The following is a 55429-nucleotide window of genomic DNA, read 5'->3' as shown; positions in this document are numbered from 1 at the left end:
CGCGGCCGCGTTGAGCCGGGGGCCGACGGTGCGCGAGGCGACGTAGAAGTCGGAGGTGGTCCGGGAGATGCGCAGCCCGAACGCGCCGACCAGGACGGTCGCGACGACGACGAGGGCGACGGCGGGAACGGAGTAGTTCTCGTTCACGGTTCAGCGGTCCTCGACCAGACGCACGAGGTCCCGCTCGTTGCGTTCCGCCCGGCGTACGTACCAGCGGGCGAGCAGCACCAGCGGCGGATAGAGGCAGAAGCCGAGGACGGCCCATTCCAGGGTGGCGCCGTCCGGCATCGCGGCGAAGGCCAGCGGCAGCGGTCCGACGAGCAGCACCAGGACGGCGAACGTGACGCAGGCGGCCCGCAGTTGACTGCGCATGAGGGAACGGACGTAGGTGTGGCCGAGGGTGGTCTGTTCGTCGATCTCGGTCCTCGGCCGGTAGTAGCCGGAGGTGCGCCGGGCGCGCCGGGGCGCTCCGGTGATGACGACACGGCGTTCGGCGGGGTCCTGCGGCACGCGGTGCTCCTCAGCTCGTGGTCCGGCGCAGCAGCAGATCGCGCAGCTGACGGGCGTGCCGACGGCTGACCTGGAGTTCCTCGGAGTCCACGAGGACGCTCACCGTGCCCGCGTCCAGGCGGAGTTCGCCGATGTGGCGCAGGGCGACGAGATGGCGCCGGTGGATGCGGACGAAACCGCGGGAGCGCCAGCGCTCCTCCAGCGTGGACAGCGGGATGCGGACCAGGTGGCTGCCCTGCGCGGTGTGCAGCCGGGCGTAGTCGCCGTGCGCCTCGACGTGGGTGATGTCCTCGACGGCCACGAAGCGTGTCACACCGCCGAGTTCGACGGATATGTGGTCGGGGTCGGGTTCGTGGACGGGTATCAGGGGTGCGGTGTCCCGCAGTTGGGCGGCACGCCGCACCGCCTCCGCGAGCCGTTCGCGGCGTACGGGCTTGAGGACGTAGTCGACGGCCTTGAGGTCGAAGGCCTGGACGGCGAATCCCTCGTGGGCGGTGACGAACACGACGAGCGGGGGCTGGGCGAACCCGCCGAGCAGCCGGGCCAGGTCGAGGCCGTCCAGGCCGGGCATGTGGATGTCGAGGAAGACGACGTCGATCGCCTCGGGACCGCCGGGTCCGCTCTCCAGGGCCCGGTTGATCCGGCGCAGTGCCTCGGTCGCGTCGCCGGCGCCCTCCGCGCTGCCGATCCGGGGATCGGCGTTGAGCAGGTACAGCAGCTCTTCGAGGGAGGGTTGTTCGTCGTCGACGGCGAGCGCGCGCAGCATGGAAGTGGAGTGTAGGAGCGTTTCGCGCGGCTGGACATGTGGCGGACACGGCGGTCGCACCCGGCGGGGTGGGCGGCGCCGCTGGATACAGTGCGCCCATGAACAGCAAGCCCGCGATGTTCGACGAGCTGGACCGCAAGATCATCACCGCTCTCATGGCGAACGCCCGGACGAGTTTCGCGGAGATCGGCGCGGCGATCGGACTGTCCGCGACGGCGGTCAAGCGCCGGGTCGACCGGCTGCGCGAGACGGGTGTGATCACCGGGTTCACCGCCACCGTGAAGCCCGCGGCGCTCGGCTGGCGCACGGAGGCGTACGTGGAGGTCTACTGCGAGGGCGCGGCACCGCCGCGGCGGCTCGCGGAGGTGGTCCGCAACCATCCGGAGATCACCGCGGCGATGACGGTGACGGGGGGCGCGGACGCGCTGCTCCACGTGCGGGCGATCGACGTTGAGCACTTCGAGGAGGTTCTGGAGCGCATTCGGGTGGAACCGTTCATCCGGAAGACGATCAGCTACATGGTTCTGTCCCATCTGCTGCCCGAGGCCCCGGAGGCGGGGGCGACCCAGCCGGCCCCGGATGACGCAGGAAACGTGCGCTGACCCTGCCGATCACGCAGCAGTCCTGCGTATACGCGCAGCTCTCCTCGCTTGTCCCATCTGTCCCCCGCTTCTTACCGTGGAGACATCCCACCAGATGACACCGCAGGAAGCGGAGGAACCTCTCTGTGTCCGAAAGCCGTGTGCCGCGCCTGAGGCGCTTTCTCGTCTGTGAACCCAGACACTTCGCCGTGCAGTACGCGATCAACCCGTGGATGCGTCCCGACACCCCCGTGGACGTCGAGCTCGCGCTCGTCCAATGGCAGGCGCTGATCAGCGCCTACCGCGCCCACGGTCACACCGTCGAATCCGTCGAGCCGGTCGCGGGCCTTCCCGACATGGTCTTCGCGGCGAACTGCGCGCTCGTCCTGGAGGGCCGCGTCTTCGGCTCGTCCTTCCACGCGCCCGAGCGCCGCCCCGAGTCGACCGCGTACGAGACCTGGTTCAAGACGGCCGGGTTCGACGTCTACCGCCCCGAGTCGGTGTGCGAGGGCGAGGGCGACCTCGTGCCCACGCGCCGCTTCGTCCTCGCGGGCACGGGTTTTCGCACCACGCCCGAGGCCCATCGCGAGGTCCAGGAGTTCTTCGGTGTCCCGGTGATCGGCCTGCGCCTGGTGGACCCGCACTTCTACCACCTGGACACCGCGCTGTTCGTCCTCGACGACGACAACATCGCGTACTACCCGGACGCGTTCTCGCCCGGCAGCCGCGAGGTGCTGGGACGGCTGTTCCCGGACGCGGTGCTCGCCACCCGTGAGGACGCCCTCGCCTTCGGCCTCAACTCCGTCTCGGACGGCCGGCACGTCTTCATCGCGCCGCGTGCCGAGGCCCTCGCCGACCGGCTCGTGACCCACGGCTACGTCCCCGTCCCCGTCGACCTGTCGGAGCTCCACAAGGCCGGCGGAGGCATCAAGTGCTGCACACAGGAGATTCGTTCATGACCGCGCCCGTACGTGCGACCGCGCCCACCGACGCCGTCCGCAGCTCCGAGGAACTCATCCGGGCCGAGGGCCCCGTCCTGGCGCACAACTACCACCCGCTTCCGGTGGTCGTCGCGCACGCCGAGGGCACCTGGGTCGAGGACGTCGAGGGGCGCCGCTACCTCGACATGCTGGCGGGCTACTCGGCCCTCAACTTCGGCCACCGCAACCCGGTGCTGATCGAGGCCGCGCACCGCCAGCTGGACCGGCTCACCCTGACCTCGCGGGCCTTCCACAACGACCAGCTGGCCGGGTTCGCCGAGTCCCTGGCCGCCCTGACCGGCCTGGACATGGTCCTGCCGATGAACACGGGCGCCGAGGCGGTGGAGAGCGCCGTCAAGGTGGCCCGCAAATGGGCGTACGAGGTGAAGGGCGTCGAGCCCGACCGGGCCACGATCGTGGTGGCGGCCGACAACTTCCACGGCCGGACGACCACGATCGTCAGCTTCTCCACCGACGAGACCGCCCGCTCGGGCTTCGGGCCCTTCACGCCCGGCTTCCGGGTCGTGCCGTACAACGACCTGGCCGCGCTGGAGGCGGCGATCGACGAGACGACGGCCGCGGTGCTGATCGAGCCCATCCAGGGCGAGGCCGGTGTGATCATCCCGGACGACGGCTATCTCGCCGGGGTCCGCGAGCTGACCCGCCGGGCCGGCTGTCTGTTCGTCGCGGACGAGATCCAGTCCGGTCTCGGCCGCACCGGCACCACCCTGGCGGTGGAACACGAGGCGGTCGTTCCCGACCTGCTGCTGCTCGGCAAGGCGCTCGGCGGCGGCATCGTGCCGGTCTCCGCGGTCGTCGGACGCCGGGACGTGCTGAGTGTGCTGCGTCCGGGTGAGCACGGTTCGACGTTCGGCGGCAATCCGCTGGCGGCGGCGGTCGGCTCGGCGGTCGTGGGCCTGCTGGAGACCGGTGAGTACCAGCGCCGGGCCGCCGAGCTCGGTGTGGTGCTGCGGGACGGGCTGACGGCCCTGGTGGGCCGGGGCGTCGAGGGCTTCCGCTCCCGCGGGCTGTGGGCGGGCGTCGACATCGACCCGTCCATCGGCACGGGCCGGGAGATCAGCCAGGGCCTGATGGACGAGGGGATTCTGGTCAAGGACACCCACGGTTCGACCATCCGGCTGGCGCCGCCGCTCACCATCACGGCCGAGGAACTCCGGTCGGCTCTCGGGTCTCTTGAGAAAGTTCTGACGCAAGGGGTCTGATACCGGCCAAGAGGCCACAGAGAGTGACACCGCAGCGGTTACGCCCGGCGACGGCCGCGCCTACACTGATCGCTCCCCAGGGGAAAAGAGGAGCGCCCCAGTGTTCTATCACGTGCTCAAATATGTGCTTCTGGGTCCACTGTTGAGGCTGGTCTTCCGGCCTCGGATCGAGGGCCTTGAGCACATACCGTCGTCGGGTCCCGCCATCGTGGCGGGCAACCATCTGTCCTTCGCGGACCACTTTCTGATGCCGGCGATCCTGAAGCGCCGGATCACGTTTCTCGCGAAGGCCGAGTACTTCACCGGGCCGGGCGTGAAGGGGCGGCTCACGGCCGCCTTCTTCCGCAGCATCGGGCAGATCCCGGTGGACCGTTCCGGCAAGGAGGCGGGTCAGGCCGCGATCCGCGAGGGGCTCGGCGTGCTGCGCAAGGACGAGCTCCTCGGCATCTATCCCGAGGGCACCCGTTCGCACGACGGGCGGCTCTACAAGGGCAAGGTCGGCGTCGCGGTGATGGCGCTGCGGGCCCAGGCCCCGGTGATCCCCTGCGCGATGATCGGCACCTTCGAGGCGCAGCCCCCGGGCCGCAAGCTCCCGCGGATCCACCCCGTGACGATCCGCTTCGGCAAGCCCCTCGACTTCTCGCGCTATGCAGGGATGGAGGGCGAGAAGGCCGTCCTGCGCGCCATCACGGACGAGATCATGTACGCGATCCTGTCCCTGTCCGAGCAGGAGTACGTCGACCGGTACGCGGCCGAGGTCAAGGCCGAGGAGAGCGCCCGGAAGGCCGATGCGGGACGTAAGTTCCCCCGCATGCCGATGAGCTGACCCCGGGTCCGGGGACCGCGCCGTGAACGGCGGAGGGGGCGGCCGGGATTCCGGCCGCCCCCTCGTGCTGTCGGACTACGGCTGCGGCGTGGCGTGCGGGGTGCACGTCACGTCGGCGGCGTCCGTCTTGCCGGTGAGCAGGTAGGAGTCCACCCGCCCGTTGATGCACGGGTTGACCAGACCGGTCACACCGTGCGAGCCCGCGCCCTGCTCGGTGATCAGGCGGGAGCCCTTGAAGCGCTTGTGCAGTTCGACGGCGCCGGCGTACGGGGTGGCGGCGTCATTGGTGGACTGCACGATGAGAACGGCGGGCAGGCCCTTGCCGGTCTTCACCTGCACCGGGGTCTGCTGCTTGACCGGCCACGTGGCGCACGGCAGGTTCATCCATGCGTTGGCCCAGGTCATGAAGGGGTACTGGGCGTTGAGGCGGGTGTTGTCCCGGTCCCACTTCCGCCAGCTGGTGGGCCACTGCGCGTCGGTGCACTCGACGGCCGTGTACACGGCGTTCCCGTTCTCCGAGGAGATGTTGCCCGCCGTGTCCGACAGGTCGGGGGACGCGGCGTCGACGAGCGCCTGGGTGTCACCGGCGACGTACTTGCTGAACACCGTGGCGGTCGGCACCCACGAGGAGTCGTAGTACGGGGCGCTCTGGAAGAAGGAGATCAGCTCGGCGGGGCCGACGACACCGCCCAGCGGGGCCTTCTTCGCCGTGGCGCGAAGCTTCAGCCACTGGTCCTGCACCTTGGCGCGGGTGTCGCCGAGGTGGAAGGTGGCGTCGTTCTTGGCGACCCAGTCCTCCCAGTCCTTCCAGCGGCCCTCGAAGGCGATGTCCTGCTCCAGGTTGGCCTGGTACCAGATGTTCTCGCGCGACGGATTGACGACACTGTCGACGATCATGCGGCGCACGTGCCCCGGGAACAGGGTGCCGTAGACGGCTCCGAGGTAGGTGCCGTAGGAGACGCCCAGGTAGTTGAGCTTCTTCTCCCCGAGGGCGGCCCGGATGACGTCGAGGTCGCGGGCCGTGTTGGGCGTGGTCATCTGCGCCAGCACGGCCTTGCCGCTGCGCTCGGCGCAGCCGTCGGCGTACTCCGCGGCCAGCTTGCGCTGGGCCCGCTTGTCGGCCTCGGAGTCCGGGACCGGGTCCGCCTTGGGCGCCTTGACGAACTCCTGCGGGTCGATGCAGGAGATGGGCGCCGAGTGGCCGACACCGCGGGGGTCGAAGCCCACGAAGTCGTACGCCTTGGAGGTGTTCACCCACAGGGGGCTCTTGGTGGTGACCCGGCGCGGGAAGCGCATGCCGGAACCACCGGGACCGCCCGGGTTGTAGACGAGCGCGCCCTGGCGCTCCTCCTTGGTACCGGTGTTCCCGATGCGGTCGACGGCCAGCTTGAGCTGCTTGCCGTAGGGGTGCGCGTAGTCCAGCGGCACGCTCACCCAGCCGCACTGGATCGGCTTCTCGAAGCCCCAGTCGGCCGGGCAGTCCTGCCAGTCGATGCCGGCCTTGGCGGCCCGCTCGGCGGCCACGGCCGCTCCGCGCTGCTCACGGCTCTGCCCGTGGCGCGAGTCGGCGGTGGCCGACGGCGCCGCGACGGCTCCGGCTATCAGGGTCGCCGTGACGAGCACTCCGGCCGAGCCGAACGCCGCCACCCGCTTCGTAGGTCTCTTGGACCTCAAGTGTGACCTCCCCGTACATCATTGCGATTGGTACGAGGATCCTTTCGGCTGTGAGGTCCCTGAGAACAGACGTGGTTGGTGTTCTTTACCAATCCGATAGCCGGTATGCGGTGTTCCGTTGAGCGGTGACCCGACTTGAACCCGGCTTCGGAGAAAGATAGTTGACGTCATGTGAGATCGGACAGCGCCGCGTCCAGCAGTCTCCGCAGCGCCAGCGCGTCGGGTGCGAGCGCCGTCACCAGCACCGCGGGGCCGGCGAGCGGGGTGAGCGCGGCGTGCTCGCCGAGCGGCCGCGCGGCGGGCTGCTCGCGCTCGAACTCCGGTCTCACGACGACCAGTTGACCGAGCGCCCGATGGCCCGCGAGGACGGCGGGCCCGTCCCAGCCGCCGGGCGCTCCCGGCCCGCAGGCCAACTCCTGGTCGAGCAGGACCCGTCCGTCACGCCGTACGGTGAGACGGCTGGTCAGACGCCCGGGTTCCTCCCCCACGCGCCCGAGCACCTGCTCCTCGCGGAAGACGAGCCGGGCGTCCGTCCCGAGGTCGATCCGTGCGGCGACGGACAGTTCGCTGCCGCCGGCGGAGATCAACTGTTCCGGCAGCCAGTGCAGTTCGCCTTCGTCGGCGACGTCGAGGCGCACGTCGTAGCGGGCCTCTCCCTTGGCCTGTCCCGGCAGCGCGATGGTCGCGGCGGCCGAGCCGACCCGCAGCCGGGCGCCGGGACCGACGCGGGCCTCGACGGTGAGGTGATCACCGCCGAGCGGGCCGCTCATCGCCCCGACGAGCATCACCCGGGCCTCCGGCCCGCTGCCCCGGACCCGCCGCAGGGCGAGCGGGCCCTGCCCTTCCAGCACGGGCAGCGAGGTCCCGCCCCGGCCGTCCTCCCGGGCCTCGATCCGCGCGGTGGCGCGGACTCCCGCCGTCGTCACGCCGTCCACTCCGCGAGCCGCTCCCGCACCCAGCCGGCGACCGCCGCGACCCCGGCCTCGGTGCGCAACGACTGGAACACCACCGGGAGTTCGGCCCGCTGCGCCTTGGCGTCGATGGCCATCCTCCCCAGGTCCGAGCCCACGTACGGGGCCAGGTCGGTCTTGTTCACGACGAGCAGGTCGGCCGTCGTGACCCCGGGACCGCCCTTGCGCGGGATGTCGTCGCCGCCCGCCACGTCGATCACGAAGATCTGGGCGTCGACGAGCCCCCTGGAGAAGGTCGCGGTGAGGTTGTCGCCGCCGGACTCCACGAGGATCAGGTCCAGCGGCCCGACCTCGTCCTCCAGGTCCTCGACCGCCTCGAGGTTGGCGGAGATGTCGTCCCGGATCGCGGTGTGCGGGCAGGCGCCCGTCTCGACGGCGGCGATCCGTTCGGGCGGCAGGACGGCTTCCCTGAGCAGGAACTCGGCGTCCTCGCGGGTGTAGATGTCGTTGGTGACGACGGCCAGGGACAGCTCGTCGCGCAGCGCGCGGCACAGCGCCGCGACGGTGGCGGTCTTCCCGGACCCCACGGGGCCGCCGAGCCCGATCCGCAGGGCCCGCCGCCGCCCGTCGGGCCGCCGGGCATCGGCACTGACCGCGGAGGGCCCGTCGTGAGGATGATCGAGATGCACGGTGTGACTCCTTGCTGGGGTCGGGTCGGGTTCAGGTCCGGGTCGGGTTCAGGTCCGGGTCGGGTTCAGGTCCGGGCGGGGGTCGGGTTCGGGCGCGGGTCGGGGTCAGGTTCGGGAGTGGGGCGCGGTCGGGTTCGGGAGTGGGGCGCGGTCGGGTTCGGACGCGGGTCGCGGTCAGGAACGGGTCGCGGTCGGAGGCGGGGACGGATTCTCCGGAACCGGGTCGGGACGGTTCCCCCGGGGCCGGGGCAGGACCGCTCCCCCGGGACGAGGGGACCGGCTCCTCCGGGCCGGCTGCGCCGGGGGCTGGGAGTGCGCGGCCGCTAGGGCGTGTTGCGAAAGTCCCGCCTGCCGCGCTTCGGGCGAACGACGGGACTTTCGCAACACGCCCTAGGACGCGAACAGCCGTACCGGCCATGCCGCGTGCGCCTCCGCACCGATCTCCAGCAGGGGGGCCGCCGCCGCGGGAAGCACCTCGACCCCCTCGTCGAGTACCCGCCGCGCCGCGGTCGCCGCCGCGTGGGCGACGACGTCCAGTTCCGGCGCGAGCCGGGCCAGCGCCGCCGTCGCGTCGAACGGGTCGAGGCTCAGCAGCCGCACCGTCGCCGACGCGGGTCCGCTGACGCTCTCGTACGCGGAGCAGTACGCGGCGTCCTCGGGCCCGAGACCGGCGGCCCGCGCGGTCACGCCCAGCACCACCGGCTGATGCGCCCCCTTGGGGAACTCCCGCGCGAGTGCGTCGAGTTCGGCCGAGGGCCAGGTGGCCCGCGCCGCCCGCGCGAGCTGCCGGCCCAGCCGGCGCGCGGCGACCCGCAGGGCGAGCGAGGGCGTGCGGGCGTCGGCCGCCGCGTCCAGGGCGACCGGATCGACCCCGAGCGCCGCCGCGGCGGCCAGTGCGGCCGCGACGAGCCCGCTCGTGTGCAGCCGCCCCCGGCAGAAGTCCTCCAGGCTCGCCGCCCCGGTGATCCGTCCGGCCCTGACCGCGGCCTCGGCCCCGCCGGAGTGCGCGTGCCCTCCGGCGGGGAAGCGGCCGTCGGCCAGCACGAGAAGTGCCGCCCGGGACATCAGAAGAGGAAGTAACGCTGGGCCATGGGCAGTTCGGCGGCCGGAGTCGCCTCGACGAGCTCCCCGTCGATGTGCACGGCGAAGCTGTCGGGGTCGATCCGCACGTCGGGCCGGGCGTCGTTCTCCCGCATGTCGGCCTTGGTCACCGCCCGCGTCGACTCGATGGCGACGAACCGCTTGCCCAGCGAGAGCCGCTCCGGCAGCCCGTCCTCGATGGCCAGCGGTGCGACGAAGTTGAACGAGTTGGCCGCCGGGGCCCGCCCGATCGCCCCGAACATCGGCCGGGGCAGCACCGGTTGGGGGGTCGGGATGGACGCGTTGGCGTCGCCCATCTGCGCGTACGCGATCTGGCCGCCCTTGACGACCAGGTGCGGCTTGACCCCGAAGAAGGCGGGCTCCCACAGCACCAGGTCGGCGAGCTTGCCCCTCTCCACGGAGCCGATCTCGCGGGCGAGGCCCTGCGCGAGCGCCGGGTTGATCGTGTATTTGGCGACATAGCGACGCACCCGGTGGTTGTCGGCGCGGCCGTCGCCCGGCAGTGCGCCCCGGCGCCGCTTCATGACGTGGGCGGTCTGCCAGGTCCGCATCACGACCTCGCCGACCCGGCCCATGGCCTGGGAGTCGGAGGAGATGATCGAGATGGCGCCGAGGTCGTGGAGTATGTCCTCGGCCCCGATGGTGGAGGGCCGGATCCGGGACTCGGCGAACGCCAGGTCCTCGGGCACCGCCGGGTTCAGATGGTGGCAGACCATCAGCATGTCGAGGTGTTCCTCGGCGGTGTTGACGGTGTAGGGCCGGGTCGGGTTGGTCGAGCTGGGCAGGACGTGGGGCTCGGAGACCACGGTCATGATGTCCGGAGCGTGCCCGCCGCCCGCCCCCTCCGTGTGGTACGCGTGGATGCCGCGTCCGGCGACGGCCGCGAGGGTGTCGGCGACGAACCCGGCCTCGTTCAGCGTGTCCGTGTGGATGGCGACCTGGACACCGGTGCGGTCCGCGACGGTGAGCGCGGCGTCGATCGCGGCGGGCGTCGAGCCCCAGTCCTCGTGGATCTTCAGGCCGAGGGCGCCGCCCCGGATCTGCGAGAGCATCGCCTCGTGCGAGACGGTGTTGCCCTTGCCGAGCAGCCCGAAGTTGACCGGGTGGGCCTCCATCGCCTCCAGCATCCGGGCCAGGTGCCAGGGTCCGGGGGTGACGGTGGTCGCCTTGGAGCCCTCGGCGGGTCCCGTGCCGCCGCCGACGAGCGTGGTGATGCCGGAGGCGAGGGCCTCGTCGGCGATCCCCGGGCAGATCAGATGGACGTGCGCGTCGATGGCGCCCGCCGTCAGGATCCGGCCGTTGCCCGCGATGATCTCGGTCTCGGGACCGATCACCAGGTCGGGGTGGACCCCGTCCATGGTGTCCGGGTTGCCGGCCTTGCCGATGCCGCAGATCCGGCCGTCGCGGATGCCGACGTCGGCCTTGACGATCCCCCAGTGGTCGACGATCACGGCGCCGGTGATCACCGTGTCCGGGGTGCCCTCGGCGCGCGTGGCCCGGGACTGACCCATGGACTCCCGGATGACCTTGCCCCCGCCGAACACCGCCTCGTCGCCGGCGCGTCCTGGCCCGCCGCAGCGGTCCTCCTCGATCTCGATCAGCAGGTCCGTGTCGGCGAGGCGGATGCGGTCGCCGGTGGTCGGACCGAACAGGTCGGCGTACGCGGCTCGCGAGATCTCAGGCATCGAGGGCACCCCCGGTCTCTCCGCGCAGTCCGGGCACCACGCGGGCGCCGGCGAGCGGGACGAGTTCGACCTCGACGGGGATCCCGGGCTCGAAGCGCACGGCCGTTCCGGCGGCGACGTCGAGCCGCTTTCCGTACGCGGCGGCGCGGTCGAAGTCCAGACCGGGGTTGGCCTCGGCGAAGTGGTAGTGGGAGCCGACCTGCACGGGGCGGTCGGCGGCGTTCAGGACGGTCAGGCGGGTGGTCTCACGGCCCTCGTTGAACACGACCGGTTCGTCGGCGAAGAGGAACTCTCCGGGAATCACGGCGTTCTCCCTCCCGTCAGACGATCGGGTCGTGGACGGTGACGAGCTTGGTGCCGTCCGGGAAGGTCGCCTCGACCTGGACGTCGTGGATCATCTCGGGGATGCCCGACATCACGTCGTCCCGGGTGAGGAGCTTGCGCCCGGAGGCCATCAGCTCGGCGACGGTGCGGCCGTCACGGGCGCCCTCGAGGATGTGCGACGTGATCAGTGCGACGGCCTCGGGGTGGTTCAGTTTCAGACCGCGGGCCCGGCGCTTCTCGGCGACGTCGGCCGCCACATGGATCAGCAGCCTCTCCTGCTCGTGCGGGGTCAGTTGCACGGCGTACCACCTCACATCCTCGCTCCGGACCGTGCGGGGTCCGGGGGCCGCGGCCACCGAAACCCCTGGTGGCGTGGATGGGCACGCTAGTTGGCCGGGGTTTCGAGGACGTTAACCGGCCCGTGATCCCTTCCGGCCCGGCGCGCAGGAGCACTCAGAGCCCGTCGAAGCGCCCCGCTTGCCCGAATCCGCCCGGCCGGACCACCCCGCCACCCCACGGCACGAGGATCCGGCCGGCGACGGGACGTATACGGCGGTCAACCCGCCGCACGGGGACGCCTGCGGCAGAACAGGGGCGGTGCCCCGGCACGGGCGAAGACGGCCGGGAGGCGCTGGGCGGCCCGGGTGCGGCTCGAAAGCGCTGGACCCGCCTGGACCGGCGGCCGGGAGAAGGCGCCTGCCCCGCGTGCGGGGGCGGCCAGGAGCGCCGGGCTCCTGTGACCGAGTGCGGCTCGCAGGCGCTGGGCTCACCCGCCTCGCGGCGGCCAAGAGGCGCCGGCCCCATTCCCTGGTGCGGGCAGACACCTGCAGCTACGACGCGCTGGGCCCCCGGTGCTCCGCGGCGATGCCGAACCGCTGGTGTTCGCGGGGCGCGGAGCCCACCTCACGGACGCTCGCCAGAGAGCTGATCACCTGCTCGTCGGCGGGCTCCGGCTGTTCCTCGAGGCGCTCCAGGTCGGCGGCCGAGACCAGCGCGACGAGCGGCTTCCCGTGCCGCGTCACGACGACGCGCTCACCGCCGTACACCACGCGGTTGATCAGTTCGGCGAGCTCAGCCCTGGCTTGCGTCACCGGAATCTCGTAGGCCATGACGTCCAGCTTAGACCGGGCCTCCCCCACCGGGCCGGGCGCGAGATCTCCCCGGCCCGCGGTGCGGGGCACCCCACGACGGCTTCTCCGCGGGCGCGCCACCGCTTTCGCTCTCGGCAGGACCCTCGCCCCCAGCGTTGTACGTCCTGTACATTTTTTACAGACATCGATCTGAGGAGGCGCGCCATGGACAGCCCGTCCGCCCGCTACGTCCTGCCCGAGTTCACCGAACGCACGAGTACCGGGCAGCGAACCCTGGATCCGTACGCGAAGCTGCTCGGCGAGCGGATCGTGTTCCTCGGGACACCGGTCGACGACGTCTCGGCGAACGACGTGATGGCCCAGTTCATGTACTTGGAGCATCAGGCGCCCGAACAGGACATCTCGCTGTACATCAACTCCCCTGGCGGCTCCTTCAGCGCGATGTCCGCGATCTACGACACGATCCGGTTCGTGACCTGCGACGTCGAGACGATCTGCCTCGGCCGCGCGGAGTCGGCCGCCGCAGTGCTGCTGGCCGCCGGGACCCCGGGCAAGCGGCTCGCCCTGCCGGGGGCGCGCGTCCTGCTCCGCCAGCCGTCCCTCCCGGAGCCGATCGAGGGACAGACCAGCGATCTGACCATCCGCGCCGAGGAGTTGGTCCGCACCCGGGAGATCCTGGAGGAGATGCTCGTACGCCACACGGGCCGGACCCCGGAGCAGGTCACGGCGGACATCGAGCGCGACACGGTCCTCGACGCACCGGCGGCGCTCGCCCACGGGCTGATCGACCGGATCGTCCCGAGCCGCAGGCCCGCGGGCCGCACGCCCGGCGCGAGGTGAACGGCCGATGATCCCGGACCTTCCCCCGCTGCCCGCGCTGACCCGCGCCGAGGCCGAGCTGATCGACCGCTATCTCGACGTGGTCGACCTGGTCGGCCGCATCAATCCGTCCCGTCCCGGGGACACCTATCGCGGTCTGAGGGCGGCTCAGGCACTGGTCGGCAAGGCGGAGGCCCTGCGGGACGCCCTCGCGCTCATGCACCAGCGGGGCGAGAGCGAGGTGCACGCCCCGACGCTGGCCCAGGCGCTGCGGGTCCTCGGCGGTGAGCGGCGGGCGGCCCGGGTCACCGTGCCGCCGGAGTCCGGAAGTTGACGGACCCCCACCGGCCACCACCGCGGCGCCGATGCGCGCCACGACGCCGTGGCGTCCCGGCCGCGACTCAAACGGACCGGATGGTGGACCCTCCGATGGCGTATTCAACCAACCTTTCTACGACCCCTCCGAGTTGCGCAACGCGCCTGTCCGAAGGGCCGGATGAGGCCTTCCGCCGCAGGTGCGGGCCGGGTCCGTGTCCCCAACACGCGCTCGAACGGCGGGATGTTCACCCGAACAGGTGAGTGGTGAGTAAGCCCACAAAACGCCGGTTCCGCTCGGATTTTCCGACTCTGATGAGTGAAGATCCCTTCCGACGACAAGCCCCCGCCACAGCGGCGGGGCGGTCCGGGCGGACGCCGAGTCCTGCCGCCGCTCGGATGCCCGGTCGACAGGAGTGGATCGGCAGGAGTGGAGGACCCAGCTAGACGGGCCGCCGGAGCAGTTCCGGGCGGTCCTTGGGGTGAAGCCGCGTCAGCGGCCGGGCAACTTCGCCAGCCCGAATCCGACAGGTCATCCTTCACAGGCGGCTGACGAAGGGTTGCGCATGACTGCGCTGAATCGTGTCCCGTCGCTGTGGACCAGGGCCGGTACGGCCTCGGCCCTCACCCTTGCCGCGGTGGGCGGCAGCCTGGTGATCCCCGGTGTCGCACCCGACGCCGAGGCGGCCACTCTGGCGACGCGGGCACTCCAGGTCGCGGCGTCGAAGCACGGCTCCCCCTACCAGTGGGGCGCCACCGGACCGCACCGCTTCGACTGTTCGGGGCTCACGCTCTACTCGTACAAGAAGGCGGGCAAGACGCTGCCTCGTACGGCCGCGGCCCAGTACAACAAGACGCACCATGTCTCGGCCTCGCACCGCAAGGCCGGTGACCTCGTGTTCTTCCACTCGGGCCGGAACGTGTACCACGTCGGCATCTACGCCGGTAAGGGAAAGATCTGGCACTCCCCGAAGACCGGGGAAGTGGTGAAGCTCCAGAAGATCTGGACGAGAAGCGTCTGGTACGGCAGGGTCGGCTGACCCTCGGCCCGGGGCGGCGGACCTCGCCGCCCCGGTGCCGGCCTGCCGGCCCCTGCCGCTTGGGCCCCGCCCCCTGCCGGCCACCGTGGCGTCTCCCCGGCCCCGAGAGGCCTTCGGACGCCCTTTCAGCTTTCGGCCGGCTTCCTCGGACGACCGCGGCCGTCGCCGCTCCCTCTCAGCCCGCCAGGGGCTCCAGCAGCAGCACGAGGCCCAGGACGGTGAGGGCGCCGCCGGTGAGCCCCGCGACGGCTCGCGCGGCCCGCGGCCGGCGCAGCCACCGCCCGAGCCGGTCCACCAGCAGTGCGACCGCCGGGAACCACACCAGGGCCAGGACGACCACGATCAGCGCGAGCAGCAGCGTCCGCGGCATCGCGGGACTGCCCGCGGGCACGAACTGCGGCAGCAGGCTGAGGAACGTGATGGGCGCCTTGGGGTTGAGCGCGTTGGTGACGAAACCCTGCCGCAGCGGACGGGTGCCCCCGGCCGTGCCGGTGTCGTCGGTGGTCGACTCACCCGGACGGCCCAGCGAGACGAGCGTGCGCAGTCCCAGGTACAGCACATAGGCCCCGCCGAGCAGTTGGAGCGTCCGGAAGAGCGCCGGCACGGCGGTCAGGACGGCGGCCACCCCCGCGACGGCCAGCGCGGTGTGGAGCAGCAGTCCCCCCGCGATGCCTAGGGCGCACGCGACGCCCGCCCGGCGGGAGACGAGCGCGTTGCGTACGACGACGGTGAAGTCCGCGCCCGGCATGGCGACCATGCCCGCGGCGACGCCCGTGAAGGCGATGAGCTGTGCGTCCATGCCCCCAGCCTGCCGGGGCCCGGGCTTCAGCAGGTATGTCGAATATCCTGGGCCGGTCTTAAGCGATCGTTTAGACCCGGAGGTCCATGGCCGGACCGGGGAGGGGTGCGGTGTACGACCCGACACGGCTCGCGGCGCTGGTGGCGGTCGCCGAGGCGGGGTCCATCACCCGGGCCGCCGAACGCCTCGGCTACAGTCCGCCGGCGCTGTCCCAGCAGGTGGCGAAGCTGGAGCGGGAGGCGGGGACGACCCTGCTGGTGCGCTCCCATCGCGGGACCCGGCTCACCGGCGCGGGCGAACTGCTCGTCGTACGGGCCCGCCGCGTCCTCGACGAGCTGGAGCTGGCCCGGCACGAACTGGCCACGCTGACCGGGTTGTCCGGCGGCACGCTGCGGCTCGGCACGTTCCAGACGGCGGGCATCCATCTGCTGCCGCCCGTGCTCAGCGCCTTCCGCCGGGCCCACCCGGACGTGGCCCTCACCGTCGCCGACTACGAACCGCCGCACGGGATCGCGGCGGTCGCGGCCGGCGAGGTGGACCTGGCCCTCACGCACACCTACCAGCCCGCCCCGCCGGTACCGCTCCCGTCGTCGGTGGGCGTCGAGCCGGTCCTGGTCGAGGAGCTGGTCCTGGTGACCGCCCCCGGTCACCTGCTCGCCAGCGGTTCCGCGCGGCTCCCGCTCGCGGACCTGGCCGGGCAGCCGCTGATCAGCATGGCCCCGGACCATCCGCCCCGGCAGGAGGTGGAGGCCGCGCTGGCCCGGGCGGGCGCGACCCCCGCGGTGCTCGTCGAGACCCCCGGGTACGCCCTCGTGTGCGCGCTCGTCAGCGCCGGGCTCGGGGTCGCGGTCGTCCCCGAGATGGTGGCGGCCACGGCGGCCACGCCGGTGGGCACCAGACTGCTGGAGCCGGGAGACCTGCGCCGTACGATCTCGGTCGTCCACCGGACGGACGGCGCGGCACCGGCCGCCGACGCGTTCCGGGCCCTGCTGCGCGGCGCCTTCGGCCGGGCCGGACGACACCGGGCGGGCGGCGGTCCCGACGCCCCCGGACGCCGGGACGAGGTGTCTCAGGGCTCCTGAGGCCACCCGGCGGGCACCGGCCGGACCGGAACCGTCCACGGGAGTTCGATGGAGACCGTCTTGCCGCCCTCCCGGGTCGGCAGGACGGAGAGCCTGCCGCCCGATTCGGCGGTCAGCCAGCGGATGATCACCATGCCCCGGCCGTTGTCCTGCTGGACGGCCGCGGGCAGTCGCTTGGGGAAGCGCGGATGGCTGTCGGTGACGCCGATGCGCAGAAGCTCCTCCCGTTCCAGCCGCACGCCGACCGTGAAGGTGGGCGACTGCCCGAACGTGTGCTGGACGGCGTTGGTGGCCAGTTCGGACACGATCAGCCGGACGGTCTCGGCGACTTCGCCGTCGCGCGGCAGGCCCCATTCGGCCAGCACTTCGGCGACGAATTTCCGGGCCACGGAAACCGAGGCCGGTTCGCTCGGCAGTGTGACGGATGCTTCCTGATGGTCTGCCATGGCGACGTTCGTCCCTTTCCCACGGGACCGGAGCCCGACACCGAGCGGATGGTTCGAGTACGGTCCCGGACTGGTGCTTGCGCCAGACTGCCATTACCGGGGCGGTCGCGGGTGCGATCCACCGAGTAATGCATATATCTGTCGCTCGATGCGGTGAACTCTGCGTCGGCAGAGCGTATTCGGGCGACTTGGAGGGAGTAAGGAGAACGAACATGCAGCACGGTCCCGCGGTGCGCCGGCGCAAACTCGGCGCCGAACTGCGCGCGCTGCGCGCGGGCACGGGCCTCACGAGCGGTGAGGCGGCCCGACTGCTCGGCTGGCACCAGTCGAAGGTGAGCCGGATCGAGACCGGCACCAGCGGGGTGAAACCGGCCGATGTGGAACGGCTGTTGCACGCGTACGGCGTCGAGGATCCCGAACTGCTTGAACTCCTGGTCGTGCTGGCGGGCTCCGAGGGCAACGGCCGCCACCACTGGTGGCACGCGTACCGCGGCGTGCTCCCGCAGGCCTACCGCGACTTCATCAGCCTGGAGTCGGGCGCCAGCGGTATGCGCACGCTGGAGACCTCTGTCGTACCCGGACTGCTGCAGACGCCCGAGTACGCCCGCGCGGTGACACGGGCCGCCGTGGACGGGCTGGAGGAGAGCAAGCTCGACGCCCTGGTCGAGGTGCGGCTGGCCCGGCAGGACGTCCTGCGCTCGAACCCGCCCCTGGAGCTGGCCGCCGTCCTGGACGAGGCGGTGCTACGCCGGGAGGTCGGCGGCCCCGACGTCATGGCACGCCAGCTGCGCCGGCTGCGGGAGGCCGCCGTTCTGCCCCAAGTGCGGCTCCAGGTACTGCCGTTCGCCGCCGGGGCGCACATCGGCGTAACCGGTCCTTTCGTTATTTTCTCATTTCCGAACACAACCGATCTGGATGTTGTCGTTCTCGACCACTTGACGAGTAGCCTCTATCTCGAACGGAAAGAAGACCTCCGGGCCTACGCCGAGGCCTTCAACGCCCTTCAGTTCCACGCCCTTTCACCCGAGGACTCGTTGGACTACATCGCCGCGATAGGCGACGACACGTAAGGAGGCACACGTCATGTCTGCAATGCCTCGGTACGTACCCTCCAGCACTTCTCTGCGCCATGTGCGATGGCTGCGCAGCAGCCGCAGTACCGGGATGAACAACTGCGTCGAGACGGCCAGGCCGGGCGCCGGACCATGGTCCGGGTTGGTCGCGGTACGCGATTCCAAGAACACCGCGGGACCCGCCCTGCTGTTCCCCCCGGACGTCTGGGAGGGGTTCATCACCGGGTTGAACCGGCCCCGCACGGTTCACCGCTCCACATGACCACCTGATTCACCGGTTCGCAGGTTCACCGGTTCCGGCTGATCACATCCACCGCGTGCTCGATCTGCTCCTCGGTGAGGTCGGCACGGGCCGTCAGCCGCAGCCGCGAAACGCCGTCGGGCACCGACGGGGGACGGAAACAGCCGACGGCGAGGCCCGCCTCGCGGCAGTCGGCCGCCCATCGCACCGCCCGTTCGGGGGACGGTGCCCGCACGGAGACGACCGCCGCATCCGGTCGTACCGCGGAGAGACCCTCCGCCGTCAGCCGCGTGTGCAGTGCCGTGGCCACCTCGCGCGCCCGCGCCGCCCGCTCGGGCTCTCGGCGCAGCAGCCGCAGCGCCCCGAGGGCGGCGCCCACCGCGGCCGGCGCGAGGCCGGTGTCGAAGATGAAGGTGCGCGCCGCGTTCACCAGATGGTCGATGACCGCCGCCGGTCCGAGGACGGCACCGCCCTGGCTCCCGAGCGACTTGGAGAGCGTGACGGTCACGACGACGTCGGGGTCCCCCGCGAGCCCCGCGGCGTGGGGGGCGCCCCGGCCGCCGTCGCCGAGGACGCCGAGTCCGTGCGCGTCGTCGACGATCAGCCCGGCGCCGTGCTCCCGGCAGGCGCGGGCGAGTCCGGCGAGCGGGGCGGCGTCGCCGTCCACCGAGAAGACGGTGTCGGAGACGGCGACGGCGGGGCCCTCGTGGGTGCCGAGCGCCTTGCGCACGGCGTCGGGGTCCGCGTGCGGGACCACCTGGGTGGTGCCGCGGGCGAGCCGGCAGCCGTCGATCAGGGAGGCGTGGTTGCCCGCGTCCGAGACGACCAGGGAGCCGAACGGCGCGAGCGCGGTGACGGCGGCGAGGTTGGCCGCGTAGCCCGAGGACAGGACGAGCGCGGACTCGAAGCCGCAGAAGTCGGCCAGTTCGCGTTCCAGTTCGCCGTGGAGCTCGGTGGTGCCGGTGACCAGCCGGGAGCCGGTCGCGCCGCCGCCCCACCGGCGCGCGGCCTCGGCGGCGCCCTCGGTGACCTCCGGATGGCGGGCCAGGCCGAGATAGTCGTTGCTCGCGAGATCGAGGAGCGGGGACTGGGCCGGCCGGGGGCGCAACACACGCACGAGTCCGGCCCGGCGGCGCGCCTCGGCCTGCTCGTCGATCCAGCCGAACGCCATGTTTCCTCCGGGTCTCGCTGCGGTGCGGTGGCGGTGATTTGTAGGCAGTGAACAGACCCTAGCGGTCACCCCGTCGGCGCATGATGTGGCAATACCCACACGTCGAACCATCTCTGTTGTGCAAACTCTCCTTGGCCGGGAGCGGTCGCATGGTCCAGGATCGGACCTCATGGACCTGCTGAACACGCTGGTGGACAAGGGGCTTCGGCGCGAGCTGCCGACCCGCGACGAGGCACTGGCCGTACTGGCCACCTCCGACGACGACGTGCTGGACGTGGTGGCCGCGGCCGGCAAGGTACGCCGGCAGTGGTTCGGCCGGCGGGTGAAACTGAACTATCTCGTCAACCTGAAGTCGGGCCTGTGCCCGGAGGACTGCTCGTACTGCTCGCAGCGTCTCGGCTCGACGGCCGGCATCCTCAAGTACAGCTGGCTCAAGCCCGACGAGGCCTCCAAGGCCGCGGCGGCCGGTCTCGCCGGGGGCGCCAAGCGGGTGTGCCTGGTGGCCAGCGGGCGCGGTCCGACGGACCGTGACGTGGACCGGGTCTCCGACACGATCAAGGCGATCAAGGACCAGAACGAGAACGTCGAGGTGTGCGCCTGCCTCGGTCTGCTCTCCGACGGCCAGGCCGAGCGGCTGCGCGCCGCGGGCGCGGACGCCTACAACCACAACCTGAACACGTCCGAGGGGACGTACGGGGAGATCACGACCACCCACACGTACGCCGACCGGGTGGACACCGTCCAGAAGGCGCACGCGGCGGGCCTGTCCGCCTGCTCGGGTCTGATCGCGGGCATGGGCGAGTCCGACGAGGACCTCGTGGACGTCGTGTACGCGCTGCGCGAGCTCGACCCCGACTCCGTTCCGGTGAACTTCCTGATCCCGTTCGAGGGAACCCCGCTCGCCAAGGAGTGGAACCTCACGCCGCAGCGCTGTCTGCGCATCCTCGCCATGGTCCGTTTCGTCTGCCCCGACGTCGAGGTCCGCATCGCCGGCGGCCGCGAGGTGCATCTGCGCACGATGCAGCCGCTCGCCCTGCACCTGGCCAACTCGATCTTCCTCGGCGACTACCTCACCAGCGAGGGCCAGGCCGGCAAGGCCGACCTGGAGATGATCGCGGACGCCGGCTTCGAAGTGGAGAACGCGGGCGAGGTGACCCTGCCCGAGCACCGCGCTCCGTCCGGCGGCGGCTGCGGATCGCACGCCGAGAGCGGGTGCGGCTCGCACGAGGGCGCCGGCTGCGGGACGGGCGCCGAGGCGGGCTGCGGCTCCCACGAGGGCGGCGGGGTGTGCGGCTCGGTGCCCACGGCCGCGGCCGAGGCGCCCGCCGACGCGCGTACCGACCTCGTCTCCGTGCGCCGCCGCGGCGCCGGAACGGACCTCGCGCCCAATGCCTGAGCTGTCCGTGCGGGAACTGCTCGACCTCGACCGGCGGCACGTCTGGCATCCCTACGGGCCCATGCCCGGCCGCCAGGAGCCGCTGGTCGTGGAGTCGGCGAGCGGGGTCCGGCTGCGGCTGGCCGACGGTTCGGGCGAGCTGATCGACGGCATGTCGTCCTGGTGGTCGGCCATCCACGGCTACAACCACCCGGTCCTGAACGACGCCGCGCGCGGCCAGCTCGAGCGCATGAGCCATGTGATGTTCGGCGGGCTCACCCACGAGCCCGCCGTCCTGCTGGCCAAGCGGCTGGTCGACATCACGCCGGACGGTCTGGAGCACGTCTTCCTGGCCGACTCCGGCTCGGTCTCGGTCGAGGTCGCCGTCAAGATGTGCCTCCAGCACTGGCGCTCGCTCGGCCGTCCGGGCAAGCAACGGCTGCTGACCTGGCGCGGCGGCTACCACGGGGACACCTGGCAGCCCATGTCGGTGTGCGATCCCGAGGGCGGGATGCACGAGCTGTGGCAGGGCGTGCTCCAGCGCCAGGTGTTCGCCGACGCGCCGCCGGCCGCGTACGAGGAGTCGTACGCGGATCACCTGCGCGAGCTGATCGGGCGGCACGCCGACGAGCTGGCCGCGGTCATCGTGGAGCCGGTGGTGCAGGGCGCGGGCGGGATGCGCTTCCACTCCCCCGCGTACCTACGGGTGCTGCGCGAGGCCTGCGACGAGCACGACGTCCTGCTCGTGTTCGACGAGATCGCCACGGGATTCGGCCGTACGGGCGAGCTGTTCGCGGCGGACCACGCGGGCGTCACCCCGGACGTGATGTGTGTCGGCAAGGCGCTGACCGGCGGCTATCTGACGATGGCGGCGACGCTGTGCACCTCGCGGGTGGCCGACGGCATCTCGCGCGGTGACGTTCCGGTGCTGGCGCACGGCCCGACCTTCATGGGCAATCCGCTCGCCGCCGCGGTCGCGTGCGCCTCGGTCGACCTGCTGCTGGCGCAGGACTGGCGGACCGAGGTGAAGCGGATCGGGGCGGGACTGACGGAGGGGCTGGCGGAGGCCGCCGCGCTGCCGGGTGTCCGGGACGTCCGGGTGCTCGGTGCGATCGGGGTCGTGCAGCTCGACCACGAGGTGGACATGGCGGCGGCGACGGCGGCCGCGGTGCGCGAGGGCGTGTGGCTGCGGCCGTTCCGCGACCTCGTCTACACGATGCCGCCGTACGTCACCGGCGACACGGACCTGGCACGGATCGCGCGCGCGGTCTGCGCGGCGGCTCGGGAGGGCTGAGATGACGGTACTGGTGATCACGGGCACGGGCACGGAGGTGGGCAAGACGGTCGTCACGGCCGCGGTCGCCGCCACGGCTCTCGCCGCCGGGCGGTCCGTGGCCGTCCTGAAGCCCGCCCAGACAGGTGTGGGACCGCACGAGCGGGGTGACGCCGACGAGGTGGCCCGGCTCGCCGGTGCCGTGACGACCCTCGAACTGGGCCGCTACCCCGAGCCGTTGGCGCCCGCGACGGCCGCCCGGCGGGCCGGGATGGCTCCGGTGTCCCCGGAGTCGGCGGCGGAGGCCGCGGCGAAGCTCGCCACCGAGCACGATCTGGTGCTGGTGGAGGGCGCGGGCGGTCTGCTCGTCCGGTTCGACGACGCGGAGGGGACGCTGGCGGACGTGGCCCGGCTGCTGGACGCGCCCGTGCTGGTCGTGGCCTCGGCGGGGCTCGGCACCCTCAACACGACGGAGCTGACGGCTCGTGAACTGCGGCTTCGGGAGCTGGAGTTCGCCGGGGTCGTGATCGGCAGCTGGCCGGACTCCCCCGATCTGGCGATGCGCTGCAACCTCGCGGACCTGCCCGCCACGTCCGGGGCGCCGCTGCTGGGCGCGGTCCCGGCGGGCGCGGGTGCCCTCGCGCCCGCGGAGTTCCGTGCCGCGGCGCCGGGCTGGCTGGACCACCGGTTCGGCGGACGCTGGAACGCCGGGGTCTTCACGGCGGCCCACCCGGCCTGACCCGTCACCGGCCGTCCGGCGCACCACGGCCGGACGGCCCAACGACAAAGCGGTAGGGCAGCTGAACGGCTGAACGGCTAGGTGTCCAGGCGGCTGATCGGCTGATCGGCTGAACAACGGGGCGGTCGTTCGACCTCGATGGGGCGACCCTTCGACCGCGATGGCACGGCCGTACGACTGGCGACCGGACGTACGCGCCGCCCACGGCCGTCACGGCGACGGGTCACGGACCGACCGGACGGCGACACGGGGCGCGCGCCCCGCGCGGCGCGTGCGGCGGACGTCCCGGGGGGACAATCCCGGTGAGCCCTGTCTCCCGGGAGGTTCGTCATGCCGTTCAAGCCGTTCCGGCCGGCCGACTCCGGCAAGGTCTCCGCGGAGGCCGTGCACCATCCGGTGTTCGCCCGCTCCTACGCCCGATTCAGCGTCCGCGCCGAGACCCGGATGGGGATCGGCGGGGTGCGCGACCGGCTGCTCGCCGGACTGTCCGGGCGGGTGATCGAGATCGGCGCGGGCAACGGCCTGAACTTCGCCCGCTACCCGGGCACCGTCTCGGAAGTGGTCGCCATCGAACCCGAGCGGCTGCTGCGGCAGTTGGCGGTGGAGGCGGCCCTGCGCTGCGAAGTGCCGGTCGACGTGGCGCCGGGTGCGGCGGAGGCCCTGCCGGTCAAGAGCGAGGCGTACGACGCCGCCGTGCTCTCGCTGGTGCTGTGCAGCGTGCGGGACGTGCCGAGGGCGCTCGCCGAGGTGCGGCGGGTGCTGCGGCCGGGCGGCACGGTGCGGTTCTTCGAGCACGGCCGGGGCGGCGGACGGGTCATGGGCGCCGTACAGCGGGGCCTGGACGCCACGGTGTGGCCGCGGCTGTGCGGTGGCTGTCACGTGGCCCGCGAGCCGATCGCCGCGCTGCGTGAGGCCGGCTTCGAACTGGGCCCGTACCGGCGGCTGTTGATGCCGGAGAAAGGACCGCGCCTGCCCACGTCGTACTGCGTCCTGGGCACCGCCCGGCGGCCGCTCGACTGACGGCCGCACAGGTCGGGCACACACGGGCCGGGCACCGCACGGGTTCGGGCACCGCACGGCTGGGAACCGCACGGGACGGGCACTGGCCGCGCTCACAGACTCCAGCGGCGCAGTTCGTCGGCGATGTCGTGCACGGTGGCCTCGCCGTTCTTGACCAGACGGGCCAGTTCCCGCACCTGCTCGGGCGAGATCACGACCTTCAGGCCGCTGGCCACCAGATAGGCGTAGGCGACGGCCGAGGCGAACATGGCGTTGGAGCGCTCCAGCGCCGGGACGTGCAGCAGGATCTGGAGCAGCGCGGCGGCACGGGCGTGCGGGCTGTCGTAGACGGGAATGCCGAGGACCTCGGCCTCGTGCCGGGCGACGGCGGCGACGAGCGCTCCCCAGTCGGTGACCTGGGGGTCTCCCGGTGTCTTCTGTTCGGCGATCATGAGGAGCCAGGCGAGATCGACTTTGAGACTGCTCAACGGATCAACGACGACCTTCGCTGGTGCCTTCACGGTCCGGACCGAACTCCTCGGCGAACACGGACTCGTACTGCTTCATGAAATCGGCGGCGGCCTCCACGAAGGTGTGGCCGACTTCCCCCGTGTCCTGCCGGACCAGTTCCTCGATGTAGCGGTTCACGCTCATCCCCCGTTCCAGGGCGCGCTCCCGGGCGGCTCTCGCGGTGCCCTCGTCCACCCGGACGTTCAGCTGAGTCTTCGCCATCCTTCGAAGCTAGCGCGATACCGCTAGCGGTGGCAAGGGGGCCTGGTCCGGGGAACCCCACGGTGGAGATTGCCCCTTACATCGATATCAGGGCCACACCCTGGGGCGGAGACCGTGCGGCACCTAGGGGGGATACCGGGTGTGCCTCCGATCACACTACGCTCGGGCCGGACGAGGAGTCCGGACGATCCATCACCGAGGAGGCGGTCTTGTCCACAGCTGCTGCCGAGCAGATTCCCGGCCGCGCGGAGGGGGACGGGATCGCCGCCCGCGCCCGCGGTCTGACCAAGGCGTACGGTTCCGGCGAGACCGCGGTACTGGCACTCGACTCGGTCGACGTGGACATCGCGCGCGGCCGCTTCACGGCCGTCATGGGCCCCTCGGGCTCCGGGAAGTCCACGCTCATGCACTGTCTGGCGGGCCTGGACACCGTGTCGGCCGGGCAGGTGTGGCTGGGCGATACGGAGATCACCGGGCTGAAGGACCGCGAGCTGACCCGGCTGCGGCGGGACCGGATCGGCTTCATGTTCCAGTCCTTCAATCTGATCCCGACCCTCAACGCGGCCGAGAACATCACGCTGCCCATGGACATCGCGGGCCAGAAGCCGGACCAGAAGTGGCTCGACCAGGTCATCGACACCCTCGGGCTGCGTGAACGCCTCAAGCACCGGCCCGCCCAGCTCTCCGGCGGTCAGCAGCAGCGCGTCGCCTGCGCTCGGGCGCTCGCCTCCCGGCCCGAGCTGATCTTCGCGGACGAGCCGACCGGCAACCTGGACTCCCGGGCGGGCCTGGAAGTCCTCGGATTCCTGCGCGAGGCCGTCGACGAGCTGGGCCAGACCGTCGTCATGGTCACCCACGACCCCGGGGCCGCCGCCCATTCCGACCTCGTCCTCTTCCTCGCGGACGGGCGGATAGTGGACGAGATGGAGCGGCCCTCGGCGGAGGCCGTGCTGGAGCGGATGAAGCGTTTCGACACGGCCCGCGTGACGTTCGACGGCGGGCGCGAGGCGTCCGGAGGGGCCGGGCCCGAGGGCGCCGGCGGGAGCACGGCCGGAGCCGGGACGGACGGCACCGCTCCCCCGGTCGGCGGCCCGGCCCACGACGGCTCGGGCGGCACCGCTCCCGAGCACGCCCCCGGCGACGCGACCCCCGACAAGGACTGAGGCCCTCGTGCTCAAGGCGACACTGCGCAGCTTCCTCGCGCACAAAGGGCGGCTGCTGCTCTCGGCCCTGGCCATCGTGCTGTCCGTGGCGTTCGTCGCGGGCAGTCTCATCTTCTCGGACACGGTGACCCGTACGTTCGACCGGCTCTTCGCCTCCACCGCGGCCGATGTGACCGTGGAGCCGAAGAACGACCTGAAGTCCCAACTGCCCACCGGAGCCACCGAGACCGTACCGGCCTCGCTCGCGGACCGGCTCGCGAAGGTCGAGGGCGTCGCCGCCACGCATGTGGACGCCTCGGTGGAGAACGCCCCCGTCGTCGACAGCGCGAACAAGTCGGTCGGGCCGACGACGGGCGCCCCCACCATCGTCACCAACTGGGAGCTCACCGAACGCAGTCCGGTGAAGCTGACCTCCGGGCACGAACCGCACGGCGCCGACGAGGCGCTGCTCGACGCCGACACCGCCGACAAGAAGCACCTCGGCGTCGGCGACACCCTGACCGTGCAGGCGCAGCCCGGCTCCTTCCGGGTGCGGATCGTCGGCATCGCGACCTTCACCACCACCAACCCCGGTGCCGCGCTGATCTTCCTCGACACCCCGACCGCGCAGACCAAGCTGCTCGGCCGCCCCGGACTCGCCACCAGCATCTCCGTGGACGCCGCGAAGGGGGTTGACGACGCCCGGCTGAAGCAGCGCGTCCAGGCCGAACTCGGGTCCGGGGCCTACGAGGTGAAGACCGCCGAGGAGCAGGCGAAGTCGTCCGCCGAGTCGCTCGGCGGCTTCCTCGACGTCATCAAGTACGTGATGCTCGGCTTCGCCGGGATCGCGGTGCTCGTCGGGATATTCCTCATCGTCAACACCTTCTCCATGCTGATCGCCCAGCGCACCCGGGAACTGGGGCTGCTGCGGGCCCTGGGCGCCGACCGCCGCCAGGTGCGCCGGTCGGTGCTCACCGAGGCGCTGCTCCTCGGCCTGGTCGGCTCGACCCTCGGCCTCGCGGCCGGGATCGGACTGGCGGTCGGGCTGATCAAGCTGATGACGGCCTTCGGCATGAACCTCAAGTCCACGGAGATGGTGATCGGCTGGCCGACCCCGGTGGCGGCGTACGTCGTCGGCGTCGGCGTCACCTACGTGGCGGCCTATCTGCCGGCCAGGCGTGCGGCGGCCGTCTCCCCCATGGCGGCCCTCTCGGACGCCGAAGTCGCGGGCGTGGGAAGGCCGTTGCGGGTCCGGGCCGTGGTGGGCGGGGTCGTGGGGGCGGCGGGGGCCGCCGCCCTCGCCGGATGCGCGGCCGCGACGAAGACCTCGACCGCGGCCTCCCTGCTGGGACTCGGCGTCGTCCTGACGCTGATCGCCACGGTGATCGCCGGGCCGCTGCTCGTGCGTCCGGTCATCCGCGTGCTCGGCGGCGCGTTCCCCGCACTGTTCGGTCCCGTGGGCCGGATGAGCCAGCGGAACGCCTTGCGCAATCCACGGCGTACGGGTGCCACCGCCGCCGCCCTCATGGTCGGTCTCGCCCTGGTCGGCGGGATGTCCGTGGCCAGCGCGTCCATGAGCAAGTCCTTCGACCAGCAGATCGACAAGACCCTCGGCGCCGACTTCGTGCTCCAGAACGCCAACTTCGTGCCGTTCTCGCACGAGGTCACCGACAAGATCCGCGCCACCGAAGGGGTCGGCCTCGTCGTCCGGCAGCGGTTCACCCCGGTCGCGATCAAGCTGCCCGACGGCAAGCGGGTGGAGACGACGGCCGCGGCCTACGATCCGCGGCTGGACGACGTCGCCCACATCACGTACGCCGCGGGCGGCACCGCGGCGGCGCTCGGCGAGGGCGGCATCGCCATGGACGTGAACTTCGCGAAGGACCACGACGTACGGATCGGCAGCACGATCCCGGTGGAGTTCCCCGCCGGCCGCAGGACCGAGCTGACCGTGGGCGCGCTCACCGACCAGGGCGGCGGCGGATTCGGGACCCAGGGCGGGCTCGTCTTCGGCTTCGGCACGATCGAGAAGTACGTGCCCGGCGGCCAGGACTCGGCCCTGTACGTGAACGCGGCCCCGGGCACCTCCCCCGAAAAGCTGCGCCCCCGCCTGGAGAAGACCCTGGAGCCGTATCCGCAGGTCCAGGTCCGCGACCAGGCCGACTACAAGAAGCTGGTCCACGACCAGATCGCCGTGCTGCTCTACCTCGTGTACGCGCTGCTCGGGCTCGCGATCGTCATCGCCGTGCTGGGCGTGGTCAACACCCTCGCCCTGTCGGTCGTGGAGCGCACCCGCGAGATCGGACTGCTGCGCGCCATCGGTCTCGGCCGGCGCCAGCTGCGCCGGATGATCCGTCTGGAGTCCGTGGTGATCGCCGTGTTCGGCGCGGTCCTCGGTCTGGCCCTCGGGGTCGTCTGGGGCGTCTGCGTCCAGCAGGTGCTGGCGCTCCAGGGCATGAAGGCGCTCGCGATCCCCTGGACCACGATCGTCGCGGTGGTCATCGGCTCGGCCGTCGTCGGCATCGTCGCGGCCCTGCTCCCGGCCCTGCGCGCGTCCCGCATGAACGTGCTCACGGCCATCGCGCACGAGTGACGGCGGGGTCGTGCCCATGCCCCTCATGAAGCTTGGTGACCACGGGGTCGTGCCCGTGCCTCGCATGAACCTTGGTGGACAGGGGGCGTTCGCGCGCCCCGCTTGAACCCGCTCACCGCCATCGCCCGAGGGTGACCGCGCGGGGCCGGCCCCGGCCCCGCGCGGTCACCGATCCGCTCGCCCCGGTCCACCTCGGCCGGGGCGAGCCCACGAGGAAGGGATGATCCATGTCGCGCCCGTTCCGCTTCGGTGTCAGCCTGATCGCCCCGGCGACCGGGGAGGCGTGGGCCGCCACGTGCCGGCGCGCGGAGTCCCTCGGCTACGACGTGATCACCGTGGCGGACCATCTGGGCATGCCCGCCCCCTTCCCCTCGCTGGTCGCCGCCGCGGCGGCGACCGAGCGTCCCCGGCTCGGCACCTTCGTGCTCAACACCGGCTTCTGGAACCCCGCCCTCCTGGCCCGAGAGGTGGCCACCACCGACGCCCTGACGGGCGGCCGCCTCGAACTCGGCCTCGGCACCGGCTACGTGGCCGCCGAGCACGAGACGGCGGGCCTGCCCTGGGGCACCCCGCGCGAGCGCGTCGACCACCTCCTGCACACGGTCGAGGAACTGAAGGTTCTCCTCGACCCGGAAGGACCGCTCCACCAAGGCACGCCGTGGCCCGGTGGGAAGGCTCCCGGGTCCGCGGCCGGCGGACCGCCCCGGGTACCCCTGCTGATCGGCGCCAACGGCGACCGGATGCTGCGCGTCGCCGCGGAGCACGCGGACATCGCCGCGTTCACCGGCGCGCGCACCGGGCGGAACGGCAAGCTGGAACCGCTCACCGCGGCCGAGCTCGACGAACGCGTCTCCGTGTACCGCAAGGCGTCCGCCGCCCGCGAGGAGGCCGCCGAACTCAACCTGCTGGTCCAGATCGTCGCCGTCACCGACGACCGGAGCGCCGCCGTCCGACCGTGGCTCGACCGGCTCCCGCAGCTGACCGAGCACGAGGTGCTGGACCTGCCCGTCGTCCTGATCGGCACGCTCGAGCAGATCGTCGGCCGGGTCCTCGAACTGCGGGAGCGCTACGGCTTCTCGTACGTGACGGTCCTGGAGCCGAACCTGGAGACCTTCGCCCCCGTGGTCGGCGCGCTGCGCGGCCGGTAGGCGTCCGCATGGCGGAAATACCGTTCCGGCCCGTGGTCCGCGTGATGGGATCGGATCATGACCGACTTGCGGATACGGGCCGCGCGGCCCGAGGACCTCGACGCCGTGCTCGCCTTCTGGAAGGTGGCCGCCGAGGGCGCCAGCATCAGTGACGACCTGGACGGCGTGGAGAGGCTGCTCGCCCGGGACCCCGAAGCGCTGCTGCTCGCCGAGCACGCCGGGGAACTGGTGGGCACGGTGATCGCCGGTTTCGACGGCTGGCGCTGCCATCTGTACCGGCTGGCGGTGCACCCGGACCGGCGGCGCCTCGGCATCGGCTCCGCGCTGCTCGCCGCGGCGGAGGAGCGCTTCGTACGGCTCGGGGGGCGGCGCGGTGACGCCATGGTGCTGAAGCGCAACGAGACCGCCCACCATGCCTGGCGGGCTTCGGGGTACACGCCGGAGGAGCACTGGCGGCGCTGGGTGAAGCCGTTCACGGACACGCCCTAGGGCGTGTACGCGACGCCGGGCGGACAGGGCGTCGCGGACGCGGACCCAAGGGGTCCGGACGGCTCGGACGGAGGGTCGGCGGAGGGGGTTTCCACAGGCGGACGGCGCCGGCGGGGAATCCCCTTTGCCGATCCTTTACCCTTGTTGGACCATCGTTCCTCCGACGAAAGGTGTGAGCGTCCGCCCATGGGCGAGCCTCCCAGTACCCGCGGCCGTGGACCCCACGGCGACAGCGGACATCGCGCGGTCCCCCTGTCCCTGGCCGATCATGGGACGGAGGTGACCCGATGACCGAAGTGTTCCTCCTGCTGGTCGCAGTTCTGCTGTCGCTGGCCTGCGGCGGCTTCGTGGCGGCCGAGTTCTCCCTGACCACGGTCGAGCGCAGCGAACTGGAACGTGCCGTCGAGCGCGGCGAGCGGGGCGCCTCCGGAGCCCTCAAGGCCGTACGCAACCTGACCTTCCAGCTCTCCGGCGCCCAGCTCGGCATCACCGTGACGAACCTGGTCGTCGGCATGCTCTCCGAGGCCTCGATCGCCAAGCTCATCGCCGGGCCCCTGGAGTCGCTGGGGGTGCCTGCCTCGGCCTCGAACTCGGTGGCCCTGGTCATCGGCACCGCCCTCTCGACGATCTTCCTGATGGTCGTCGGCGAGCTGGTGCCCAAGAACTGGGCCATCTCCTCCCCGCTGGCCGTGGCCAAGCGCGTGGCGACCCCGCAGCGCTGGTTCAGTGCCGCGTTCCGCCCCTTCATCGCGCACCTCAACAACACCGCGAACCACGTCGTACGGCGCTTCGGCCTCGAGCCCGCCGAGGAGCTGGCGTCCGCTCGCGGACCCCAGGAGCTGGTGGCGCTCGCCCGGCACTCCGCCAAGGAGGGCGCGCTGGAGGCGGACACCGCCGAGCTGTTCGTGCGCACCCTGAACCTCGCCGACCTGACCGCGGAGAACGTGATGACACCGCGCGTCCAGGTCATCGCGCTGGACGTCCAGGCCACCTGCGAGGACGTGGCGAACGCGACCCGGGCGACCGGCCTGTCCAGGTTCCCCGTCTACCGGTCGAGCCTCGACGAGGTCGTCGGGGTCGCGCACATCAGGGACGTGCTGACCGTGCACGCCGCGAGCCGGACGCAGACGCCCGTCTCGCAGATCATGCGCGAGCCGCTGTTCGTACCGGAGTCGCTGACCGTCGACCGGCTCCTGGACCGGCTGGCCGGCCGGCGCACGATGGCCGTGGTCATCGACGAGTACGGCGGCACGGCCGGAGTGGCCACCCTGGAGGACATCGTCGAGGAGGTCGTCGGCGAGGTGCGCGACGAGCACGATCCGCACGAGACGCCCGACCTCGCCCCGGCCGGTACGGACACCGACGGCCGGACCCTGTACTCGGCCGACGGGTCCGCCCGTACCGATCAGCTCGCCCGCGTCGGACTGCGGGTGCCCGACGGGCCGTACGAGACCCTGGCCGGGTTCATCGCGGCCGAGCTCGGCCGCATCCCCGCCGAGGGCGACACGGTCGAGGCCGACGACTGGCGGCTCGACGTCGTGGACGCCTCGGGACGGCGGGCCGCACGGGTCCTGCTGCACGCCCCGCACGATGCCGAGGAGAGCGCGCGATGACCGCCGTACAACTGCTGATCGGACTCGCGACGCTCGTCGTGAACGGCTTCTTCGTCGGCGCCGAGTTCGGGCTGATCTCGGTGCGCCGCAGCCAGATCGAACCGCACGCCGAGCGGGGCGACCGGCGGGCGCGGAGCGTCCTGTGGGGCCTGGAACACGTCTCGGCGCTCCTCGCGACCGCGCAGCTCGGCATCACGCTGTGCACCCTGGTGCTCGGCATCGTGGCCGAACCCGCCATCGCCCACCTGCTGGAACCGGTGTTCCACGCGGTCGGCGTTCCCTCCGGCGCGGGCCACGCGGTCTCCTTCGTCATCGCGCTGACCCTGGCGACGTATCTGCACATGCTGCTCGGTGAGATGGTGCCGAAGAACGTGGCCCTCGCGGAGCCGGTCCGGACGGCGCTGGTGCTCGGACCGCCGCTGGTCGCGCTGTCCCGCGCGCTGCGTCCGGTGATCTTCGCGGTGAACGCGTTCGCCAACACGCTGCTGAAGCTGATGCGGGTCGAGGTGAAGGACGAGGTCGCGGCGACCTTCTCGGACGACGAGCTCTCGCGTCTGGTCAAGGACTCCAGCGCGGCGGGGCTCATCGACCACCGCGCCCAGGAGCGGCTGCGCGACGCCCTGGAGCTGGGCCGCAGGCCCGTCCACGACGTGGTCCTGCCGGTGGAACGGGTCGTCTACGCACGCGTGGGCGTCACTCCGGAGGAGCTGGAGCGGCTGTCGGCGGAGTCGGGGTTCTCCCGCTTCCCGGTCGTCGACGAGGGACGCCGGATCGTCGGCTATCTGCACGTCAAGGACGCGCTGGACGCGATCCCCCGTGAGGTGCCGTTCCGTGTGGAGGACATGCGGCAGATCGCCCGCGTCCGGGAGAGCACCCCGCTGGACGACGTGCTGACGGCGATGCGCCGCAGCCGCACCCACCTCGCGGGCGTCATGGGCAGCGACGGCCGCCTGACGGGCCTGGTGACGATGGAGGACGTCCTGAGGGAACTGTTCGGACAGCCGGCGTAGGACATCGGAGGACGGCGCATCGGACCGGCGGACCATCCGACCGCCGGTCCGGGGCCAGGGGCCGGGCGCCCGCAAGGGGAGGCCCGGCCCGCCCCGCCGTCGGGCCCGCCTCGCCCCGCCCGTCTGCCGCTCGGTCCCAGTAGAACCATCCGACCGACCGATGGGTATGTCTTCGGGTTACCATCTTTCTCGCCATGCAGATGAATGCCTCATACACCAGCCTCGTCGCGGTCGGCGACTCCTTCACCGAGGGCATGTCGGACCTGTTGCCCGACGGCTCGTACCGAGGATGGGCCGACCTGCTCGCGGGCCGGATGGCGGCCCGGTCCCCCGGTTTCCGCTACGCCAACCTCGCGGTGCGCGGCAAGCTGATCGGACAGATCGTCGACGAGCAGGTGGACGTGGCCGTGGCCATGCGGCCCGATGTGATCACGCTGGTGGGCGGTCTCAACGACACCCTGCGTCCCAAGGTCGACATGGGACGCGTGCGCGGGCTCCTGGAGGAGGCCGTGGAGCGGCTCGCCCCGGCCTGCGAACAGCTCGTCCTCATGCGCAGCCCCGGTCGCAACGGTCCCGTCCTCGAACGCTTCCGGCCCCGGATGGAGGAGCTGTTCACCGTCGTCGACGATCTCGCCGGCCGGCACGGCGCCCTGGTGGTCGACCTGTACGGGGCGCCCTCGCTCGCCGACCCCCGCTCGTGGGACGTCGACCGGCTGCACCTCACCGCCGACGGGCACCGCCGGGTCGCGGAGGCCGTGTGGCAGACCCTCGGGTACGAGGCCGAGGACCCGCAGTGGCACGTCCCGTCGCCGCCGAGCCCGCCGCCGGGCTGGGTCTCGCGCCGGGCGGCGGACGCGCGCTTCGCCCGGCAGCACCTGCTGCCGTGGATCGGACGACGGCTGACCGGGCGCTCGTCCGGGGACGGCCGGCCGGCGAAGCGGCCGGAGCTGCTGCCCTACGAGGGTTCCGTGCACGAGGGCCCCGTCACGGGCGGCCAGGGCGTCTGAGCCGTCTTACCGGAGGTGACCGCGGGAGCCGGGGGAAGCGTCGAGCCGGAAGGCTTCCGCCGTGCCGCTCTCACGAGTGACACGGCGGCCCATGCTCCGCATGACGAGGACGCTACCCGATCACCCCTCGGTCGCCACAGGGCGCACGGGGGGCGCGCGACGGCGCGGGAGTGACGTCGAATGCGCTCACTCACGCGCCCCGGAACTACGGCCGGGCCCGGCGCGTACGCCGGGCCCCGCCGACGGCCCCACCAGCTTTGCGGAGCATGGAGAGGAGCCGTCTCGCCATCCCGGAGGGGGATGGCAAGTAACAGGCCAGCGGGGAGTTCCCGCTGGAATCAACATCAAAGCACTCATGCGAGGGCCTGAGAAGTACGCCCCTGAGCACCGCCCGAAGAACTTGCCGGCACCTGTCCACGGGCGTGGCCGGGGCAAAGGCACGTGCGTACCTTTTGGCACCGACATGCCACCGGTGGACCGATCAGGGCCGATGTGCCCCATCGGCACCCTTGGGACGAGCCGCCGACAGGGTGGGAAACCAGCCATACCCAGCCACCACACCTACTACGAGGCAGGGTCGCTCTGCGCCAGGTTCAGTACACGGAACGTGAGCACGCGTGGACGCGTCGCCCCGGTTCACCTCGTACAGAGGCGCGGGGCACCACGAGTGAGAAACAGCCAGTCGATGCGGCGAACCGCCGGCGATCAGGCGCTGTCCCCGGCCAATCCGCCGGAGGGCAGGGGGGTGGCCGTCAGCGGGCCGTGCGCCATGACGATCGACGCGAGCGGGTAGGGAGGACCGTCGGTTCCGCGCAGGACGAGCAGGGGCATCCCGCGCTCGTCCTGACGCCGTCCGAGCGACAGCCAGATCCGGTCGGCCCGGTCGACCTGGCCCAGTCCGAGGTCGTAGATCCGTCCCCAGAGGAAGAAGGGATCGACGGCCGCGTCGCTCGCCTCCTGGAGGAGTTCGGGGACACCGTGCGCGGTGAGGTGCACCGCGACTCCGTCGAGGGTCCCCGCCGCCACCTGCGCGTGACCGGCCGTCCTGGTCCGGACGTTGCGGGGAGCCCCGATCGCGTCGAGCCAGTACTCCCAGTCCGCCAGGCACGTGGCCTTGATGGCCACGGTCACCCGCTCGCCGTCCGCCGTGATCTGCATGGCCTCCAGGCGGGCGAGATGGTCGGACTGCAGGCTCGCCGCGACGGAGACCGCGCGAGCCGTGGCACTGCCCCAGCCCACCGCACGCGACCGCGCGGCGGCCGGCCGGACCCGCGGGACCTGGCCCTCGACCCGCCTCGGGACCGGCGCGGCCCCGTAGTCCGCCATGACCCGGCCGGCGCCCCGGTCGGCGAGGTGCAGGACGATCGCACCGCGCGCGGCCGGCACCAGCGGCGAGGACACGGAGGCGCGGTCGTGCCGTGGATCGGGGTCCTCCGCGCCGGACGGCGGTCCCGCCCGGTCGGGCACTGACGCGGGTGCCTGATCGTGCCCGCGCTCGACTTCCTCGTCGGCGGGACCGGGCGTCCCGGGCGCCGGCTCGGGGGCGGCGGCCCGGTCGTGCCGGGTCGCGGTGGCACCGGGGCCTTCGGCGACCGTCTCCCGCTCCTCGCGTTCCGGCCCGGCCGCCGGCTCGCGGTCATGGCGGGGCTCCACGTCGTCGCCGGGGATCAGCCCCTTGCGGTTGAGCGCGGTGGCGATCCGCATCGCGACCTCGCTCGGGTAACCGCAGTCCTCGACGATGGTGTCCACGGCCGCGTGGTAGGCCTCCGGGCAGTTCTGCCCCGCCTCCACCTGGGTCCGCAGCCGTTCGAGGGCACCGGCACCGCCGGCCTCCACCAGACGCCCCTGCGCCTCCAGGTCGGCGACGAACTCCCGGGCGAAAGCGCTGAGTTGTTCGGCAAGATGAGCCTCGACGGCCGAACGGATCCCGGGCACCGTGGTCATGCCGCCACCCCCAGATACTCACTGCGCAGCTTGGCCAGCGCCCTGAACTGCAGGGTCTTCACGGCCCCTTCGGAACGCTCCATCTGGCGCGCGGTCTCCAGCACCGAGAACTCCATCAGGAACCGGCGGGTGAGGACCTCGCGCTGTGGCGGCCGCAGCTGCTCCAGCGCCCGCCGCAGCAACTCCTCGTCCAGACTGATCAGTACGGTGTCCTCGGTACTGACCGTGAGGTCCTCGTCGAAGCCCAGCATGTCCTCGACGACGAATTCACGGCGCTGGGCGCTCTTGCAATGATCGATGACCTTGTTCCGGGCGATGGTGATCAGCCATCCCACGAAGCCGATGCCGCGATACGTGAAAGTCCCGCGTTTCATCCAGGCGTTGAGAAAGGTCTCGCCGGTGATGTCCTCGGCGACCTGCCGATTGCGTACACGGCGCTGTACGTAAGCCAGTACCGCGGGGTGGTGCAGTGCGTAGAGCTCCCCGAACGCGTCCCGGTCGCCCGCGAGCGCTCGGGCGATAAGGGCCGGTTCTCTGGTTTCGAACCGCGGTGTGGCGGCGTTAGCCTCGGCGATCAAGGCCTACTCCGTTCATGAGTGGATGAACTGTGGTGGGCAGGTGCTGCGACGGCCCGCTCCGGCCATGGCCGGGCTCGGGCGCCGGATGACCGGGTCGTCGTGTCCGAAGGGTTTCGAGGCGTCCCCGCTGATGCCTCGCAGCTCCGGAGCCTGGACGAGCCGATGCCGAGGCGGTGCAAATAGGGTCCCCTCAAAGGGACTTGCATACGTGCGACTAACTCACAGTCATGCAACATATGCAACTTGCGTACACGTGCGCAAGTTGCTTCGCCCGAGTGACTGCGAGACTTTTTGTTGGGAACTGACGTGCGAGGCGTCCCCCTTGGCCTGGCATGACGGCTAAATGGCTATTGACCTGCGAAGATGCACGCATGCAAGTCGCGTGCAAGTTGCATACACGCGCGCTACTCTCCGGAACATGCGGAGCATGGAAGAGTCCCCCCACGAGTCCCGCGGTGAGCGACAAGCTCTCGCAAGGAGGGTTGGCGAGTACCTCACAAATGCCGCGACAGCGGCCGGGTACGACGTCCGCCCACGAGCCGGTGGCCGGGCTCAGCTGGCCATCTCGATTGGAGTGAGCCTGACGACGATCAGCCGAACACTGGAAGGGAAGACCCTTCCCCTGCCCTCGCAACTGACCACCTGGGCGTCAGTACTCGGCCTCGACCAGCGAGAGATGTTGGTGAACAGCGGCATGCTTCCGCCGGAACACGGGCCTCAGCCCCCGGTACGGAGGGTAGCCTCAGTAACACTCACCCCGGAGGAGGCAATGGACGCATGGGGCATCACTGATCTCAGAATCCGCACAATGCTCAGCGGGAACATCGTCCAAGCTATCGAGCTCCAGAAGGATCTCGACGCCGACGACAACCGGGGGGCCACTGCAAGGGGGTAACGAGACGTGGCGTACAGACTGGCACTCGCGTCCGCCGCCAGCTGCACAGCCGGCTGGACATTCGTGGGCGAAGGAGTCTGGCACCATACATGGGAGTCCGCGACCGTCGGGGTCGGCCTGTTAACCATGGGCGTGGCCGGGGCACTTGCCGCCCTGCTCCGTCACACGGTCAACCAGGTCGACGCCCGTACACGACACGAACTCAGCGTCCTGGCGGAGCACCGAAAACGCCTTGAGCTGGAGATGCACAAGCGCGAGCAGGATCTGTCCAAACGCGAGAAAGCCATGGCCCGCAGGGCCACGATCACAGCCATCCGACTCGGCAGTCACGCCCGAGCCCTCGACGAGGCGCGCAACGCCAACACGGCCCTGCGCGCCAAGAACTCCCAGCTGATGCAGGAGATCGAAGAGGTCAACGATGAGCGCAACCAACTGATCACAGCAGAGCTCACCTTCGCCCACGACCGGTTCACTTCGAAGACGTACGGGGGCCTGCGCGCTGTTGTCGGCAGCGAGCAGTCCCACCCCGATCCGCACGCCCAGGCGGGGTACGGAAACCGTCCCCCGCGTTCTGGATCCTGATCACCGTCCTGCGAAAACGTTCCACCAACACCTCTGTCCATCAATACGGTGAACAACTCCCCTCTGTTCAAAGGAGTTGAGCGTCAATCCACCGCACCCGCCGGTGGAGGCAGGAGCGACGACGTGGCCGGCGGTGCGCACCGAGCGCGCCACCCGTGCCCCGTCCCCGCACCTCTCACGCACACCCCGGTCCGCCGGGGGGTGCCGCTCCGCCACGACCTGCGCATCCCGGACGCCCCGGACATAACAGGAGCAGCGCCGGACAGCCGGTATGCTCCGTACACGTGACTGCCGCGCCTGCTAAGCCCCGTATCCCCAACGTTCTCGCCGGACGCTACGCCTCCGCCGAGCTCGCCACTCTCTGGTCCCCCGAGCAGAAGGTGAAGCTGGAGCGTCAGCTCTGGCTCGCCGTGCTGCGGGCGCAGAAGGACCTCGGGATCGAGGTGCCGGACGCCGCGATCGCCGACTACGAGCGCGTCCTCGACCAGGTCGACCTCGCCTCCATCGCCGAGCGCGAGAAAGTCACCCGGCACGACGTGAAGGCGCGGATCGAGGAGTTCAACGACCTCGCCGGCCACGAGCACGTGCACAAGGGCATGACGTCCCGCGACCTCACCGAGAACGTCGAGCAGCTGCAGATCCGCCTCTCGCTGGAGCTGATGCGCGACCGTACGGTGGCGGTCCTGGCCCGGCTGGCCAAGCTCGCCGGCGAGTACGCCGAGCTGGTCATGGCCGGCCGCTCCCACAACGTGGCCGCGCAGGCCACCACCCTGGGCAAGCGCTTCGCGACCGCCGCGGACGAGATGCTCGTCGCGTACGGCCGCCTCGAGGAGCTCCTCGGCCGCTACCCGCTCCGCGGCATCAAGGGCCCGGTCGGCACGGCCCAGGACATGCTCGACCTGCTGGGCGGCGACGCGGCCAAGCTCGCCGACCTGGAGCAGCGGATCGCCGGGCACCTCGGCTTCTCGCAGGCCTTCACCTCCGTCGGCCAGGTCTACCCGCGCTCCCTCGACTACGACGTCGTCACCGCGCTGGTACAGCTGGCCGCGGGTCCGTCCTCGACGGCCAAGACGATCCGGCTCATGGCCGGGCACGAGCTGGTCACCGAGGGCTTCAAGCCCGGCCAGGTCGGCTCCTCCGCGATGCCGCACAAGATGAACACCCGCTCCTGCGAGCGCGTCAACGGCCTGATGGTCATCCTGCGCGGCTACGCGTCGATGACCGGCGAGCTGGCCGGCGACCAGTGGAACGAGGGCGACGTGTCGTGCTCGGTGGTGCGCCGGGTCGCGCTGCCGGACGCGTTCTTCGCGCTCGACGGTCTGCTGGAGACGTTCCTGACGGTCCTGGACGAGTTCGGCGCCTTCCCCGCCGTCGTCGCCCGCGAGCTGGACCGCTACCTGCCCTTCCTCGCGACGACCAAGGTGCTCATGGGCGCCGTGCGCGCCGGTGTCGGCCGTGAGGTCGCCCACGAGGCGATCAAGGAGAACGCCGTCGCCTCGGCCCTGGCCATGCGCGAGCAGGGCGCCGAGCGCAACGAGCTGCTCGACAAGCTCGCCGCCGACGAGCGGATCCCGCTGGACCGCGCGCAGCTCGACGAGCTGATGGCCGACAAGCTGTCCTTCACCGGTGCCGCGGCCGGTCAGGTGGCCGTCGTCGTCGGCCGGGTCGAGGAGATCGTGAAGCAGCACCCGGAGGCCGCGGGCTACACGCCCGGCGCGATCCTCTGACCGACGCCCCGAAGCGACCCCCTGGAGGCCGCCCGCACCCCGGCCCACACCGGACCCCGCGGGCGGCCTCTCGGCGTTCCCGGGTACACCGGGCGGCGCGGAAAACGGTCGCGGGCGGGGTGTCCGGCTCGGCAGACTCGGGGGTATGGATCGTCTGGCGGAGATCGCGGAGCGGCTGAGCGAGGTCGAGGGTGTCGTCGGGGTGTGTCTGGGTGGCAGCCGGGCCACGGGCACGCACGGCCCCGACTCCGACTTCGATCTGGGCCTGTACTACCGCCCGCCGCTGGACACCGGGGCTCTGCGCCTGCTCGCCGCACGGCTGACCGGCGCCCCGGTCGAGGTGTCCGAGCCGGGCGGCTGGGGGCCGTGGGTGGACGGCGGGGCCTGGCTCACCGTCGACCGTCACCGCGTCGACTGGATCTACCGCGACCTGGACCGGGTGCACCACGTCTGGCGGCAGTGTCTCGCCGGGCGCTTCGAGATCGGTGTCCAGCCCGGCCATCCCCTGGGCGTGTACTCCCACGCGTACGTCGGCGAGCTGGCCGTCGGACAGGTCCTGGCCGACCCCGGGGGCGAACTCCGGGCCTTGCGCAAGGAGACCCGCGACTACCCGGAGCCGCTGCGTGAGGCACTCATGGAGAACGCTCGCTGGGAGGCGCCGTTCATCCTCGCGGGCGCCCGGAAGGGAGCCGCTCGCGGGGACGTCTTCCACGTCGCCGGGTGCCTCTTCCGCGCGGTCGGAATCCTCGCGCACGCCCTCCACGCCCATGACCGGCGCTGGGTGCTCAACGAGAAGGGGGCGGTCCGTGCCGCGAGCCAACTAGTCTGCGCACCGGCCGACTTCGCCGGGAGGGCCCACGGACTGTTCTCCGCGCTCGGCACGACTCCGGAGACACTCGCCGCCGCGCTCGACGACGCCGACGGGCTGGTCGAGGAGGTGTGCGGGCACCTCGTCCGGTGACCGGCGCGCCCGGCCTCGCCGGAGTCCGGATCACTGCGGATCCATGCCCGTGATCACGGCGGATCCGGGCCCGCGATCAGGAAGGATCCACGCCAGTGATCAGGGCGGATCGATGTCCGTGATCACCACCAGCAGCCTCGGCTCCGCGTCCCGTCCGGTTCCGGAGACACCGAGGGCGATCCACCGGCCGACCTCCTCGGCCTTCCACACGTCCACGTTCCTCATGTGCGCGCTCAGCAGGGCCCAGGGCTCGGGTATGCGCTCGTCGCCCTGCTGCGCGCGCAGGAACATGCCGTCGAGGCTGATCCACTGCGACTCCCCCCGTCGGTCGCTCAGCCGTTGCGCCAGCGCCTCGCGTTCCGCCTCGTACTGCTCGGCCACCTCCCGTTCGCGCTCCGGGCCCGGGAGAGAGCCGGCGCTCAGCTCCCACGCGACTGCGTGGAACCCCGGTCCCCCGAACCCGCCGTACGACCCGGCGACCGACCGGCTGTGCGCCGTGGGGAACTCCTCGGCGCACAGCCGGTCGATCGTGGCGAGCTGTTCCGCGATGGTCATGACGTCCAGTAAAGCCCTCGCCACTGACAATTGGTGAGGCGTCAGGAGGCCGGTCCGCTCACGCGTCCCTGCGCCGGACGCACCACGCGCCCGCGCCCAGGGCCGCGGCGGCCCACAGAGCGGTCACGGCGAGCCCGCTCCAGGGGCCCAGAGACCCTTGCTGCGTGACGTGCAGGACCGTCTGGCCGGCCTTGTCCGGCAGGAAGTCCGCCACCGTCCCGGACGCGTTCCCGATGACGAAGGACACGATCAGCAGGAACGGGATCAGGATGCTCAAGGTGGCGACCCCGCTGCGCAGCACGGCTGCCAGACCCGCCGCGAACAGGGCCATCAGCGCCAGATAGACCGCGCACCCGGCCACGCCCCGAAGTTCCTGCTGCCAGGTCAGGGCGTCCGCCCGGGATCCGAGCACGGACGTCCCCACGACCAGGCTGACCACGCCCGTGACGAGGCCGACGCCCAGGGCCGGTACGCCGACCGCCAGGGTCTTGGCCAGGAACCAGCGCCCTCGGTCGGGCACCGCCGCCAGCGAGACGCGCAGCGCGCCGCCCTGGTACTCGGCCGAGACCGCCTGGGCTCCGAAGGTGATGGCCGCGATCTGGCCGAAGGTGACGCCGAAGAAGGCCGAGAAGAGCGGGTCGAAGTCCGGGTCGGCCGAGTCGTCGAGCCCGGCGAGCGCCGAGAAGGCGGCCGTGGCCGCGAGGACGCCCAGCAGGCCCCACAGGAGCGAGCGCAGGGTCCGGATCTTGATCAGTTCCGCGCGGAGTGCGGGTGCGAAGGACATGGTCAGGCCTCCTGGGGCTGGGCGGGGGCGGCGAACTCGGTCTCGGCTGCGGTCAGGTCCAGATATGCCTGTTCCAACGTGCCTTCCTCCGAGGCGAGTTCGAGGACGGTGAGGCCGGCCGCCGCGGTCAGACGGCCGATGTCCTCCGGTCGTGCGTCGAACGCGGTCCAGCGGCCCTCCTCGCCCTCGACGGCCTCGATGCCGTGCTGCGCGAGCAGGCCTCCCAGCGCGCGGCTGTCCGTGCCGCGCACCCGGACCCGCGGCTGCACGCGGGCGTCGATGAACTCGCGCATCGGCAGGTCGGCCAGGAGCCGCCCGCGGCCGAGGACGACGAGCTGGTCGGCGAAGGAGGCGGTCTCGTTCATGAGGTGGCTGGAGACGAGGACGGTGCGCCCCTCCCGCGCCAGCCGGCGCAGCAGCTCCCGGATCCAGATGATCCCCTCGGGGTCCAGCCCGTTCGACGGTTCGTCCAGGAGCACCACGGGCGGGTCGCCGAGGAGGGCGGCCGCGATGCCCAGACGCTGACGCATGCCCAGGGAGTACGTCCTGACCCGGCGGCGGGCCACCGCGGCGAGGCCGGTCTCCTCCAGCACCTCGTCGACCCGGCGTTCGGGGATGCGGCCGGCCGCTGCGAGTGCCCTCAGGTGGTTCCTGGCGGTCCGCGAGCCGTGCGCGGCGCCCGCGTCGAGGAGGGCGCCCACCGTCCGGAGCGGTTCATCGAGGTCGGCGTAGGCGCGGCCGCCGATGGTGGCGGTGCCGGAGGTGGGCCGGTCCAGGCCCAGGACGAGCCGCATGGTGGTGGACTTCCCGGCGCCGTTGGGGCCGAGGAATCCGGTGACGCGGCCCGGGAGGACGCTGAAGGACAGGTGGTCCACCGCGCGCCGGGTGCCGTACTCCTTGGTCAGGTCTTGGACGTCGATGCTGGTCATGGGCACAGCCTGGCCGCCGGGCACCGGTGTCCACCTCCCCCGCGGGTGGAGATCGTCTCCCCCGCCCGGGGGAGGTCCGCTGTCGGTGCCCGCTGGGAGGATGGCGCAATGGCCCGATTCCTGCGCCCGCTGCTGTGGGGGACGACGTACACCCGCCTGCTGCACCTGTGGGTGCCGATGCTGTTCATCAGCGTGTGGCTCTACATCGACTCCTCGAGGCCGTGGGTGCCCGCGATCCTGCTGATTCCGTTCGGGCTGATCCCGGCCGTGCGGCGGGGCGAGGGGGTGCAGGCGCGGTTCATGCTGGCGCCGGGCGCCCGGGACGGCGAGGACGCGGGCTTCTCGGTCGCTCCTTCGGCGGGATGGCGGGACCGGTGGCGGACCCTGCTCTGGCTGGAGGCGCGCCTGCTGCTGGGCGTGACGGCCTCCATGACCACCGTGTGGCTCCCCATGATCACCGTCGACCTCTCCAGGGCGGCCCTGGGCTACGAGACGTCCGGCGACCCTGTGGTGCGGCTCCTGGAACCGCACTGGAGCTGCGCCCTGCTGATCCCGCTGCCCCTGATCGCCCTGTACGGCGCGGTGGTCGGGATCGGCGAGCTCATCACGGCGGTCGCCCGGCGGCTCCTCGGCCCCTCCCCCACCGAGCGGCTGGCCGCCCTGGAGGAGCGCACCGAGCAGCTCCTGGAGCGCAACCGCATCGCCCGGGAGCTGCACGACTCCATCGGCCACGCGCTGACCGTCGCGGTGGTGCAGGCCGGAGCCGCGCGGGCGGCCGGCGACCCCGAGTTCACCGGACGGGCCCTGGCCGCCATCGAGGAGACGGGACGGGCCGCCCTGGAGGACCTGGAACGCGTCCTGGGGGTGCTGCGCGAGGCGGAGCGCCCGGTGAGCGGGCGCCCCACGCTGGCCGACGCCGACCGGTTGCTGGAGTCGGCGCGCGTATCGGGCGCCAAGGTGGACGCCGAGGTGTCGGGCCCGGTGGAGACGGTGGCCGGTCCGGTGTCCAGGGAGGGGTACCGCATCCTCCAGGAGGCGCTCACCAATGTGCTCCGGCACGCGGGGAGCGTCCCGGTGCGGGTCCGGGTCGAGGTCCGGGACGGCACCCTCTCCCTGGAGGTGCGCAATCCGCTGCCGGACGGCAGATCGGGGTCCGGGCGGGGCAGTGGTCTGCGGGGCATACGGGAGCGGGCCGCGCTGCTCGGCGGCAGCGCCCGTACGGGCCCGGACCGCGGTGACTGGCAGGTGCATGCGGAGTTGCCGCTGCACTGATCTACGCTGGCCGGATGCCGGTCACCGTTCTGCTCGTCGACGACGAACCCCTCGTCCGCGCGGGGTTGCGCGCCGTTCTGGAGGCGCAGCCCGACATCGAGGTCGTCGGTGAGGCCGCCGACGGCGCCGCCGTGATCCCGCTCGTGCGGCAGCTGCGTCCGGACGTGGTCGCCATGGACGTCCGCATGCCCCTCATGGACGGTATCGAGGCCACCCGCGCGCTCCTGCGGACCGTCGCCGAGCCGCCCAAGATCCTCGTGGTGACCACCTTCGAGAACGACGAGTACGTCTACGAGGCACTGCGCGCGGGGGCCGACGGCTTCCTGCTGAAGCGGGCGCGGCCGGCCGAGATCGTGCACGCGGTCCGGCTGGTGGCCGAGGGCGAGTCGCTGCTGTTCCCCGCCTCCGTACGGCAGTTGGCTGCCGACTACGGGGACGGCGGGGGCAGTCCGGCGGCGCGGGCGGCGATGGAGCGGGCCGCGCTGACGGAGCGCGAGGCGGAGGTGCTGCGGCTGATGGCCCGCGGGATGTCCAACGCCGAGATCGCCGCGCGGCTGGTCGTCGGCACCGAGACGGTCAAGTCGCACGTCAGCTCCGTACTGGCGAAGCTGGGAGCCCGGGACCGCACGCAGGCGGTCATCGCGGCGTACGAATCGGGGTTCGTGGCTCCGGGCTGAAGGGGCCCGAGGACGGTAAAGGGTCCCCGGCCCTCGCCGGGGTCCCCGGCTGCGAGTACGATCCGGCCAACACGCGTACGAGCTGGGAGGACGGACGTTGGGGCGGTTGACCGGCGGGGATCCCTCTCTGCTGCGACGGATCAATTCCGCGGTGGTCCTGCACGCCCTGCGTGCCACGGACTGCGCGACCCTCACCGAGATCACCCGGGTGACCGGCCTGTCACGGCCGACGGTCGAAGGGGTCGTCGAGGGGCTGATCGAGAACGGGCTCGTCGTCGAGAAGGCGGCCGAGGAGGGCGCCACACGGCGTCAGGGGCGTCCGGCACGCCGGTACCGGTTCCGGGCCGAGGCGGGGCACCTGCTGGGCCTGGAGATCGGCCCGCACCGTGTCGCGGCGCTGCTCGCGGACCTGGACGGGCGCGTGATGGGCGCGATGGCCAAGGACGTGGAGGAGACCGCTTCGGCCGACGAGCGGCTGGAACGGCTGCGGATGGCGGTCGCCGAGCTGCTGCGCAGGGCGGGCGTGGCCCGCAGTTCGCTGCGCGCGGTGGGCGTGGGCAGCCCGGGCATCGTGGAGGCGGACGGCACCGTACGCCTGGGGACGGCACTGCCGGAGTGGACCGGCCTGCCGCTGGGCGAACGGCTGAGCCGTTCCTTCAAGTGTCCGGTGCTCGTCGAGAACGACGCCAACGCGGCGGCGGTCGCGGAGCACTGGAAGGGCGCGGCGACCGAGTCGGACGACGTCGTGTTCGTCCTGGCGGGGCTGAGCCCGGGCGCCGGCGCGCTGATCGGCGGGCGGCTGCACCGGGGCTTCGGCGGAGCGGCCGGCGAGATCGGCGCGCTGCATCTGCTGGGCCGTGACGTCACCCCGGAGACGCTGCTGTCGACGACGGACGAGCCGCTGCACCCGCTCGACGAGCAGGCGGTCGCGAAGGTGTTCGCGCTGGCCAAGGACGGCGACCTGCGGGCGCGCGCGGCGATGGACCGCTTCATCCAGCGGCTCGTGCACGACGTGGCCGCGCTGGTGCTCGCCCTCGACCCGGAACTGGTCGTCATCGGCGGCTGGGCCGCGGGGCTGGACGGCGTACTGGAGCCGCTGCGAAGGGAGTTGGCGCGCTACTGCCTGCGGCCGCCCAAGGTGGCCCTGTCACTTCTGGGCGAGGCGGCCGTCGCGACGGGCGCGCTGCGGCTGGCCCTCGACCATGTGGAGGAAGAACTGTTCGCGGTGGAGGGCACGGTGACGGCGCGCCGCGGCTGAGGTCCGGGGCGGCCGGCGCGCCGCGGCTCACGTCGGGGCGAGGTGCCGCGCCGCGGCTGACACCGGAGCCAGGCGCTGCGCCCGGGCTGACACCGGGGCGAGGCGCCGCACCGGGGCTGACACCAGGGCGAGGTGCCGCACCGTGGCTGACACCGGAGCCAGGCGCCGCACCGTGGCTGACACCGGGACCAGGCGCCGCACCGTGGCTGACACCGGGACCAGGCGCCGCACCGAGGCTGACACCGGGGCCAGGCGGCGACTCCTCACCGGCGCCCGGCCCGACGCAGGGCCAGGGCCATCTCCACAACTGTCGCCGTGGCCCCATCCCGCCGAACACGAAACCCGTCGCGCCCCGAGGTGTCTTCAGGGGTGCGACGGGTGTGGTTTCGCCCCGTGCCCGGACGGAGCGCTGCGTCCGGGCCGGTCGGCTCAGGAGGCGCGACGCTCCGGGTCGTGGTGGATCTCCACGCCGCCCGAGTCACCGAACGTGAGCCGGCAGGTGTCGGCGCGGTAGGTGGCCACGGACACCGCCACGGTGCGGCCCTCGCTGAAGAAGCGGGTCGTGACGACGAGGACGGGCGCCCCGGGAAGTCGGTCGAGCTCCTTGGCGTCGTCCGCGCGGGCCGAGCCCAGCTCGACGGCCCGGTCCTGGCCCTCCAGGTCCAGGCGCTGGAGCTCCCGCAGGACCGCACGCGCGCGTGCCGCACCCGAGGGCGCGTCGATCGCCGACAGGTCCGGCACCGAGGACTCCGGGATGTACAGGAGCTCGGCGGCGACGGGCTGACCGTGTGTCACCAGCGACCGGCGAACGGTGTGCACCGCCTCGCCGTCGGCGGTCTCCAGGATGCCGGCCACCGACGCGGGCGGCGCGCTCACCGCGCAGTCCGCCGCGTGCCAGGTGTCGCCCGCCGCCCCCGGCCACACGTGCTGTTCGGTTCCGACGGCCACGCCCACGCGCGGGGGCGCGACCGTGGTGCCCACACCGCGCCGGCGCTGGAGACGGCCTTCCAGTTCGAGCTGTTCGAGCGCCTGGCGCAGGGTCGCCCGGGCGACCCCGAAACGGGCCGCGAGGTCACGTTCGTTGGGCAGGATCTCGCCCACGGTGAACTCGGAGTCCAGCGCCTCGCTGAGCACGGTCCTCAGGTGCCAGTACTTCGGTTCCGGCACCGATTCCAACTGCGTGGTCCCCACCCTGTCCTCCGCAATCGCCGTGGCCCGGCGGCGTTTTAACGCCCTTGTTTATTAAAGGTTCCTGCACTAACCCTGCGACCATAGGGCCGCCCCCACCCTTGGTCAAGACCAATCCTCGAACCCTTACGGATTGCACAGGGACCCCGCCGCGGAGCGTTCACGGGCTGTTCTCGCCGGGCGACACGGGCGACACGACGCCGAAAGCCCCCGTACAAATACGAGGGTTTTCGACCGGCCACCCCACCGTCCCGCCCGACACATTCCCCGGGTGTCCAGGTGAAACGGCCGCTCCGGAGCGCGCCCCGGAGCACAATGACCGCGGGCCGTCGGCGCCGGCGGTCCCGACAACGGGAGGAACGACGATGCGATACGGGGTTCTGGGCACGGGCGACGTCGGGCGCACCCTGGCCGGCAAGCTGGTCGGTCTGGGGCACGAGGTCTGTCTGGGTTCGCGCACGAAGGACAACGCGGCGGCCGTCGCGTGGGCGGAGGGTGCGGGTCCCACGGCACAGCACGGCACCTTCGAGGACGCCGCGGCGTTCGGCGAGGTGGTGCTGAACGCGGTGGGCGGGCGGATCGCGCTCACGGTGCTGCGGTCGGCCGGGGAGGAGAACCTGGACGGCAAGGTGCTGTTGGACGTCTCCAACCCCCTGGCGTTCGAGGACGGCGAGCTGCGGCTGTCTCCCGTCGAGTCGGACAGCGTGGGCGAGCAGATCCAGCGGGAGTTCCCGCGGGCCAAGGTGGTGAAGAGTCTCAACACCGTCAACTGCGAGGTGATGGTCGACCCTTCGAGGGTGCCGGGCGAGCACCAGATCTTCGTCTCCGGTGACGACGAGGGCGCCAAGGAGCAGGTGACCGCGCTGCTGGGCGAGTTCGGCTGGCCCTCGGACCGCGTGTTCGACCTGGGGGGCATCCGCACGGCGCGGGCCACGGAGATGTACCTGCCGCTGTGGGTGAACCTCATGCAGGGCCTCGGGCACGCGGACTTCAACGTGGAGGTGCGCAGGGCGCGTTAGCCCCGGAGCCGGACCGGGGCTCCGCGCACGGCCTCTCCTTGGGGCGAGGGAGGAACGGTCGGTGGCGGCCGTGCGGTACCTGCCGTGCGGTTTGCCGGAACTCGGGGCTACCCGTCGGTAGCACTTGCTGACAAGCTGTCTACAAGATGGTTCGTCACGGCGCTCAGACGAGGAGCAGTCCCATGTCCGACACGGTCACCGTCAACTTCCCCTCACCGCGCGGCCCCAAGGCGGTCACCGTGTCCTACGCGCGCGTGGGACACGGTGAACCGCTGCTCCTGCTGCACGGGATCGGGCACCACCGGCAGGCCTGGGACCCGGTCATCCCCATCCTGGCGGCCGAACGCGACGTGATCGCCGTCGACCTCCCCGGTTTCGGCGCCTCCCCCGCGCTGCCCGACGGGCTCACCCACGACCTGTCGACGGTGGTACCCCTGCTCGGGGCACTGTGCGATGAGCTGGGCATCGAGCGGCCGCACGTCGCCGGCAACTCGCTCGGCGGGCTGCTGGCCCTGGAACTGGGCCGCGAGAAGCTCGTACGGTCCGTGACCGCGCTCTCGCCCGCCGGCTTCTGGTCGCCGGTGGAGCGCCGTTACGCCTTCGGCCTGCTGATCGCCATGCGCCAGACGGCCCGGCGCATGCCGCTCCCCGTCATCGAGCGGCTCTCCCGCTCGGTGGCCGGGCGCACGGTGCTGACCAGCACCATCTACGCCCGGCCCGGCCGCCGCTCACCCGAGGCCGTCGTCGCCGAGACGCTGGCCCTGGCCCACGCCGAGGGCTTCTCCGAGACCCTCAGGGCCGGTACGTCCGTCCAGTTCACGGACGACATCCCGACGCTGCCCGTCACCGTGGCCTGGGGCTCCCGCGACCGCCTGCTGATCCGCCGCCAGGGTGTCCGGGCCAAGCAGATCATTCCGCGGGCGCGCCTGGTGCGGCTGCCCGGCTGCGGCCACGTCCCGATGAACGACGACCCGGCGCTCGTCGCACGCGTCATCCTCGACGGCAGCCGCTGAGCCGTCCCGGACGGTGACGCGGGGTCCGTCCGGGGCGGGCGTCGTGGTGCGGGCCGTCTTGGCGGCGACCGGACGGACTTGGGCCACGGCGGCCGGACAGTCCCCGGCCCGGGTCGGTCGACGGTCCTCGGACACGGTCGGCGGACGGACATCAGCCGCGTTCGGCCGACCGCCCTGCGCCGCGTTCGGCCGACCGTCCTCCGCCGCGGTGCGTGGGCCTCGTCCCAGGACGTGGTTCAACGCCCCTGATCCGAGGGCGACTCCGGCACCCACGAGGGCGCTTCCGGCCGCCTGCGCGATCCCGTAGGCGCCCGTTCCCACGAGCGGTGCGGTGCAGGCGGCGGAGACCGGGATCAGGCCGGAAAACAGCGTGGCGCGCTCCGCGCCGATGCGCTGCACCCCCATGTACCAGCAGACGAAGCCGATCACCGTGACGACCGCCGCCTGCCACAGCAGCGCGGTCGCCTCGGTGGCGTCCGGCGTCCGCAGCCACGTCCCGCGGCCGCCGGCCGTGCCGATCAGTCCGACCAGCGCCGACTCGGCCGCGGCGACACCGCACACGGCGGCCGACAGCAGCCGGGGCCCGAGCGGGCGCAGCACCGGCACCGCCAGCACGGCGAAGCCCGCCTCCCCCGCCAGCGCGCCCAGGGACCAGGCGATCCCCGCCGCATCCGTGCGGCCCCATCCCTGGACGCTGAGGGCGCCGAGGGCGACGAGCGCCGCCCCGTACAGGACCCGGCGTCGGGGCCGCCGGCCCTCCTGGAGCGGCACGAGCACCGCCACGACGACCGGCGCGCAGCCCACGAAGACACCGGGAACGGCGGGTTCGGCGGTGCGCTCGGCGGCGAGCACCGCGAGGTTGAAGCCGACCATGCCGACGGCCGCGAGCAGCGCGAGGCGCCCCCACTGGCGGACCGTGAGCCGCCGCAACGGGGCGGCACCGCCCCGGCCGAGGAGGGGCAGCAGAAGGCCGCAGGCCAGGCCGTAGCGCAGGAACTGGCCGCCCGCGTACGGGTAGTGGCCCATCACGCTGTTGGCGGTGAAGGAGGCTCCGACGAGGACGCAGGCGAGGGCGGCGAGCAGCGCGCCCCGGGTGGTGGTGACGTTCATGACTCCGACGCTAGGAACGGATGTGGTCCGGTTTAAGGTCCACTTCCATGACGTCATCGGGGACCAATCGGGCGGTGCCGGGGGTCGGTCGCGAGAGGTCGGGGGTGGTACCGGGGGCCGAAGGTGAGGAACCGGGGGCGGCTCCAGAAGCCGCTCGCGAGGGGCCGGGGGCCGATCATGAGGAGCCGGAGGCCGCGGCGGCCGGACCGGCACCCGCGTCGGCCGCCTGGGAGCTGCTGCTGCCGGCCGTCGCCGCACCGCCACGCGCGCGGGGGCGGACCCTTCAGACCGGGCTGCGCGAGGCCGTCCGCTCCGGACGGCTCGCTCCGGGCACCCGGATGCCGTCCAGCCGTGCGCTCGCCGCCGACCTCGGCGTGTCACGGGGGCTGATCACGGAGGCGTACGAACAGCTGACGGCGGAGGGCTACTTGCGCAGTGGCCGCGGTGCCGGCACCTGGGTCGGCGGAGCGGCCCGAGCGGTCGGACCACGCGCGCGTGACCGTGCGCCGCGGCCCGCCGGGGTGCGGGCCGACTTCGTTCCGGGAACCCCCGACCTGTCGCTGTTCCCGCGCTCCGCGTGGGCCGCGGCGCACCGGGCGGTACTGGCCGAACTGCCCAACCGCGCACTGGGCTACCCGGATCCGCGCGGTCTGCCCGGGCTGCGGACCGCGCTCGCCGGACTGCTCGCGCGCCGCCGGGGCGTGGTCGCGGACCCGGAGCGGATCGTCGTCGTCTCCGGGGTCGCCCAGGCGATGACGCTGCTCGGGCTCGTGCTCCACGCGCGCGGGGCCCCCGCCGTGGGCGTGGAGGACCCGGGCAGCCCGGAGCACGGCGCGCTGTTCGCCTCGGCCGGCGTCCGCACCGTACCGCTGCCGCTCGACGCCGAGGGTCTTGCAGTCGGGCCGCTCACGGCATCGGGTGTACGGGCGGTGGTGACGACGCCCGCCCACCAGTTCCCCACGGGGCTGGCGTACTCGGCCCGGCGCCGGGCCCAACTCCTCGACTGGGCGCGGTCCGTGGACGGGATGGTGATCGAGGACGACTACGACGGCGACTTCCGCTACGACCGTGCCCCCGTGGGCGCCCTCCAGGGTCTCGACCCCGAGCGCGTCGCGTACACGGGCTCGGTCAGCAAGTCGCTCGCCCCGGGACTCCGGCTCGGCTGGCTCCTCGTCCCGGGGTCCCACGTCGAGGAGGTGGTCGAGCGCAAACGCACCATGGATCTCGGCAACCCGGTCCTCGACCAGGCGCTCCTGGCCCGTTTCGTGGAGCGCGGCGACTACGACCGTCAGCTGCGCCGCTGCCGGAACGCCTACCGGGAGCGGCGTGACGTCCTGGTCGCGGCGCTCGAGGAACATTTTCCGGGCGCCGAGGTGTCCGGGATCGCGGCCGGGCTGCACGTCGTCGCCGCGCTGCCCGGCCGGTACGGGCCCCAGGACCGCTTCCTGGCCCGGGCCGCCGCGGCCGGGGTCGCGGTCCGGCCCTCGGCGCACTACGGAACGACGGCCGGGGACGGCGTACGGCTGGTGCTGGGGTACGCCCATCTGCCGCCCGCGCGGATACGGGACGGGGTGCGGCTGCTGGCGGACGCCGCTGGGAGCCCGGGTCCCGCTGAAGAGGCCCTCGCGCTCTGAGGCGCCTGCGCCCCGGGACGGTCCGACCCGCGACGAAGACCGGCCGGGCGCCGAGGCCGCCGTGCCCGGTCGACGGTGCCGATTCCGCGACTCCCGGGGCCGGTTGTCCACCCGGGTTGTTCACCCGGGGTTTCCGCGCGCGCTGCGGCGCACCAGTAGGTGTGGCTCTGCACACTGGCCGAATCCGTCTCCGGAGGCGTATCCATGGCGCACCGTCCGCCCAACTCGTTCCCCGACCGACGCAGCCTGCTGCGCGGCTCCCTGGCCGCGTCGGCGGCACTGGCCCTGCCCACCACCCTCGGCGCGGCACCGGCCTTCGCCCTGTCCGGCCGGCCGAGGGCGGGCTGGGGCGTCCAGACCGGGGACGTGACCGCCGACTCCGGTCTGGTGTGGGTCCGTTCCGACCGGCCCGCACGGATGATCGTCGAGACGTCGGCGACCGCCTCCTTCCGTGCCCCGCGCAGATGGCACGGTCCGCTGCTGGGCGCGGACACGGACTTCACCGGGACGACCCGGCTGCGCGGGCTGCCGTCCGGCGAGCAGATCCACTACCGCGTCCTGCTCGCCGACCCCGACGACCCCCGGCGCACCGGCGAGCCGGTGAACGGCACGTTCCGGACCGTTCCCAAGGGACGGCGGGGCGGTGTGCGGTTCCTGTGGTCGGGCGACCTGGCCGGGCAGGGCTGGGGCATCAACCCGGACATCGGCGGCTACCGCATCTACGACGCGATGGCCCGCCTCGACCCGGACTTCTTCCTGTGCAGCGGCGACAACATCTACGCGGACGGCCCGATCTCCGCGACGGCCGCGCTCCCCGACGGCGGCACCTGGCGGAACGTCACCACCGAGGAGAAGTCCAAGGTCGCCGAGTCGCTGGCGGAGTTCCGCGGGAACTTCCGCTACAACCTGCTGGACGAGAACCTCAGGAGGTTCAACGCCCAGGTGCCCTCGGTGATCCAGTGGGACGACCACGAGGTGCGCAACAACTGGTACCCCGGCGAGGTGATCGCCACCACGGACACGCGCTACACGGAGAAGAGCGTCGACGTCCTCGCGGCCCGGGCCCGGCGCGCGTTCGGCGAGTACTTCCCGGTGTCGACACTGCGGCCCGGCGACAAGGGCGGACGGGTGCACCGGGTCCTGCGGCACGGTCCGCTCCTGGATCTGTTCGTCCTCGACATGCGCACGTACCGCAACGCCAACTCGCCGGACGACCAGACCACGGATCCGCAGGGGATCCTCGGCGCGGAGCAGTTGGAGTGGCTGAAGCGTGAGCTGTCACGCTCGCGGGCGGTGTGGAAGGTGATCGCCGCGGACATGCCGCTCGGGCTCGTCGTGCCCGACACGACCGAGGGCCGGCCGAACTTCGAGGCCGTGGCGCAGGGCGACCCCGGTCGGCCGCTGGGACGTGAGCTGCAACTGGCCGAGCTGCTGCGGTTCGTCAAGCACCGCCGGATCACGGGCACCGTGTGGCTCACCGCCGATGTGCACCACACCTCGGCGCAGCACTACCAGCCGTCGCGGGCGGCCTTCACGGACTTCGAGCCGTTCTGGGAGTTCGTCTCGGGTCCGCTGAACGCCGGGGCCTTCCCGGCGAGCGCGCTGGACGGCACCTTCGGTCCGGAGCGGGTGTTCGTGAAGGCCCCGGTCGCCTCGAACGTCTCGCCCGCCGGGGGCTACCAGTTCTTCGGCGAGGTCGACATCGACGGGGACAGCGGCGAATTGACGGTGCGGCTCCGCGAGCAGGACGGGACCGTGCTCTTCACCCAGGTACTCCAGCCCGGGCGCGTGGGCCAGTAGGGGCGTCCGGCCGAGGGCGTCGGACCACCGCGCCCTCGGCCCGCCGAGCAGCGTCCGGGACCCGGTCCCGGGCGCGGTTCGGCGGGCCTCGGAGCGGGCCGTCGGAGAGCAAGTTCGCGCAGGTCAGCGGCCGTTGTCAGTGGTCGACTCTACGGTTTTTCCATGACGCGATCGTTGCAGGCCGTGGCCTACACCCGACCCTCCGCGCTGGAGTCCGCCCCCGGCGGCCGGCGGCTGGGCCTCGAGACCTCACGGGGCTCGACGCCCAGGGGGACCGAGGACCATCCGCGGTTCTTCGCGGGCTTCCTGACCTCGCCTCAGGCGGCGGCCGCGGGGCTGCTGGCGGTGGCGGACGTGGCGGCCGCGCGCTACTACCAGCCGCAGCTGCGGGCGTCCCTGGACCCGGTGGTCACGGGCAACGGCGACCGTCTGCGGTTCGAGTCCTTCTCCGGCTGCGGCGGGGTGTACGCGCGTCTGGACGTCCTGTCCCGGGGTCTCGACGGTGACGAGATCGGACACGGGACGACGAACGTCGACGTCAACAACCCGCTGCGCGAGGCTCTTTCCCGCATCGGGACGGACGATCCGCTGCACCTCCGGGTCGGCCCCGACGAGATGGCCGTGACCACGCTGGACGGACCGGTGGTGGAGAAGAAGGTGCCGCTGCCCGACCGCTGGCTGCGGGGATTCGCCGAAGCCCAGGTGACGGCGGCGGGTTTCGACCTGCGGGCCGAGCCGTCCGCGGCCGAGGCCGTGCGTTTCCTGCGCTCGCTGCCGCGCGGTTCGGGGCGCGGCGGTTCGGGCGGTGCCCAGTGGGTGGTGCCCGCGGGCCGGGGACTGCGGCCGACGACCCGGCCCGTTCCGGGAGCCGTGTGTCTGCCGGGACCCGACCGGCTGGTCGCGCTCCAGCGGGTGCTCCGTCACGCGACGGCCCTGCGTGTGTACGGCCCGCCGGTCACCGCGGGCACCACCGCCAAGGCCTGCGCCTGGGAAGCCGTCCTGCCCGGAATGCGGCTGACGCTCACCCTGTCGCCGGACGCCTCCCGGGGCTTCTCCGGGGAGGGCGGGGTCCTGGACGCCCTCGCCACGGACGAGGCCGCCGAGGACGCCGAGCTGATCGCGGTGCTGCTGGCCTGGGAGCCGCGTGTCGACATCGGCGACCTGGCCGCGGCCTCGGGCCTGTCGGCCGAGCGGGTGCGGGCCGCCCTGGTCCGACTGGGCACATCGGGACGCGTGGGGTACGACACCGCGGAGGCCGCCTACTTCCACCGCGAACTGCCCTACGACGCGGGGCGGGCCGAGCGGCACAACCCGCGTCTGCGGTCGGCTCTGGCCCTGGTGGCGGCGGGCGCGGTCGCGCTGGACGGAGCCATCGGCACGGTCACGGCGGACGACGGGCATGTGCACCGGGTCCGCGACGACGGGGGAACGCTGAGCTGTTCCTGCCTGTGGTGGGCCACCTACCGGGGAGGCCGGGGGCCGTGCAAGCACGCGCTCGCGGTACGGATGGCACGGCGCGGCGCGGGGGCCGGGCAGGGCGACGGTCCTGATCCGGCCTCGCGTCCGCCCACGCGCGGGCACGAGGACGGTCCGGACGTCCGGGTCGACGGGAGCGAGGGGCGATGAGCGGGGAAGCACTGCTGGAGGCGGTACGGGCGGGGCGGACGGTCGAGGCCGCCGGTCTCCTGGACGGGATGACCGACGGTGAACGCCGCTCCTGTCTGCCCGCGTTGAACGAACTGCGCAAGGGTCTGCGGTCGTCGCAGTGGACCTGGGCGTCCAGGGGCACCGCCGCCGCGCTGCACGCGGCGGGAGCGGCGTGCCACACGGGCGCCGCCGGCGCGGCTACCTGGATCGCCGGGGCCGACATGCGGTGGTCCCAGGCCTCCCCCGGTGTCCTGCTCCATGTGCTGGGCGACCGCGAGACCGACTGGCTGGCCGATCTGACGCACCGCCTGGCCGCCCGGCCGGTGACCTCGCGGATCCCGTTCGAGCTGTTGTCGGGGCTCGTGGGGCTGTCCGGCTGCGAGGTGCCG

Annotated in this window: 56 protein-coding genes, 1 pseudogene and 1 riboswitch (2 of these 58 only partly in view); of the genes and pseudogenes, 34 read left to right on the top strand and 23 right to left on the bottom strand. The window is 72.3% G+C overall.

The genetic code is table 11. The features are described 5' to 3' along the window. The 3 genes in view from IO36_RS05400 to IO36_RS05390 are tightly spaced (at most 10 nt apart) and all read right to left on the bottom strand, a layout consistent with a single transcriptional unit that may run on beyond the window. Positions 1–147: the 5' portion of a sodium/solute symporter gene (locus IO36_RS05400; protein WP_037616648.1), read on the bottom strand. 1581 nt of this gene lie to the left of the window's left edge; 147 of the gene's 1728 nt are visible here — the first part of the coding sequence; it begins with the start codon at positions 145–147; the stop codon falls past the left edge of the window. Positions 148–150: 3 nt separating this feature from the next. Beyond that, positions 151–510 (bottom strand): hypothetical protein, encoded by a 360-nt coding sequence (locus IO36_RS05395; RefSeq protein ID WP_037616645.1) that lies wholly within the window; start codon positions 508–510, stop codon positions 151–153. Between the two features lie 10 nt (positions 511–520). Continuing rightward, positions 521–1276, bottom strand: a complete 756-nt coding sequence (locus IO36_RS05390; protein WP_037616644.1) for a LytR/AlgR family response regulator transcription factor — start codon at positions 1274–1276, stop codon at positions 521–523. A 98-nt stretch (positions 1277–1374) separates the two neighbouring features. On the opposite strand from IO36_RS05390, the gene IO36_RS05385 reads away from it, so the two are divergent. The 4 genes from IO36_RS05385 to IO36_RS05370 all read left to right on the top strand — a co-directional run bounded on the left by IO36_RS05385 (position 1375) and on the right by IO36_RS05370 (position 4886). Beyond that, positions 1375–1878, top strand: coding sequence for an Lrp/AsnC family transcriptional regulator (locus IO36_RS05385; protein ID WP_037616643.1), 504 nt, complete (start codon positions 1375–1377; stop codon positions 1876–1878). Between the two features lie 125 nt (positions 1879–2003). Then, complete coding sequence (ddaH, locus tag IO36_RS05380; protein WP_037616642.1) at positions 2004–2816, top strand: dimethylargininase; 813 nt, start codon at positions 2004–2006, stop codon at positions 2814–2816. After that, positions 2813–4060 (top strand): ornithine--oxo-acid transaminase, encoded by a 1248-nt coding sequence (gene rocD, locus IO36_RS05375; RefSeq protein WP_037616641.1) that lies wholly within the window; start codon positions 2813–2815, stop codon positions 4058–4060. Before ddaH ends, rocD begins: the two co-directional genes overlap by 4 nt. A gap of 100 nt (positions 4061–4160) precedes the next feature. Further along, positions 4161–4886, top strand: coding sequence for a lysophospholipid acyltransferase family protein (locus tag IO36_RS05370; RefSeq protein WP_037616639.1), 726 nt, complete (start codon positions 4161–4163; stop codon positions 4884–4886). Between the two features lie 75 nt (positions 4887–4961). Here IO36_RS05370 and IO36_RS05365 read toward each other — a convergent pair whose 3' ends face one another. The 8 genes from IO36_RS05365 to IO36_RS05330 all read right to left on the bottom strand — a co-directional run bounded on the left by IO36_RS05365 (position 4962) and on the right by IO36_RS05330 (position 12379). Further along, positions 4962–6560 carry an alpha/beta hydrolase gene (locus IO36_RS05365; protein ID WP_037616636.1) on the bottom strand — a complete coding sequence of 533 codons (1599 nt, stop codon included), beginning with the start codon at positions 6558–6560 and terminating at the stop codon, positions 4962–4964. A gap of 167 nt (positions 6561–6727) precedes the next feature. Next, on the bottom strand, positions 6728–7486 hold the full coding sequence (locus IO36_RS05360) for an urease accessory protein UreD (RefSeq protein ID WP_425535509.1): 759 nt from the start codon (positions 7484–7486) through the stop codon (positions 6728–6730). Then, the gene (gene ureG / locus IO36_RS05355; RefSeq protein WP_037616631.1) at positions 7483–8160 is read right to left on the bottom strand and encodes an urease accessory protein UreG; all 678 of its coding nucleotides are present in this window, start codon (positions 8158–8160) and stop codon (positions 7483–7485) included. Before ureG ends, IO36_RS05360 begins: the two co-directional genes overlap by 4 nt. 390 nt (positions 8161–8550) lie before the next feature. Beyond that, the gene (locus IO36_RS05350; RefSeq protein ID WP_037616629.1) at positions 8551–9225 is read right to left on the bottom strand and encodes an urease accessory protein UreF; all 675 of its coding nucleotides are present in this window, start codon (positions 9223–9225) and stop codon (positions 8551–8553) included. Next, on the bottom strand, positions 9225–10946 hold the full coding sequence (locus IO36_RS05345; protein ID WP_037616950.1) for an urease subunit alpha: 1722 nt from the start codon (positions 10944–10946) through the stop codon (positions 9225–9227). The genes IO36_RS05350 and IO36_RS05345 overlap by 1 nt, the downstream gene beginning before the upstream one ends. Further along, the gene (locus IO36_RS05340; RefSeq protein ID WP_037616627.1) at positions 10939–11250 is read right to left on the bottom strand and encodes an urease subunit beta; all 312 of its coding nucleotides are present in this window, start codon (positions 11248–11250) and stop codon (positions 10939–10941) included. The genes IO36_RS05345 and IO36_RS05340 overlap by 8 nt, the downstream gene beginning before the upstream one ends. Positions 11251–11266: 16 nt before the next feature. Beyond that, complete coding sequence (locus IO36_RS05335) at positions 11267–11569, bottom strand: urease subunit gamma (RefSeq protein ID WP_037616949.1); 303 nt, start codon at positions 11567–11569, stop codon at positions 11267–11269. Between the two features lie 531 nt (positions 11570–12100). Next, positions 12101–12379 (bottom strand): type II toxin-antitoxin system Phd/YefM family antitoxin, encoded by a 279-nt coding sequence (locus tag IO36_RS05330; protein ID WP_037616625.1) that lies wholly within the window; start codon positions 12377–12379, stop codon positions 12101–12103. A 186-nt stretch (positions 12380–12565) separates the two neighbouring features. On the opposite strand from IO36_RS05330, the gene IO36_RS05325 reads away from it, so the two are divergent. From IO36_RS05325 to IO36_RS05315, 3 genes are all read left to right on the top strand, one after another. After that, positions 12566–13201, top strand: coding sequence for an ATP-dependent Clp protease proteolytic subunit (locus tag IO36_RS05325; RefSeq protein ID WP_037616622.1), 636 nt, complete (start codon positions 12566–12568; stop codon positions 13199–13201). A gap of 7 nt (positions 13202–13208) precedes the next feature. Beyond that, positions 13209–13514, top strand: coding sequence for a hypothetical protein (locus IO36_RS05320; RefSeq protein ID WP_037616621.1), 306 nt, complete (start codon positions 13209–13211; stop codon positions 13512–13514). A gap of 371 nt (positions 13515–13885) precedes the next feature. Beyond that, a riboswitch (cyclic di-AMP (ydaO/yuaA leader) is annotated at positions 13886–14058 on the top strand. A gap of 3 nt (positions 14059–14061) precedes the next feature. Beyond that, entirely contained in the window at positions 14062–14535 is a 474-nt protein-coding gene (locus IO36_RS05315; RefSeq protein WP_037616619.1) for a C40 family peptidase, read from the top strand. Positions 14536–14710: 175 nt separating this feature from the next. On the opposite strand, the gene IO36_RS05310 is transcribed toward IO36_RS05315, so the two are convergent. Beyond that, positions 14711–15334, bottom strand: coding sequence for a LysE family translocator (locus IO36_RS05310; RefSeq protein WP_037616617.1), 624 nt, complete (start codon positions 15332–15334; stop codon positions 14711–14713). A gap of 110 nt (positions 15335–15444) precedes the next feature. Here IO36_RS05310 and IO36_RS05305 point away from each other — a divergent pair, with 110 nt between their 5' ends. Next, positions 15445–16416: a LysR family transcriptional regulator gene (locus IO36_RS05305; protein ID WP_051900012.1), complete on the top strand. Its 972-nt coding sequence runs from the start codon at positions 15445–15447 to the stop codon at positions 16414–16416. Here the strand turns inward: IO36_RS05305 and IO36_RS05300 are convergent. Next, positions 16404–16862: an ATP-binding protein gene (locus IO36_RS05300; RefSeq protein ID WP_037616616.1), complete on the bottom strand. Its 459-nt coding sequence runs from the start codon at positions 16860–16862 to the stop codon at positions 16404–16406. The two genes, IO36_RS05305 and IO36_RS05300, sit on opposite strands and share 13 nt — an antisense overlap. A gap of 212 nt (positions 16863–17074) precedes the next feature. Between IO36_RS05300 and IO36_RS05295 the strand changes: the two genes are divergently transcribed. Together IO36_RS05295 and IO36_RS44205 are read left to right on the top strand one after the other, a co-directional pair. After that, complete coding sequence (locus IO36_RS05295) at positions 17075–17932, top strand: helix-turn-helix domain-containing protein (protein ID WP_037616613.1); 858 nt, start codon at positions 17075–17077, stop codon at positions 17930–17932. A gap of 13 nt (positions 17933–17945) precedes the next feature. Then, positions 17946–18197 (top strand): DUF397 domain-containing protein, encoded by a 252-nt coding sequence (locus IO36_RS44205; protein ID WP_078943003.1) that lies wholly within the window; start codon positions 17946–17948, stop codon positions 18195–18197. A 25-nt stretch (positions 18198–18222) separates the two neighbouring features. On the opposite strand, the gene IO36_RS05290 is transcribed toward IO36_RS44205, so the two are convergent. Then, positions 18223–19347, bottom strand: coding sequence for an 8-amino-7-oxononanoate synthase (locus IO36_RS05290; RefSeq protein WP_037616611.1), 1125 nt, complete (start codon positions 19345–19347; stop codon positions 18223–18225). A 169-nt stretch (positions 19348–19516) separates the two neighbouring features. Here IO36_RS05290 and bioB point away from each other — a divergent pair, with 169 nt between their 5' ends. From bioB to IO36_RS05270, 4 genes are all read left to right on the top strand, one after another. Next, a complete protein-coding gene (bioB, locus tag IO36_RS05285; protein ID WP_037616608.1) occupies positions 19517–20743 on the top strand; it encodes a biotin synthase BioB in 1227 nt (408 codons plus the stop codon). Then, positions 20736–22016, top strand: a complete 1281-nt coding sequence (locus tag IO36_RS05280; RefSeq protein WP_037616605.1) for an adenosylmethionine--8-amino-7-oxononanoate transaminase — start codon at positions 20736–20738, stop codon at positions 22014–22016. Before bioB ends, IO36_RS05280 begins: the two co-directional genes overlap by 8 nt. A 1-nt stretch (position 22017) precedes the next feature. Continuing rightward, positions 22018–22734, top strand: a complete 717-nt coding sequence (gene bioD / locus IO36_RS05275; RefSeq protein WP_037616602.1) for a dethiobiotin synthase — start codon at positions 22018–22020, stop codon at positions 22732–22734. A gap of 330 nt (positions 22735–23064) precedes the next feature. Further along, positions 23065–23754, top strand: coding sequence for a class I SAM-dependent methyltransferase (locus tag IO36_RS05270; protein WP_037616600.1), 690 nt, complete (start codon positions 23065–23067; stop codon positions 23752–23754). A gap of 92 nt (positions 23755–23846) precedes the next feature. On the opposite strand, the gene IO36_RS05265 is transcribed toward IO36_RS05270, so the two are convergent. Both IO36_RS05265 and IO36_RS05260 read right to left on the bottom strand, forming a co-directional pair. Beyond that, positions 23847–24185, bottom strand: coding sequence for a fic family toxin-antitoxin system, toxin component (locus IO36_RS05265; protein WP_387705889.1), 339 nt, complete (start codon positions 24183–24185; stop codon positions 23847–23849). 40 nt (positions 24186–24225) lie between these two features. Next, entirely contained in the window at positions 24226–24465 is a 240-nt protein-coding gene (locus IO36_RS05260) for a toxin-antitoxin system antitoxin component (RefSeq protein ID WP_037616595.1), read from the bottom strand. A gap of 209 nt (positions 24466–24674) precedes the next feature. Here IO36_RS05260 and IO36_RS05255 point away from each other — a divergent pair, with 209 nt between their 5' ends. The 7 genes from IO36_RS05255 to IO36_RS05225 all read left to right on the top strand — a co-directional run bounded on the left by IO36_RS05255 (position 24675) and on the right by IO36_RS05225 (position 33467). Next, on the top strand, positions 24675–25628 hold the full coding sequence (locus IO36_RS05255) for an ABC transporter ATP-binding protein (protein ID WP_063764825.1): 954 nt from the start codon (positions 24675–24677) through the stop codon (positions 25626–25628). A 7-nt stretch (positions 25629–25635) separates the two neighbouring features. Then, entirely contained in the window at positions 25636–28200 is a 2565-nt protein-coding gene (locus IO36_RS05250; protein ID WP_037616945.1) for an ABC transporter permease, read from the top strand. Positions 28201–28427: 227 nt separating this feature from the next. Next, entirely contained in the window at positions 28428–29348 is a 921-nt protein-coding gene (locus IO36_RS05245; protein WP_037616591.1) for an LLM class F420-dependent oxidoreductase, read from the top strand. A 57-nt stretch (positions 29349–29405) separates the two neighbouring features. Next, positions 29406–29837: a GNAT family N-acetyltransferase gene (locus IO36_RS05240; RefSeq protein WP_037616588.1), complete on the top strand. Its 432-nt coding sequence runs from the start codon at positions 29406–29408 to the stop codon at positions 29835–29837. 287 nt (positions 29838–30124) lie between these two features. Further along, the gene (locus tag IO36_RS05235) at positions 30125–31450 is read left to right on the top strand and encodes a hemolysin family protein (protein ID WP_037616585.1); all 1326 of its coding nucleotides are present in this window, start codon (positions 30125–30127) and stop codon (positions 31448–31450) included. Continuing rightward, on the top strand, positions 31447–32460 hold the full coding sequence (locus IO36_RS05230; RefSeq protein WP_037616582.1) for a hemolysin family protein: 1014 nt from the start codon (positions 31447–31449) through the stop codon (positions 32458–32460). The genes IO36_RS05235 and IO36_RS05230 overlap by 4 nt, the downstream gene beginning before the upstream one ends. Before the next feature lie 194 nt (positions 32461–32654). Further along, a complete protein-coding gene (locus tag IO36_RS05225; RefSeq protein WP_037616580.1) occupies positions 32655–33467 on the top strand; it encodes an SGNH/GDSL hydrolase family protein in 813 nt (270 codons plus the stop codon). A 705-nt stretch (positions 33468–34172) separates the two neighbouring features. On the opposite strand, the gene IO36_RS05220 is transcribed toward IO36_RS05225, so the two are convergent. Both IO36_RS05220 and IO36_RS05215 read right to left on the bottom strand, forming a co-directional pair. Beyond that, on the bottom strand, positions 34173–35411 hold the full coding sequence (locus IO36_RS05220) for a BN159_2729 family protein (RefSeq protein WP_037616578.1): 1239 nt from the start codon (positions 35409–35411) through the stop codon (positions 34173–34175). Continuing rightward, on the bottom strand, positions 35408–35989 hold the full coding sequence (locus IO36_RS05215) for an RNA polymerase sigma factor (protein ID WP_051900010.1): 582 nt from the start codon (positions 35987–35989) through the stop codon (positions 35408–35410). Before IO36_RS05215 ends, IO36_RS05220 begins: the two co-directional genes overlap by 4 nt. A gap of 418 nt (positions 35990–36407) precedes the next feature. On the opposite strand from IO36_RS05215, the gene IO36_RS05210 reads away from it, so the two are divergent. The 4 genes from IO36_RS05210 to IO36_RS05195 all read left to right on the top strand — a co-directional run bounded on the left by IO36_RS05210 (position 36408) and on the right by IO36_RS05195 (position 40154). After that, a complete protein-coding gene (locus tag IO36_RS05210) occupies positions 36408–36884 on the top strand; it encodes a hypothetical protein (RefSeq protein ID WP_037616576.1) in 477 nt (158 codons plus the stop codon). A gap of 132 nt (positions 36885–37016) precedes the next feature. Next, entirely contained in the window at positions 37017–37466 is a 450-nt protein-coding gene (locus IO36_RS05205; RefSeq protein WP_158997232.1) for a hypothetical protein, read from the top strand. Between the two features lie 284 nt (positions 37467–37750). After that, on the top strand, positions 37751–39193 hold the full coding sequence (gene purB / locus IO36_RS05200) for an adenylosuccinate lyase (protein ID WP_037616573.1): 1443 nt from the start codon (positions 37751–37753) through the stop codon (positions 39191–39193). A 145-nt stretch (positions 39194–39338) separates the two neighbouring features. Continuing rightward, positions 39339–40154 carry a nucleotidyltransferase domain-containing protein gene (locus tag IO36_RS05195; protein WP_037616572.1) on the top strand — a complete coding sequence of 272 codons (816 nt, stop codon included), beginning with the start codon at positions 39339–39341 and terminating at the stop codon, positions 40152–40154. Positions 40155–40253: 99 nt separating this feature from the next. On the opposite strand, the gene IO36_RS05190 is transcribed toward IO36_RS05195, so the two are convergent. Genes IO36_RS05190 through IO36_RS05180 form a run of 3 tightly spaced genes read right to left on the bottom strand, consistent with a single transcriptional unit; the run spans position 40254 to position 42422 of the window. After that, the gene (locus IO36_RS05190; RefSeq protein WP_037616571.1) at positions 40254–40709 is read right to left on the bottom strand and encodes a hypothetical protein; all 456 of its coding nucleotides are present in this window, start codon (positions 40707–40709) and stop codon (positions 40254–40256) included. Positions 40710–40767: 58 nt separating this feature from the next. Then, positions 40768–41493: an ABC transporter permease subunit gene (locus IO36_RS05185; RefSeq protein WP_037616570.1), complete on the bottom strand. Its 726-nt coding sequence runs from the start codon at positions 41491–41493 to the stop codon at positions 40768–40770. A gap of 2 nt (positions 41494–41495) precedes the next feature. After that, on the bottom strand, positions 41496–42422 hold the full coding sequence (locus IO36_RS05180; RefSeq protein ID WP_037616568.1) for an ABC transporter ATP-binding protein: 927 nt from the start codon (positions 42420–42422) through the stop codon (positions 41496–41498). A gap of 108 nt (positions 42423–42530) precedes the next feature. Between IO36_RS05180 and IO36_RS05175 the strand changes: the two genes are divergently transcribed. From IO36_RS05175 to IO36_RS05165, 3 genes are all read left to right on the top strand, one after another. Then, complete coding sequence (locus tag IO36_RS05175) at positions 42531–43694, top strand: sensor histidine kinase (protein ID WP_037616566.1); 1164 nt, start codon at positions 42531–42533, stop codon at positions 43692–43694. A 14-nt stretch (positions 43695–43708) separates the two neighbouring features. Beyond that, a complete protein-coding gene (locus IO36_RS05170) occupies positions 43709–44371 on the top strand; it encodes a response regulator transcription factor (RefSeq protein WP_037616564.1) in 663 nt (220 codons plus the stop codon). Between the two features lie 97 nt (positions 44372–44468). After that, a complete protein-coding gene (locus tag IO36_RS05165; RefSeq protein ID WP_037616562.1) occupies positions 44469–45629 on the top strand; it encodes an ROK family transcriptional regulator in 1161 nt (386 codons plus the stop codon). A 429-nt stretch (positions 45630–46058) separates the two neighbouring features. Here the strand turns inward: IO36_RS05165 and IO36_RS05160 are convergent, their stop codons facing one another. Continuing rightward, positions 46059–46820 carry a GntR family transcriptional regulator gene (locus IO36_RS05160; RefSeq protein WP_037616558.1) on the bottom strand — a complete coding sequence of 254 codons (762 nt, stop codon included), beginning with the start codon at positions 46818–46820 and terminating at the stop codon, positions 46059–46061. Between the two features lie 362 nt (positions 46821–47182). On the opposite strand from IO36_RS05160, the gene IO36_RS05155 reads away from it, so the two are divergent. Beyond that, a complete protein-coding gene (locus IO36_RS05155; protein ID WP_037616557.1) occupies positions 47183–47836 on the top strand; it encodes an NADPH-dependent F420 reductase in 654 nt (217 codons plus the stop codon). A 182-nt stretch (positions 47837–48018) separates the two neighbouring features. Next, the gene (locus IO36_RS05150; protein ID WP_037616555.1) at positions 48019–48849 is read left to right on the top strand and encodes an alpha/beta fold hydrolase; all 831 of its coding nucleotides are present in this window, start codon (positions 48019–48021) and stop codon (positions 48847–48849) included. On the opposite strand, the pseudogene IO36_RS49115 reads toward IO36_RS05150, so the two are convergent. Further along, positions 48823–49959: pseudogene (locus IO36_RS49115) on the bottom strand (DMT family transporter); the annotation flags it as partial. The gene IO36_RS05150 and the pseudogene IO36_RS49115 sit on opposite strands and share 27 nt — an antisense overlap. Positions 49960–50006: 47 nt before the next feature. Here IO36_RS49115 and IO36_RS05140 point away from each other — a divergent pair. The 4 genes from IO36_RS05140 to IO36_RS05125 form a co-directional block, all read left to right on the top strand. After that, positions 50007–51593, top strand: a complete 1587-nt coding sequence (locus tag IO36_RS05140) for a MocR-like pyridoxine biosynthesis transcription factor PdxR (RefSeq protein WP_078943002.1) — start codon at positions 50007–50009, stop codon at positions 51591–51593. Between the two features lie 204 nt (positions 51594–51797). Further along, positions 51798–53393: an alkaline phosphatase D family protein gene (locus tag IO36_RS05135; protein WP_037616551.1), complete on the top strand. Its 1596-nt coding sequence runs from the start codon at positions 51798–51800 to the stop codon at positions 53391–53393. 162 nt (positions 53394–53555) lie between these two features. Continuing rightward, positions 53556–55019 carry an SWIM zinc finger family protein gene (locus tag IO36_RS05130; protein ID WP_107065641.1) on the top strand — a complete coding sequence of 488 codons (1464 nt, stop codon included), beginning with the start codon at positions 53556–53558 and terminating at the stop codon, positions 55017–55019. After that, on the top strand, positions 55016–55429 hold the start of the coding sequence (locus tag IO36_RS05125) for a DUF7824 domain-containing protein (protein WP_037616549.1). The gene runs 2238 nt beyond the window's last position; the window shows 414 of its 2652 coding nt (coding positions 1–414); it begins with the start codon at positions 55016–55018; the stop codon falls past the right edge of the window. The genes IO36_RS05130 and IO36_RS05125 overlap by 4 nt, the downstream gene beginning before the upstream one ends.

Source organism: Streptomyces aureus (assembly GCF_000725495.1).
Classification (GTDB): domain Bacteria; phylum Actinomycetota; class Actinomycetes; order Streptomycetales; family Streptomycetaceae; genus Streptomyces; species Streptomyces aureus_B.
This window is presented reverse-complemented; position numbering and strand designations above follow the sequence as displayed.

Bases quoted from the DNA above. Each gene is read 5' to 3' on its own strand.
- IO36_RS05390 (WP_037616644.1), bottom strand. From the start codon at position 1,276: ATGCTGCGCGCGCTCGCCGTCGACGACGAACAACCCTCCCTCGAAGAG.
- IO36_RS05385 (WP_037616643.1), top strand. From the start codon at position 1,375: ATGAACAGCAAGCCCGCGATGTTCGACGAGCTGGACCGCAAGATCATC.
- rocD (WP_037616641.1), top strand. From the start codon at position 2,813: ATGACCGCGCCCGTACGTGCGACCGCGCCCACCGACGCCGTCCGCAGC.
- IO36_RS05350 (WP_037616629.1), bottom strand. From the start codon at position 9,225: ATGTCCCGGGCGGCACTTCTCGTGCTGGCCGACGGCCGCTTCCCCGCC.
- IO36_RS05345 (WP_037616950.1), bottom strand. From the start codon at position 10,946: ATGCCTGAGATCTCGCGAGCCGCGTACGCCGACCTGTTCGGTCCGACC.
- IO36_RS05330 (WP_037616625.1), bottom strand. From the start codon at position 12,379: ATGGCCTACGAGATTCCGGTGACGCAAGCCAGGGCTGAGCTCGCCGAA.
- IO36_RS05325 (WP_037616622.1), top strand. From the start codon at position 12,566: ATGGACAGCCCGTCCGCCCGCTACGTCCTGCCCGAGTTCACCGAACGC.
- IO36_RS05320 (WP_037616621.1), top strand. From the start codon at position 13,209: ATGATCCCGGACCTTCCCCCGCTGCCCGCGCTGACCCGCGCCGAGGCC.
- IO36_RS05315 (WP_037616619.1), top strand. From the start codon at position 14,062: ATGACTGCGCTGAATCGTGTCCCGTCGCTGTGGACCAGGGCCGGTACG.
- IO36_RS05310 (WP_037616617.1), bottom strand. From the start codon at position 15,334: ATGGACGCACAGCTCATCGCCTTCACGGGCGTCGCCGCGGGCATGGTC.
- IO36_RS05300 (WP_037616616.1), bottom strand. From the start codon at position 16,862: ATGGCAGACCATCAGGAAGCATCCGTCACACTGCCGAGCGAACCGGCC.
- IO36_RS05295 (WP_037616613.1), top strand. From the start codon at position 17,075: ATGCAGCACGGTCCCGCGGTGCGCCGGCGCAAACTCGGCGCCGAACTG.
- IO36_RS44205 (WP_078943003.1), top strand. From the start codon at position 17,946: ATGTCTGCAATGCCTCGGTACGTACCCTCCAGCACTTCTCTGCGCCAT.
- IO36_RS05290 (WP_037616611.1), bottom strand. From the start codon at position 19,347: ATGGCGTTCGGCTGGATCGACGAGCAGGCCGAGGCGCGCCGCCGGGCC.
- bioB (WP_037616608.1), top strand. From the start codon at position 19,517: ATGGACCTGCTGAACACGCTGGTGGACAAGGGGCTTCGGCGCGAGCTG.
- IO36_RS05280 (WP_037616605.1), top strand. From the start codon at position 20,736: ATGCCTGAGCTGTCCGTGCGGGAACTGCTCGACCTCGACCGGCGGCAC.
- bioD (WP_037616602.1), top strand. From the start codon at position 22,018: ATGACGGTACTGGTGATCACGGGCACGGGCACGGAGGTGGGCAAGACG.
- IO36_RS05270 (WP_037616600.1), top strand. From the start codon at position 23,065: ATGCCGTTCAAGCCGTTCCGGCCGGCCGACTCCGGCAAGGTCTCCGCG.
- IO36_RS05265 (WP_387705889.1), bottom strand. From the start codon at position 24,185: ATGATCGCCGAACAGAAGACACCGGGAGACCCCCAGGTCACCGACTGG.
- IO36_RS05260 (WP_037616595.1), bottom strand. From the start codon at position 24,465: ATGGCGAAGACTCAGCTGAACGTCCGGGTGGACGAGGGCACCGCGAGA.
- IO36_RS05245 (WP_037616591.1), top strand. From the start codon at position 28,428: ATGTCGCGCCCGTTCCGCTTCGGTGTCAGCCTGATCGCCCCGGCGACC.
- IO36_RS05240 (WP_037616588.1), top strand. From the start codon at position 29,406: ATGACCGACTTGCGGATACGGGCCGCGCGGCCCGAGGACCTCGACGCC.
- IO36_RS05235 (WP_037616585.1), top strand. From the start codon at position 30,125: ATGACCGAAGTGTTCCTCCTGCTGGTCGCAGTTCTGCTGTCGCTGGCC.
- IO36_RS05230 (WP_037616582.1), top strand. From the start codon at position 31,447: ATGACCGCCGTACAACTGCTGATCGGACTCGCGACGCTCGTCGTGAAC.
- IO36_RS05225 (WP_037616580.1), top strand. From the start codon at position 32,655: ATGCAGATGAATGCCTCATACACCAGCCTCGTCGCGGTCGGCGACTCC.
- IO36_RS05220 (WP_037616578.1), bottom strand. From the start codon at position 35,411: ATGACCACGGTGCCCGGGATCCGTTCGGCCGTCGAGGCTCATCTTGCC.
- IO36_RS05210 (WP_037616576.1), top strand. From the start codon at position 36,408: ATGCGGAGCATGGAAGAGTCCCCCCACGAGTCCCGCGGTGAGCGACAA.
- IO36_RS05195 (WP_037616572.1), top strand. From the start codon at position 39,339: ATGGATCGTCTGGCGGAGATCGCGGAGCGGCTGAGCGAGGTCGAGGGT.
- IO36_RS05190 (WP_037616571.1), bottom strand. From the start codon at position 40,709: ATGACCATCGCGGAACAGCTCGCCACGATCGACCGGCTGTGCGCCGAG.
- IO36_RS05185 (WP_037616570.1), bottom strand. From the start codon at position 41,493: ATGTCCTTCGCACCCGCACTCCGCGCGGAACTGATCAAGATCCGGACC.
- IO36_RS05180 (WP_037616568.1), bottom strand. From the start codon at position 42,422: ATGACCAGCATCGACGTCCAAGACCTGACCAAGGAGTACGGCACCCGG.
- IO36_RS05175 (WP_037616566.1), top strand. From the start codon at position 42,531: ATGGCCCGATTCCTGCGCCCGCTGCTGTGGGGGACGACGTACACCCGC.
- IO36_RS05170 (WP_037616564.1), top strand. From the start codon at position 43,709: ATGCCGGTCACCGTTCTGCTCGTCGACGACGAACCCCTCGTCCGCGCG.
- IO36_RS05155 (WP_037616557.1), top strand. From the start codon at position 47,183: ATGCGATACGGGGTTCTGGGCACGGGCGACGTCGGGCGCACCCTGGCC.
- IO36_RS05150 (WP_037616555.1), top strand. From the start codon at position 48,019: ATGTCCGACACGGTCACCGTCAACTTCCCCTCACCGCGCGGCCCCAAG.
- IO36_RS05140 (WP_078943002.1), top strand. From the start codon at position 50,007: ATGACGTCATCGGGGACCAATCGGGCGGTGCCGGGGGTCGGTCGCGAG.
- IO36_RS05135 (WP_037616551.1), top strand. From the start codon at position 51,798: ATGGCGCACCGTCCGCCCAACTCGTTCCCCGACCGACGCAGCCTGCTG.
- IO36_RS05130 (WP_107065641.1), top strand. From the start codon at position 53,556: ATGACGCGATCGTTGCAGGCCGTGGCCTACACCCGACCCTCCGCGCTG.